The sequence below is a fragment of the Ruminiclostridium hungatei genome, from assembly GCF_002051585.1.
GTDB lineage: Bacteria > Bacillota > Clostridia > Acetivibrionales > DSM-1351 > Ruminiclostridium > Ruminiclostridium hungatei.
On the sequence record NZ_MZGX01000013.1, the window covers coordinates 1 to 57671 of the forward strand.

Annotated in this window: 58 protein-coding genes, 2 tRNA genes and 1 CRISPR repeat array (1 of these 61 running past the window's edge); of the genes, 2 read left to right on the top strand and 58 right to left on the bottom strand. The window is 42.0% G+C overall.

What is annotated here, in order from left to right:
- Positions 1–175: 175 nt before the first annotated feature.
- The 29 genes from fabV to CLHUN_RS10620 form a co-directional block, all read right to left on the bottom strand.
- Positions 176–1363 carry an enoyl-ACP reductase FabV gene (gene fabV, locus CLHUN_RS10480; protein ID WP_080064547.1) on the bottom strand — a complete coding sequence of 396 codons (1188 nt, stop codon included), beginning with the start codon at positions 1361–1363 and terminating at the stop codon, positions 176–178.
- Positions 1364–1600: 237 nt separating this feature from the next.
- Positions 1601–1964: a CRISPR direct-repeat array (repeat unit 32 nt; unit sequence CTCACATCTTGTACACATGCACCAGTTGCAAT).
- Positions 1965–2190: 226 nt separating this feature from the next.
- Positions 2191–3465 carry an RNA-guided endonuclease TnpB family protein gene (locus tag CLHUN_RS10485; RefSeq protein ID WP_080064548.1) on the bottom strand — a complete coding sequence of 425 codons (1275 nt, stop codon included), beginning with the start codon at positions 3463–3465 and terminating at the stop codon, positions 2191–2193.
- A gap of 445 nt (positions 3466–3910) precedes the next feature.
- Entirely contained in the window at positions 3911–4921 is a 1011-nt protein-coding gene (gap, locus tag CLHUN_RS10490; protein ID WP_080064549.1) for a type I glyceraldehyde-3-phosphate dehydrogenase, read from the bottom strand.
- 174 nt (positions 4922–5095) lie between these two features.
- Positions 5096–6010, bottom strand: a complete 915-nt coding sequence (locus CLHUN_RS10495) for a DUF2156 domain-containing protein (RefSeq protein ID WP_080064550.1) — start codon at positions 6008–6010, stop codon at positions 5096–5098.
- 41 nt (positions 6011–6051) lie between these two features.
- Positions 6052–7164: a M20/M25/M40 family metallo-hydrolase gene (locus tag CLHUN_RS10500; RefSeq protein WP_080064551.1), complete on the bottom strand. Its 1113-nt coding sequence runs from the start codon at positions 7162–7164 to the stop codon at positions 6052–6054.
- A gap of 157 nt (positions 7165–7321) precedes the next feature.
- A complete protein-coding gene (gene trmL / locus CLHUN_RS10505; RefSeq protein ID WP_080064552.1) occupies positions 7322–7819 on the bottom strand; it encodes a tRNA (uridine(34)/cytosine(34)/5-carboxymethylaminomethyluridine(34)-2'-O)-methyltransferase TrmL in 498 nt (165 codons plus the stop codon).
- A gap of 122 nt (positions 7820–7941) precedes the next feature.
- On the bottom strand, positions 7942–8406 hold the full coding sequence (locus CLHUN_RS10510) for a chemotaxis protein CheX (RefSeq protein ID WP_080064553.1): 465 nt from the start codon (positions 8404–8406) through the stop codon (positions 7942–7944).
- 267 nt (positions 8407–8673) lie between these two features.
- Entirely contained in the window at positions 8674–9030 is a 357-nt protein-coding gene (gene spoVAE / locus CLHUN_RS10515) for a stage V sporulation protein AE (RefSeq protein WP_080064554.1), read from the bottom strand.
- A gap of 88 nt (positions 9031–9118) precedes the next feature.
- Positions 9119–10138 carry a stage V sporulation protein AD gene (gene spoVAD / locus CLHUN_RS10520; protein ID WP_080064555.1) on the bottom strand — a complete coding sequence of 340 codons (1020 nt, stop codon included), beginning with the start codon at positions 10136–10138 and terminating at the stop codon, positions 9119–9121.
- Between the two features lie 52 nt (positions 10139–10190).
- A complete protein-coding gene (gene spoVAC / locus CLHUN_RS10525; RefSeq protein ID WP_080064556.1) occupies positions 10191–10634 on the bottom strand; it encodes a stage V sporulation protein AC in 444 nt (147 codons plus the stop codon).
- Between the two features lie 243 nt (positions 10635–10877).
- Positions 10878–11054, bottom strand: coding sequence for a hypothetical protein (locus CLHUN_RS22130; RefSeq protein WP_165755723.1), 177 nt, complete (start codon positions 11052–11054; stop codon positions 10878–10880).
- A 112-nt stretch (positions 11055–11166) separates the two neighbouring features.
- Positions 11167–11913 carry an RNA polymerase sporulation sigma factor SigF gene (gene sigF / locus CLHUN_RS10535; RefSeq protein ID WP_080064558.1) on the bottom strand — a complete coding sequence of 249 codons (747 nt, stop codon included), beginning with the start codon at positions 11911–11913 and terminating at the stop codon, positions 11167–11169.
- Between the two features lie 159 nt (positions 11914–12072).
- Positions 12073–12498, bottom strand: a complete 426-nt coding sequence (gene spoIIAB, locus CLHUN_RS10540) for an anti-sigma F factor (protein WP_080064559.1) — start codon at positions 12496–12498, stop codon at positions 12073–12075.
- Positions 12499–12569: 71 nt separating this feature from the next.
- Positions 12570–12911 carry an anti-sigma F factor antagonist gene (spoIIAA, locus tag CLHUN_RS10545; RefSeq protein WP_080064560.1) on the bottom strand — a complete coding sequence of 114 codons (342 nt, stop codon included), beginning with the start codon at positions 12909–12911 and terminating at the stop codon, positions 12570–12572.
- A gap of 64 nt (positions 12912–12975) precedes the next feature.
- A complete protein-coding gene (gene whiA, locus CLHUN_RS10550) occupies positions 12976–13932 on the bottom strand; it encodes a DNA-binding protein WhiA (RefSeq protein ID WP_080064655.1) in 957 nt (318 codons plus the stop codon).
- 42 nt (positions 13933–13974) lie between these two features.
- A complete protein-coding gene (locus CLHUN_RS10555; RefSeq protein ID WP_080064561.1) occupies positions 13975–16020 on the bottom strand; it encodes an amylo-alpha-1,6-glucosidase in 2046 nt (681 codons plus the stop codon).
- Positions 16021–16042: 22 nt separating this feature from the next.
- On the bottom strand, positions 16043–17368 hold the full coding sequence (locus CLHUN_RS10560; RefSeq protein ID WP_080064562.1) for a gluconeogenesis factor YvcK family protein: 1326 nt from the start codon (positions 17366–17368) through the stop codon (positions 16043–16045).
- Entirely contained in the window at positions 17365–18240 is an 876-nt protein-coding gene (gene rapZ, locus CLHUN_RS10565; RefSeq protein WP_080064563.1) for an RNase adapter RapZ, read from the bottom strand. Before rapZ ends, CLHUN_RS10560 begins: the two co-directional genes overlap by 4 nt.
- Before the next feature lie 32 nt (positions 18241–18272).
- Positions 18273–19187 carry a UDP-N-acetylmuramate dehydrogenase gene (gene murB / locus CLHUN_RS10570; RefSeq protein ID WP_080064564.1) on the bottom strand — a complete coding sequence of 305 codons (915 nt, stop codon included), beginning with the start codon at positions 19185–19187 and terminating at the stop codon, positions 18273–18275.
- Between the two features lie 45 nt (positions 19188–19232).
- Positions 19233–19964, bottom strand: a complete 732-nt coding sequence (locus tag CLHUN_RS10575; RefSeq protein WP_080064565.1) for a phosphatase — start codon at positions 19962–19964, stop codon at positions 19233–19235.
- Positions 19965–20097: 133 nt separating this feature from the next.
- The gene (hprK, locus tag CLHUN_RS10580; protein ID WP_080064566.1) at positions 20098–21051 is read right to left on the bottom strand and encodes an HPr(Ser) kinase/phosphatase; all 954 of its coding nucleotides are present in this window, start codon (positions 21049–21051) and stop codon (positions 20098–20100) included.
- Positions 21052–21127: 76 nt separating this feature from the next.
- Positions 21128–23575, bottom strand: a complete 2448-nt coding sequence (locus CLHUN_RS10585) for a sodium-translocating pyrophosphatase (RefSeq protein ID WP_080064567.1) — start codon at positions 23573–23575, stop codon at positions 21128–21130.
- A gap of 164 nt (positions 23576–23739) precedes the next feature.
- Positions 23740–24720: a CBASS cGAMP-activated phospholipase gene (locus CLHUN_RS10590; protein WP_080064568.1), complete on the bottom strand. Its 981-nt coding sequence runs from the start codon at positions 24718–24720 to the stop codon at positions 23740–23742.
- A 466-nt stretch (positions 24721–25186) separates the two neighbouring features.
- Positions 25187–26446, bottom strand: a complete 1260-nt coding sequence (locus CLHUN_RS10595) for a hypothetical protein (RefSeq protein ID WP_080064569.1) — start codon at positions 26444–26446, stop codon at positions 25187–25189.
- 126 nt (positions 26447–26572) lie between these two features.
- Positions 26573–26646: transfer RNA gene (locus tag CLHUN_RS10600), tRNA-Gly, on the bottom strand.
- Between the two features lie 7 nt (positions 26647–26653).
- Positions 26654–26728 (bottom strand) — tRNA-Gly (locus CLHUN_RS10605).
- Between the two features lie 167 nt (positions 26729–26895).
- Positions 26896–27627, bottom strand: a complete 732-nt coding sequence (locus tag CLHUN_RS10610; protein ID WP_080064570.1) for a DUF554 domain-containing protein — start codon at positions 27625–27627, stop codon at positions 26896–26898.
- An 84-nt stretch (positions 27628–27711) separates the two neighbouring features.
- Complete coding sequence (locus CLHUN_RS10615) at positions 27712–29064, bottom strand: CCA tRNA nucleotidyltransferase (RefSeq protein ID WP_080064571.1); 1353 nt, start codon at positions 29062–29064, stop codon at positions 27712–27714.
- 117 nt (positions 29065–29181) lie between these two features.
- On the bottom strand, positions 29182–29583 hold the full coding sequence (locus CLHUN_RS10620; RefSeq protein WP_080064572.1) for a hypothetical protein: 402 nt from the start codon (positions 29581–29583) through the stop codon (positions 29182–29184).
- 211 nt (positions 29584–29794) lie between these two features.
- Here CLHUN_RS10620 and CLHUN_RS22700 point away from each other — a divergent pair, with 211 nt between their 5' ends.
- The gene (locus CLHUN_RS22700) at positions 29795–29920 is read left to right on the top strand and encodes a hypothetical protein (protein ID WP_278247535.1); all 126 of its coding nucleotides are present in this window, start codon (positions 29795–29797) and stop codon (positions 29918–29920) included.
- A 60-nt stretch (positions 29921–29980) separates the two neighbouring features.
- Here the strand turns inward: CLHUN_RS22700 and CLHUN_RS10625 are convergent, their stop codons facing one another.
- The 15 genes from CLHUN_RS10625 to CLHUN_RS10695 all read right to left on the bottom strand — a co-directional run bounded on the left by CLHUN_RS10625 (position 29981) and on the right by CLHUN_RS10695 (position 44486).
- Positions 29981–30844, bottom strand: a complete 864-nt coding sequence (locus CLHUN_RS10625; protein ID WP_080064573.1) for a TerC/Alx family metal homeostasis membrane protein — start codon at positions 30842–30844, stop codon at positions 29981–29983.
- A gap of 523 nt (positions 30845–31367) precedes the next feature.
- Entirely contained in the window at positions 31368–32849 is a 1482-nt protein-coding gene (locus CLHUN_RS10630; protein ID WP_080064574.1) for a transposase, read from the bottom strand.
- 32 nt (positions 32850–32881) lie between these two features.
- Positions 32882–34054 (bottom strand): SpoIIE family protein phosphatase, encoded by a 1173-nt coding sequence (locus tag CLHUN_RS10635; protein WP_080064575.1) that lies wholly within the window; start codon positions 34052–34054, stop codon positions 32882–32884.
- Entirely contained in the window at positions 34051–35775 is a 1725-nt protein-coding gene (locus tag CLHUN_RS10640) for a [Fe-Fe] hydrogenase large subunit C-terminal domain-containing protein (RefSeq protein ID WP_080064576.1), read from the bottom strand. The genes CLHUN_RS10635 and CLHUN_RS10640 overlap by 4 nt, the downstream gene beginning before the upstream one ends.
- Before the next feature lie 89 nt (positions 35776–35864).
- On the bottom strand, positions 35865–36122 hold the full coding sequence (locus tag CLHUN_RS10645; protein ID WP_080064577.1) for a (2Fe-2S) ferredoxin domain-containing protein: 258 nt from the start codon (positions 36120–36122) through the stop codon (positions 35865–35867).
- A 257-nt stretch (positions 36123–36379) separates the two neighbouring features.
- Positions 36380–36514, bottom strand: a complete 135-nt coding sequence (locus tag CLHUN_RS22705; RefSeq protein ID WP_278247536.1) for a hypothetical protein — start codon at positions 36512–36514, stop codon at positions 36380–36382.
- A 145-nt stretch (positions 36515–36659) separates the two neighbouring features.
- A complete protein-coding gene (locus CLHUN_RS10655) occupies positions 36660–38381 on the bottom strand; it encodes a [FeFe] hydrogenase, group A (RefSeq protein WP_080064579.1) in 1722 nt (573 codons plus the stop codon).
- 73 nt (positions 38382–38454) lie between these two features.
- Positions 38455–40326 carry an NADH-quinone oxidoreductase subunit NuoF gene (locus tag CLHUN_RS10660; protein ID WP_080064580.1) on the bottom strand — a complete coding sequence of 624 codons (1872 nt, stop codon included), beginning with the start codon at positions 40324–40326 and terminating at the stop codon, positions 38455–38457.
- On the bottom strand, positions 40326–40799 hold the full coding sequence (locus CLHUN_RS10665; RefSeq protein WP_080064581.1) for an NADH-quinone oxidoreductase subunit NuoE family protein: 474 nt from the start codon (positions 40797–40799) through the stop codon (positions 40326–40328). Before CLHUN_RS10665 ends, CLHUN_RS10660 begins: the two co-directional genes overlap by 1 nt.
- A gap of 279 nt (positions 40800–41078) precedes the next feature.
- Positions 41079–41165 carry a DUF1232 domain-containing protein gene (locus tag CLHUN_RS22890; RefSeq protein ID WP_080064656.1) on the bottom strand — a complete coding sequence of 29 codons (87 nt, stop codon included), beginning with the start codon at positions 41163–41165 and terminating at the stop codon, positions 41079–41081.
- Between the two features lie 131 nt (positions 41166–41296).
- Complete coding sequence (locus tag CLHUN_RS10675; RefSeq protein WP_207559157.1) at positions 41297–41698, bottom strand: arsenate reductase ArsC; 402 nt, start codon at positions 41696–41698, stop codon at positions 41297–41299.
- On the bottom strand, positions 41695–42774 hold the full coding sequence (gene arsB, locus CLHUN_RS10680) for an ACR3 family arsenite efflux transporter (protein WP_080064657.1): 1080 nt from the start codon (positions 42772–42774) through the stop codon (positions 41695–41697). The genes CLHUN_RS10675 and arsB overlap by 4 nt, the downstream gene beginning before the upstream one ends.
- A gap of 21 nt (positions 42775–42795) precedes the next feature.
- Complete coding sequence (gene hgcB, locus CLHUN_RS10685; protein ID WP_080064583.1) at positions 42796–43095, bottom strand: mercury methylation ferredoxin HgcB; 300 nt, start codon at positions 43093–43095, stop codon at positions 42796–42798.
- A gap of 13 nt (positions 43096–43108) precedes the next feature.
- On the bottom strand, positions 43109–44188 hold the full coding sequence (hgcA, locus tag CLHUN_RS10690; RefSeq protein WP_422785053.1) for a mercury methylation corrinoid protein HgcA: 1080 nt from the start codon (positions 44186–44188) through the stop codon (positions 43109–43111).
- The gene (locus tag CLHUN_RS10695) at positions 44151–44486 is read right to left on the bottom strand and encodes an ArsR/SmtB family transcription factor (RefSeq protein WP_080064585.1); all 336 of its coding nucleotides are present in this window, start codon (positions 44484–44486) and stop codon (positions 44151–44153) included. Before CLHUN_RS10695 ends, hgcA begins: the two co-directional genes overlap by 38 nt.
- Positions 44487–44773: 287 nt before the next feature.
- On the opposite strand from CLHUN_RS10695, the gene CLHUN_RS10700 reads away from it, so the two are divergent.
- The gene (locus CLHUN_RS10700) at positions 44774–45352 is read left to right on the top strand and encodes a molybdenum cofactor guanylyltransferase (protein ID WP_165755724.1); all 579 of its coding nucleotides are present in this window, start codon (positions 44774–44776) and stop codon (positions 45350–45352) included.
- A gap of 87 nt (positions 45353–45439) precedes the next feature.
- Here CLHUN_RS10700 and CLHUN_RS10705 read toward each other — a convergent pair whose 3' ends face one another.
- The 14 genes from CLHUN_RS10705 to CLHUN_RS10770 form a co-directional block, all read right to left on the bottom strand.
- Positions 45440–45925, bottom strand: coding sequence for a MogA/MoaB family molybdenum cofactor biosynthesis protein (locus CLHUN_RS10705; protein ID WP_080064587.1), 486 nt, complete (start codon positions 45923–45925; stop codon positions 45440–45442).
- Positions 45922–46356, bottom strand: coding sequence for an MOSC domain-containing protein (locus CLHUN_RS10710; protein ID WP_242656494.1), 435 nt, complete (start codon positions 46354–46356; stop codon positions 45922–45924). The genes CLHUN_RS10705 and CLHUN_RS10710 overlap by 4 nt, the downstream gene beginning before the upstream one ends.
- A 99-nt stretch (positions 46357–46455) precedes the next feature.
- Complete coding sequence (gene moaC / locus CLHUN_RS10715) at positions 46456–46938, bottom strand: cyclic pyranopterin monophosphate synthase MoaC (RefSeq protein ID WP_080064589.1); 483 nt, start codon at positions 46936–46938, stop codon at positions 46456–46458.
- A 3-nt stretch (positions 46939–46941) separates the two neighbouring features.
- Positions 46942–47928: a GTP 3',8-cyclase MoaA gene (gene moaA, locus CLHUN_RS10720; protein ID WP_080064590.1), complete on the bottom strand. Its 987-nt coding sequence runs from the start codon at positions 47926–47928 to the stop codon at positions 46942–46944.
- Between the two features lie 160 nt (positions 47929–48088).
- Positions 48089–48607, bottom strand: a complete 519-nt coding sequence (mobB, locus tag CLHUN_RS10725) for a molybdopterin-guanine dinucleotide biosynthesis protein B (protein ID WP_080064591.1) — start codon at positions 48605–48607, stop codon at positions 48089–48091.
- A gap of 12 nt (positions 48608–48619) precedes the next feature.
- Positions 48620–49828 carry a molybdopterin molybdotransferase MoeA gene (locus CLHUN_RS10730; protein ID WP_080064592.1) on the bottom strand — a complete coding sequence of 403 codons (1209 nt, stop codon included), beginning with the start codon at positions 49826–49828 and terminating at the stop codon, positions 48620–48622.
- Between the two features lie 347 nt (positions 49829–50175).
- Positions 50176–50616 (bottom strand): MarR family winged helix-turn-helix transcriptional regulator, encoded by a 441-nt coding sequence (locus CLHUN_RS10735; RefSeq protein WP_242656495.1) that lies wholly within the window; start codon positions 50614–50616, stop codon positions 50176–50178.
- Between the two features lie 81 nt (positions 50617–50697).
- A complete protein-coding gene (locus tag CLHUN_RS10740; RefSeq protein ID WP_080064593.1) occupies positions 50698–51510 on the bottom strand; it encodes a radical SAM protein in 813 nt (270 codons plus the stop codon).
- Between the two features lie 161 nt (positions 51511–51671).
- Positions 51672–51851, bottom strand: a complete 180-nt coding sequence (locus CLHUN_RS10745; RefSeq protein ID WP_080064594.1) for a hypothetical protein — start codon at positions 51849–51851, stop codon at positions 51672–51674.
- Positions 51852–51876: 25 nt separating this feature from the next.
- Positions 51877–53154, bottom strand: coding sequence for a nitrogenase component 1 (locus CLHUN_RS10750; RefSeq protein WP_080064595.1), 1278 nt, complete (start codon positions 53152–53154; stop codon positions 51877–51879).
- Between the two features lie 4 nt (positions 53155–53158).
- Positions 53159–54508, bottom strand: coding sequence for a nitrogenase component 1 (locus tag CLHUN_RS10755; RefSeq protein ID WP_080064596.1), 1350 nt, complete (start codon positions 54506–54508; stop codon positions 53159–53161).
- A 7-nt stretch (positions 54509–54515) separates the two neighbouring features.
- Positions 54516–55346, bottom strand: coding sequence for a nucleotide-binding protein (locus CLHUN_RS10760; RefSeq protein WP_080064597.1), 831 nt, complete (start codon positions 55344–55346; stop codon positions 54516–54518).
- A gap of 41 nt (positions 55347–55387) precedes the next feature.
- Positions 55388–56101 (bottom strand): DUF5714 domain-containing protein, encoded by a 714-nt coding sequence (locus CLHUN_RS10765; RefSeq protein WP_080064598.1) that lies wholly within the window; start codon positions 56099–56101, stop codon positions 55388–55390.
- Between the two features lie 380 nt (positions 56102–56481).
- A protein-coding gene (locus CLHUN_RS10770) for an MFS transporter (RefSeq protein ID WP_080064599.1) crosses the window boundary here: on the bottom strand, positions 56482–57671 show its 3' portion. Its footprint extends 85 nt past the window's final position; 1190 of the gene's 1275 nt are visible here — the last part of the coding sequence; the start codon falls outside the window, past its right edge; the stop codon is at positions 56482–56484.

Here is a 57671-nt window from a genome sequence, read left to right on the forward strand (position 1 = left end):
AAATACTCTCGAGTGATTTTAATTTTTTCAGTAACCACTATTCTAAATTTTTGTGGCATAAAAATACTCCCTTCATGATAAACAGTGTTTGTTATTTCACTGTCTCTCATAAAGGGAGCATATCATTTACCAATCCGGTGCCTGTTTTTTACGTAAACCTTGTCTGGATTTTTGTTTACTCTATGCTTGCAATTTTAACATCAATATCCACATCTGCACTGTAGTCCACTTCGTCGAATTCAAAGCCGAAGAGCCTGAAGAATTCCTTTCTGTAGCCTTCAATATCGGATATCTCCCTTATATTTTCATTGTTTGCCTCAGCCCAAAGCCTTGCCACCTCAGCCTGCACCTCCGGACGCATTTCCCAGTCGTCCATGCATATACGGCCTTTTTCGTCAAGTTTCATGTCTCCTGAATAAACCCTGTCATTAAGCATTCTGTACATTTGCTCTATAGTACCTTCATGAATATTCATATCCTGCATCACCTTGAACAAAACACTTATATAGATTGAAATCACAGGAATCGCAGCACTGGCCTGGGTAACCACAGCCTTGTTTATGGATACATATGCCTTGAGGCCCATGTCCTTATTGTTCTCTGTAAGCTTTATGGCTGTGGCCTCAAGATCATCCTTGGCCCTGCCTATGGTGCCTTTTCTATAAATGGCATGGGTCATTTCAGGCCCTACATAGGAATATGCAATTGTAACAGCTCCCTGTTCCAGTACATCGGCCTCTTTCAGGGCCTTCATCCACATATCCCAGTCCTCACCGCCCATAACTGCCACGGTCTGTCTGATTTCCTCCTCATCAGCAGGCTCAATGGTGGACTCCGAAACCTGCTGGGTGTGAAAATCCACAGTTTTAACCGTGCTCGGACTGCCTATAGGTTTCAGCGCCGAATTGAACACCTCTCCCGTTACAGGATGTATCCTTCTCGGGGAAGCAATGCTGTATATGACCATATCCACCTTGCCAAGATCCTTTTTTATAAGTTCAATAGTCTGCTCCTTGATTTCGTTTGAAAATGCATCTCCATTTATACTTTTTGCATACAGGCCTTCCTCCCGGGCAAACTTCTCAAAGGCGGCGGAATTATACCAGCCTGCGGAAGCTGTTTTATTTCCCGAAGCCTGTCTTTCAAAAAACAGCCCTATTGTAGCTGCACCGCAGCCAAAAGCCGCTGCTATTCTGGAGGAAAGTCCATACCCTGTGGAAGCACCTATGACAAGCACCTTTTTGGCACCGGATATTCTCTTTTGCTTTTTAACGTATTCAACCTGCTGCCTTACGCTATATTCGCAGCCTGCAGGATGAGAGGTCGTACAAATAAAACCTCTGAATTTTGGAGTTACAATCATAATAAACCTCCTGGTAAGAAATTATTTATTATAGTTATTATTATTCACAAAACCAATTGCATATAAAACTTTTATGATTAGTATAACACATTTTGGAATAAATTAAAACTAGATATTATTACTTGGTTATAAATATGAATTGTAATAGAATTCAGCCTTTTAGCACGGAAACCATACCAGATAGATGCACAAGTGCTTCCAATTCACATATGTAAAAAAGGAGGTTTTAAAAAAATGCTCACATCTTGTACACATGCACCAGTTGCAATAGAATAGATTTTGTTTCATGGATTATGTTTATTGTCTCACATCTTGTACACATGCACCAGTTGCAATGGATGTTGACGCCGAAGGTGAAGCCCCTCCTTGCTCACATCTTGTACACATGCACCAGTTGCAATCCACGACCCTGGCCCGTATGCATTGTGTGGTCCACTCACATCTTGTACACATGCACCAGTTGCAATGGATATAACCTAAAACTAAAAAATAACCTTTTCACTCACATCTTGTACACATGCACCAGTTGCAATAATTTGTACTGTGTGAGGTTAAAAATGACAGAACTTCTCACATCTTGTACACATGCACCAGTTGCAATAGCACATATTTAAAACACTTCCGTTATGCTCACTTTAGCTACTTAATGTGCGAGTCTATACTTTATCGCAATTCTTGTATATGTATAAAACGTCCGAGCGGTCTTTTATACTCGGAATTTCAAACGGTGCTAACCGTTTTTACCTTATCGAGTGTTTTGCAACCACACAAGTATGGATTTATGCCACTTCTCGATTTAAGGGTGTTGAGCCACCCCAATTGTTTACTTATGTTTCGCACTTTAAAAATTCTAATATTATTTTATCAATGTCCGGTGTTGCTATATTTAATGATGCATTATAATCTGCATTCACCTCAAAGCCACAATCAATACATTTAAATTTTGCTTGTTCTGGTCTGTTATCTCGGTGTATATATCCACATTTACAACATCTTTGGCTTGTGTATTGCGGGTCAATCAGTTTTACTTCAATCCCTTCCAATTCGGCTTTATACTTGACTTTTTGTTGCAAATCATAATATGTCCAGTTCTTTAAAAACACATTATCTGTGTTAATACCTTTTAAATCTTCCATTTGTATAATTCCACAACCATTTTTTATTGCAAACTCTACTATAGCTTTTGAGTATTTATGATTAATAGTATTCCGAAAGTTTGCAACTTTATCTTTAGCAAATTCTATAGGTTTTACTCTTGTTTTAATCCCGTGACCTATCCTCCCCTCTCCGCATTGCTTTCCTTGTAGCTGTAGTTCCTTTATACGCTTTTGAACTTGCTTCCTAAAGTTATCGATTTCCCCACCGCTGATACTTCTACGAGCAGGGGAATTATAAACTGCCATATATACTGGGTGAACAATTCCAACGTCAATACCTAATATATTGTCACGGCTTTTATCTGGTTTACTTATCTCGAAAGAATATGATAAGTTTAAAAACCACTTGTTTTTTTCTCTTAGTATCTGTGATGCAGATATCTTATATTGTCCTGCAATACACCTATCTAAAACATCTCTATTACTTTTATTACCTTCATTTATTAACACTGAAAACTGACCAGAATTTCTATCCAACTCCTTTTTATATATGTTTGAGGCAAGTGAAAGAGCTACTATATAGCCATCATCACTTTTCTCAATATTCATGCTTTTGTTATGTAAATCAATTGGTACATCTGCTCTAAAACAAGCTATTGATTTGTCTCCTCGTATAACATCCTTTGTATCTGTTTTCCACCTTTGAACTGCTCTTGTTATGGATGTTGTTAAGTTTGCAGTATTCAGCCTTTGATAGATTGATTTTAGTTTATCATAAGCATAACCTCTCATATCCGAATATCCAAAAGTTTCTCTCGTTTTGGGATATTCTCCTTTAGCTATTTTGTAATCTGAAGAATACCCTTGCCATTCCCAACAATATTGAATTGTCCTATTCATTATTTGACGAGTATCATATTGAATATCCCTTAATACTTTACCAAACAAATCCCAATTACAATCTATTGGCTTAATTATTTGATATCTCATTACTTTTGTAGCCATTATGCACCTCAAAATGTATCATAAATGAATCCAGAGTTAATAAACTATTTACAAATTATATTACGATATACAAGTTTATTCAAATACCGGGAAATTTCGGTTAATACCCCTCACACGACTCGGAAGTAAGCCAAAAACATATATACAGGCTATTTTAAAAATACAACCTGTATAATACGTGTAAATATTCCACACTCCGATAATCATAACAGCAAAATATTTCTGCAACTGTTATTCTCTTGACAAAACAATCCTGCTTGGTATTAACTCTAAAAATTCAAGTCACCCAGTTTCCTAAAAAATAATAATATAGGGCTTTGGGATGACTTCATTTAAAGATAACCTCTTCGCATATTGTAGAAAGTGACATAATAAAACAGCACTTTTTTCAGATGGGCTTCATCTGAAAAAAGTGCTGTTAAAAACATTATTATGAAAGCTTTAATTACTGAGCGTCAACCTTAGCCATGTGCTCGATAAGGCTAACAACCTTGTTTGAATAACCCCATTCGTTGTCATACCATGATACCAGCTTAACGAAGTTTCCGTTTAATGCGATACCGGCTTCAGCATCGAATATTGAAGTACGTGCATCGTGGATGAAGTCAGTTGAAACAACCGCATCTTCAGTGTAACCGAGGATACCCTTGAGGCTGGTTTCTGAAGCAGTCTTTACAGCAGCTTTGATTTCTTCGTAAGAAGCTGCTTTTTCAAGTCTTACAGTCAGGTCAACAACTGAAACGTCAGCAGTAGGAACTCTGAATGCCATACCTGTCAATTTTCCGTTCAATTCTGGAATAACCTTTCCAACTGCCTTGGCAGCACCGGTGGATGAAGGAATGATGTTTCCGAGGATTGATCTTCCGCCTCTCCAGTCTTTGTTTGAAGGAGCATCAACAGTCTTCTGTGTGTTTGTAGCAGCGTGAACTGTAGTCATAAGACCTTCAACGATACCGAAGTTGTCGTTGATAACCTTAGCCAAAGGAGCCAAGCAGTTAGTAGTACAAGATGCGTTTGATACAACAACCATGTCCTTAGTATATTTGTCATTGTTAACGCCCATAACGAACATTGGAGCGTCATTTGAAGGAGCACTGATAACAACCTTCTTAGCTCCGCCCTTCAAGTGAGCTGAAGCCTTTTCAGTAGTAGTGAATACACCTGTTGATTCAACAACGTATTCTGCACCGCAAGCTCCCCAAGCAATAGCTGAAGGATCCTTTTCAGCAAAGAAAGCTATTTCTTTACCGTTAACAACTAATTTACCGTTAGCTGTGCTTACTTCGCCGTCAAATTTACCATGAACTGTGTCATAAGTTAACATATATTTGAGATACTCGAGATCGATGAAAGGATCATTGATTCCCTTTACTTCTACGTTAGGGTTGTTCACTGCAGCCCTGAAAACAAGACGTCCGATACGTCCAAAACCGTTAATACCAATTTTTACTGCCATTGTTGTTACCTCCTAAGTTTTTTTTATTAATTTGAAACGATGTTAATTCGTCTCTTAACCAAGCAAATTAATGCTTATCAACATAGTAATTGGTTTCAATTTCCTAAACCAAAACTAATTCTATAATATTTCAAAAACATTTTCAATAGTGTAAACAGCTAAATTAATAATTATTTAACAAAGTTCAACTGTATATTTTTCAACAAAACTCGCGGGATTATATGAAAGTTTGGCTTTCCTCAACCCTTCCAGCCCCAAATCCTGCTCCCGGTTCACATATTCCATGTGCGACCACTGGTTCGCCAGGAACTGCTGGTTTATCAAAGGATACAGCCCATGTATCTCCGCATTTGCCTTTTCTATATGAATAACCACCGTGTCACTGCTGAGCTGTTCACCTATGGTAAAAGCCTGGGGGACACCGTCAACCTTAATGATTGCGCCTTCCAGCTCCAGACTCTCGTAATTTTCAAGCAGGTCAAGATTCGCCTTTCTCTCGGCAATAAGGCTGTCACTCTCGGTATAGTTTCTTTGGATACACCACTTTTCCAGTATGTCCTTGCAGTCGGGAATATTTGAAGCTGTAATTTTTTCGTATTCAAAGGAATATAGCTTCTTAAACTTGTTTATATGATTTCTCTTTCCGTCCAGTTTCTTTCCGGCAAGTGTGGAAAGGCTGCCCACAGAGTACAAATAGTCAAAGTTGTCCCTGTCTTCGCCGGACTTAAAGCATAAGCCAAGGGTTTCCAGAATGGAAAGCTGCTGGGTCGAAACCCTTTTCATGACAAAATTCCAACCCATTTCGGCAAAATGCTCCCTCATAATATAAAGAGTACATTTCAATTCATCTATCCTTTTGTAATCGCCTATCGGAAAAAAGCAAAAGGGTACGCCCGATTCCATTACTGACATTATGCATAAAAAATCGTTTACTACGCTATAGCTTATTTTATAATAATCTCTCCACATAAAGAAATTTGTGAAGTTCAGTTCAGATACTCTTAAATCGGACAGTCTCAAATATCTGTCAAATATCTGCTTGTCGTCTATGGTTATTTCTGAGATTTTTAATGTGATTGTTTGCAACACAAGTCCCCCTAATTTTCCCAACGGATACGGTACGTCGTAAGTCAGTTGATATTCTTCAGAATTGAAATCAAAAACACTACGGCATTTTCCATATCGGTTATTGATATTTGTTCATTAACGCTGTGAACCTTGGTCATACCCACACTTAGGTCCACTGCCTGAATACCCTTGGAGTTTATAATATTGGTATCACTGCCTCCGCCGGTGGTCACCGCTTCAAAAGTAAAACCACTGTCGTCAGCGGCTTTTTGCATTATTTTAATAATCTGGGCATCAGCTTCTATATTGAAGGCCGGATATTCATTTTCCGATGTAAATTCTACCTGTCCTCCCCATTTTTCCGCCGCCTTTTGGAAGCATTCCCGCATATGCTCGGTCTGGGCCTGGAGCTTTTCAGCATTGCGGCTCCTTGCTTCCGCATTTATTATAACTCTGTCGCAGACTATATTTGTTGCAACACCGCCTTGAATTATTCCGATATTTGCAGTAGTTTCCTCATCTATCCTGCCCAGCTTCATTGAGGAAATGGCATCTGACATTATGGAAAAGGCACTTATGCCGTTTTCAGGCTCCATACCTGCATGTGCCGCCTTTCCCTTTACAACTGCATTTATCTTGTTTTGTGACGGAGCCTTTACAGCAGCACAGCCGATTTTGCCGTCACTGTCCAGTACAAAGCCGTATTTTGCATATATCTTGCTGAAATCCATATGCTTTGCACCCAGCAGGCCGATTTCCTCCGCTATGGTGAAAGCCACCTGGATATCTCCATGTTCAATATTCTGTTCTCTGATTAACTTCAAGGTCTCCAGTATTATGGCTATACCCGCCCCATCGTCGCCGCCCAGTATGGTTGTACCGTCGCTTTTTATTATATCCCCGTCAATCACCGGCTTTTTTCCCGTACCGGGAACCACCGTATCCATATGCGCCGTTATGAGGACAGCCGGGACAGCCTTATTTCCCTTTACGGTGCATATGACATTGCCGCACTGGCCTCCCAGCTTTTGTCCGGCATTATCCTCAACAGGTTCATAGCCCAGTGCCTTAAGCTTCTGCTTAAGCGTGTCACACATCTGTCTTTCTTTTAAGGACAAACTGTCTATTCTTACAAGTTCCAAAAACTCATTAACCATTCTGTCTCTGTTAACCAAATCCGACCCACTCCTTAAATTTTCTGGTCATCCCTGATATTTATCTAAATCCGGCCCCAGCTTTTATTTGCCGGCCGGCGTTTTTGCAGCACAATAAAATCGGGAGTCACTCCCATTATAATATACCCAATTTTTTATATTTATCACAGGTTTGTTTTTAAGTCCAATCATATTTAACCAGCTTCCCCTGGATTTTCATGTTTTCAAAGTTTTTTTGCCTCAGAGCCTCATACAGGACTATGGCCACCGAATTGGACAGGTTCAGTGACCTTATTCCCTCGTTCATGGGAATGCGTATGCAGGTTTCCCGGTTTTCCTTCAGCAATTCCTCCGGCAGGCCTGCGGTTTCCTTGCCGAAAAGAATGAAGCAATCCTCCCCATACTCTATGTCACAATAGTTATGGACAGCCTTGGTGGTGGAGAAATAGAGCTTACCGTCCCCATGCTGCTTAAAAAAAGCCTCTATGCTTTCATGATATTTAATGGTGGCTTCATCCCAATAATCCAGTCCGGCTCTCTTAAGATATCTGTCTTCTATGGAAAACCCCAGAGGTCCCACCAGATGCAGGACAGAACCCGTTGCGGCACAGGTTCTCACAATGTTGCCGGTATTCTGAGGTATCTCAGGTTCTACAAGTACAATATTAAGCGACATAAAGCAAGCTCCTTTCATACGCCGAATGCTCTTCTAAAATGCACTCAACAGAAAAAGATGGCATACACCATCTTTTCGCTTATGAATATATTTTATCATTTTTATAATTATATAATCAAATTCTAATCTTCAACAGATATATCTATTTCCAGAATTTCTGCATCATTCAGATAAAGCGGGATACAAATAGTTTTCATTTTTGAAGGTGTAATCTGAAGATTTTCACCCAGCAGTAAAGACGGAGGTGTAATCTCTATGCCTATTCCCTTGTTATACAATATGGTAGCAGTATTTCCTAAAATCATATTAGTCAGTTCGGATAATGCGCTCTTGGATATCTCATTCAATTCGTCCACCGGCATTCCGAACATCATAGCTGATGCAATCTTGAAGGCCACCGACTTGGTCATGGTAAAGATGGCCTGACCTCTTATCTTTCCAGTTATACCTACAATAATCAGAATCGACTCTCCCATGTAGGGAGAAGACTTCAAAAAAACCTTGCCCAGTCTTGCATCTACATTGGCAACTTGCTTTAAGACTGTCTGACTTGCTTCGATAAAAGGGTTTATGTATTCTATATTCATCTTTGTCCACCTTGTTTTCCATAGATTAAATTCATATTTAATTGTATGAACAAAAAACCATACTTAATTATATAAAATATTTATACAAAATTCTATATTTTTTTTAAAATTCCTCTTAATATCCATATTTTTGTTTAATTTGTCGCATTAGTCAATGTACCTTTCATAAATTATTTATAAAATATTTTTATACGGCTGGATAAATATATTTTATCCGCAAAAAAATGGAATAAAGCCAGGACAAAAATATTATTCCCGGCTTTGTACCTATCTTTTTGCCTTAGGCTTTGATACCACAGACATGATATAACCAAAAAATATCGCTGCTCCCAGGCCGGCTGCCGCTGCCTTGAAGCCACCTGTCAAGGCTCCCATCAGACCCGTTTGCTCAACCTCCCTGAAGGCGCCCTTTGCCAGGGTGTAGCCAAAGCCCGTAAGGGGTACGGTAGCCCCTGCACCGGCAAAATCCACAAGCTTCTGGTATACGCCAAACGCAGTCAGCAGCACTCCCGCCACTACAAACACAACCAGAATCCTGGCCGGTGTGAGTTTTGTCTTGTCTATAAGCACCTGACCTATGGCACAGATTATTCCTCCAACTAAAAAAGCGTTTATATAGCTCATATGCAAATCTCCAATCCACCTGTTACGGAATATTTTAAGAATAAATTATTACAGCCCCCGCGTGAAATGCGCACTTTAACCCGGCTTTTCAATCCAGACTCCTGTGAATGCTCACCGCATGTGCTATACCAGGAATACTCTCTTTCTGCTGAGTACTTATGGGGCTCATTAATGCTCCGGTGGCAACGAACAGCACCCTTTTGAGATTGCCCTTCATCATTTCCTTGTACAGGTGTCCTGCAAACACTGTGGCTGAGCAGCCGCAGCCGCTCCCCCCCGAATGTGTGTCCTGATCCTTTGTGTTGAAAATCATGACTCCGCAGTCATTAAATCTGTTTTCCAGGTCTATCCCGTTCATATTAAGCAGGTCAAGGCATATCTTTTTTCCCACCTTGCCCAAATCCCCCGTTACAATCAAATCGTAGTAATCAGGAGTAAGTCCGGTGTCGGCAAAATGGGTCAGTATGGTATCGGCTGCCGCCGGGGCCATGGCCGCTCCCATATTGTTCACGTCGCTGATACCCATATCGTTTATTTTTCCTGTAGTTACATATCTGATATATGGACCGGTCTGGTCCGAGGTCAGCAGAGCAGCGCCGGAGCCCGTCACTGTCCATTGAGAGGTAGGAGCCCGCTGGCTTCCCAATTCCAGAGGATATCTGAATTGCCTTTCTGCAGAGCAAAAATGGCTTGACGTCATGCATACCACATTGTCCGCATAACCTCCGTCTATGAGCATACTTCCAAGGCTCATGGATTCCGCCATTGTGGAGCAGGCCCCATACAATCCGAAAAAAGGGATATCGGTTTCCCTGAGGCCGTAATTTGCGGCGATACACTGGTTCAGCAAATCTCCTCCCAATACATATTCTATCTGGTCATTGCTAAGGCTCCCCTTCTGAAGCACCTTTGACAGGGTTTCTCTTACCAGCTTGCTCTCGGCCTTTTCCCAACTGTCCTCACCCCACAGTTCATCAGGGATGATATAGTCAAAGCTTTGTCTGAGAGCACCCTTTCCCTCCTTGGGGCCTACAATGCTTGCGGTAGCCTTGATGGACGGCGGATTTTTAAATATGACCGTCTGTTTGCCTATATGTCTTTCTGCCATTTAACTGTCTCCTTGAACATAAAAAAGTCGATTACTGCGGTCTGAAAACCGCTTAAATTATAAAGTAGTGAATTATACCGACCAGAATCGAGGCGCATATGCCGAAAACAATTACCGGGCCTGCTATCACAAACATTTTGGCTCCTGTTCCCATTATATAGCCCTCTGTCTTAAATTCCATGGCCGGAGACACAACAGAATTTGCAAAGCCGGTTATTGGCACTATTGAGCCTGCTCCGGCAAACCTGCCAAGTTCATCGTATACATTCAGAGCTGTAAAAAATGCTCCCAGAAAAATCATTATGGCACTGGTAAGACCTGATACCATGTCGGAATCCAGGCCTCTGCCTTTGAGCCAGTTGAAAATCACCTGCCCGATGACACAAATGATACCTCCCACAAGGAATGCCTTTATTATATTCAGAAATAATTTTGAATTGGGAGAAACACTTTTAACATATTGCGAGTATTCCTCCTTTGTAAAACTCTTGTTCATAATACCTCCATAAATCTTTGATAATCCAAACATTTAATATTCTTTGCAGATATTCAGAAATTATTATAAAAATTGAATTAACTTGTTGTGCTGGTTTAAAGCAGTCAGAAAGCTGCCTGGATGCAGCAACTTGACCATCCAGGGACTTCGTGGCAATCCATTTCCGTATGTGGGAGGAGCACCTTTTAGAAATAACACTTTAGGAGAATTCTTTTATTGAAAACATATGACACAGAATCAAGTTCAACAGATCAGTTCAATCCGGGAGGCTTCCGTGAAAAAAACAAAAACCGCCTTCTTTGGGACGTCCTCCCGGGAAGCGGTATAAATGGCTATTATGGCAATTATGATTGAAAGCAGGATTAAACCTATGATTATTAATGTAGTTCTCTTTTTGAAGCTGTGGATTATACGCTGCATATAAACATCTCCTGTCCTTTTAAAACCTGCTGAAAAAAGCCCGCCTGAACAGTACTTTATGACTTTGCTGTTCGTGCAAGCTCTTTTTGCTTCAACCGCCGAGCCAGTGGCATCAATTTCCGTTTGCAATCATTTTATGCTTTATATCCTTCAGAATTTTCTTTTCTATCCTGGACACCTGTACCTGTGAAATACCCAGCAGCCGTGCAATCTGCACCTGGGTTTTCTCCTTGAAATATCTCAGGATTATTATCTGCCTTTCTCTGGCGTCAAGGGAATCCAGAATCTGCCGGATGGCAATCTTGTCTATCAGGTCAACCTCACTGCTGTTATTGTCGGCATTTATCCGGTCAATCAATAAAATCGGCGTATTGTCGCCCTCTCCCACAGTGCTGTAGAGTGATTCCGGAGTACAGCCCGCTTCAATTGCCAGCACAAGTTCTTCCGGCGAAACATTCATTCTTTCGGCTATTTCATTGACACCCGGCTCCCGTCCCAGTTCCTTGCATAAAATTTCCTTGGTAATCCGGGCTTTTGATGCAATCTCCTTCAGCGACCTGCTCACCTTGATTATCCCGTCGTCTCTTATAAATCGCTTAATCTCTCCAATAATCATAGGTACCGCATATGTAGAGAATTTCACATCATAAGACGCATCAAACTTGTTGATGGCCTTAATAAGCCCGATACTCCCTATCTGATACAAATCATCAATCTCATAGCCTCTGTTCTGAAACCTTTTTACAATACTCCAGACCAGACCCACATTTTTTTCCACCAGGGTGGCCTGGGCCTGCCTGTCTCCGGCTTTAGCATTTATGATAAGTGTAAGAACCGCTTCATCAGTTATATCCTTCATAGCTTACCTAAACCTTTCTGTCACATATAGCACATATTGCCGATTTCAATCATCACTTATAATCATTATTGGCAATTATTAAATTTTTATACATAAATAGAATTTATTTACATATATATGCATAAAAATTTCCTGACCAGATTACGGCAGTAATGTGAATCAGGACTTTATATTCTTAAACATAGTAACAGTGGTTCCCTTATCAGGTTCAGATGCAATATCTACGCTGTCCATAAAGCTTTCCATAACCGTAAAGCCCATTCCGGATCTCTCCATATCGGGCTTGGAGGTATACAGGGGCTGGCGTGCCAGTTCTACATCCGCTATCCCTTTTCCCTCATCGGAGATAACAATTTCAATTCCGGTATCATACAGCCTGCAAACCATTTTTACAATACCGGGGTTGTTCTCATACCCGTGAATGATTGCATTTGTTACAGCTTCCGAAACAGCAGTCTTTATGTCTGCCAGCTCTTCAACCGTTGGATCGAGCTGTGATGCAAATGCGGCAGCCACCACTCTCCCAAAGGCTTCATTATTTGATTTACTCATAAATTCCAGTTTCATTTCATTTATAAGCTGCATAACAACTCCCATCTGCATGCGTGTCAAATTTATCGACATGCTTAAAAAATATTGATAAAAACCAAACCCGGCTAGCCGCACATGGACGACAAGGCATCCTCCACAGCGGCATATGCAGGTATGATTTTCAGTACTCCCGACATTTCAAATATCTGCATTATCTTTGGATTGGCATTTACTATTGCGGCCCTTCCGTTGAGTTTTTTGATATTGTTGTACCTGCCCACAACTACTCCTATTCCGGAGCTGTCCATAAAATTCACACCGGAAAAATCGAAAATAATGTTTTTGACCGTGGCCTTGATGATTTCATTGTCAAGCTTCTGCCTCAGATACTGGGCGGAATGGTGGTCCATATCCTCCAGGATTTTGATTACCAGCGTCGTACCCTTCTTTGATAGTTTAACATCCAAGTATATTGCCCCCTTTTATCATTAGAAACATGATATACTTTTCGATATTTCCCCGGATACACCTTCATTTTACAGATATTCTTTTCATATTGTCCCTCAATTGATCCGCAATTTCATCCAGCTTCCTCAATCTGTGATTCACTCCTGATTTTCCAAGCCTTGGGTGGAGCATGTCTCCCAGCTCCTTAAGGCTGGCTTCACCGTATTCCAATCTTAAGTTGGCTATTTCCACCAGGTTCTCCGGAAGCTTGTCTATACCCATGACAGACTGTATAAGCCGTATGTTGTCAACCTGTCTGACAGAGGCGTTGACCGTTTTCTCAAGGTTTGCCGTTTCACAGTTTACAATTCGGTTTACGCTGTTTCGCATATCCTTCAGAATCCTTACATTTTCCAGCTCCATCAAGGCACTGTGGGCACCGATAATATTGAGAAAATCAACAATATTCTCTCCTTCTTTTATGTATGCTACAAAAATTCCCTTCCGGGTAATTATTTTCACATTGATACCATAGTCCGCAAGCAGCTCCTTTATTACCTGGGCACAAACATTGTTCCGGGTGGAAATCTCAAGATGATAGGTTTTCTCCGGATCACTTATGGACCCTCCGGATAAAAATGCTGCACGGAGAAAGCTTTTTTTGCAGCAGACCCTTTTCAGGTGCTTTGTGAATCGATTGCTGCTCTCCTCCGAAAATGCACTGATTCCAAAATCATAGAGTATTTTGTTTATAAGCTGCATGGAGGCCAGAATAACAGAATAGGAAACATGCTTTTTCAGCTTGCTGCTCCTTCTTATGGCAACCTCCGGGCTTATGCCGTAAACCTTTCTGATTGTGGAATATATCCTTCTGGCGAAAGCGGCATTTTCAGTAACCATCCTTACATTCCTGCTGTTTTTATCGTTTGAAAAAAGGTTACCCGTCAAAATAACCCCCAGTACTTCAGCCTTCATGCAGCAGGCATCGTGCTGCAATTCTACTCTGCAAAGCTCGTCCTTAACAAGGGTTGAAAAAGACAAGTCATCAACTCCTTTCAATAAAAGACCGCCATTAAAAGACCGTCATTTAAGTCCTGCGTCCTCAACGGCAGCCCTCAGAATCTCCGCCACGCTCCAGGCCTGGGCAAAGCAGCCTCTGGGCTCATAGGGATTGTTCCCGTCAAATATCTCTGAGATACTGCCTATTCCTGCGTCCTTTATATGATCCGAAAAGGGCAGTATAAAGTCCAATGCTTTTTTTCTTGCTGCTTCAGTGTTTCCGTTGACTCTGACATAGGCCTTTATAAATCTTCCCAGCAGCCAGGTCCACACCGTCCCCTGGTGGTATGCCCCGTCCCTGCTCCAGATATCGCCGGAATAGGTGCCCCGGTATTGAGGGCTGTCCTGAGACAGGGTTCTCAAGCCATATGGGGTATACAATTCCCTCCACACCGTTTCCACAACGCTTCTGGCCTTGCTTCCCTCCAGTACCGGATAGGACAATCCCACCGCAAGTATCTGATTGGGCCTCAGACTGCCGTCGCTGCCTGCTTCATTTACCACATCATAGAGGCATTGGCGGCTCTCATTCCAGAAGACCTTCACAAAGGCTTCCTTCGCTTTTGAAGCACACTCATGGTAAATATCCGCATCTTTAAACTCCTGTGCCAGCCTTGACATTATCCTGAGACCGTTGTACCACAGTGCATTTATTTCAACAGCCATCCCATGCCTTGGAGTGACTACCCAGTCTCCCACCTTTGCATCCATCCAGGTCAGTTGGGTTTTCTCGCTGCCGGCAGTCACCAGCCCCTCCCGTGTCATTTTTATATCAAAAATGGTTCCATTTGTAAAGCCTGCGCATATATTCTTCAGACAGGGGTAAATTTCCTGCTTTATAAATTCATAGTCCCCCGTATATTCCAGATAGCTGTTTACAGCCTCAAAGTACCAAAGCGCGGCATCCACACTGTTATATGCCGGTTTTTCCCCGTCGTCGGGAAACATATTTGGAATGAGTCCGTAGTCCACGTATTTTGAAAAAGTATACAGGATTTCCCTGGCATCCTCAAATCTTCCGGTGGCGAGGGTCAGTCCGGCATATGCTATCATGGTATCCCTGCCCCAGTCTGTAAACCAGGGATACCCTGCAATGACGGTTTTTGCGTCTGTGGATTTCCTGTAAACTATAAAGTTGTCGGCAGCCAGTACCAGCCTTTTCAGCAGTTCATTGGAATAGCCCGGCTTTTTCAGCAGGAGTTCCAGCCTGGCGTTCTGCCGGTCTATTATATCCTCTGCTCCATTTCCGTCACCGGGGCAGGAGTTTACAGCGGCATCACCTGAAAAATCTTCCCTGACAGCTTCCGCAAAAGGCAAGCCGGTATTCCGGCAGGACGCCTCAAAAGAAACGGTTCTGCATTCCCAGGGTTTCAGGCGTATGCTGAAATAACCCGGAATGTAGTGATCCTCCATGCAGTCCAGCCCTCTTTCCTGCTCCTTGCCGTAAAACATGTTGTAAAAGCAGGTATTATCAAGCTCAACTGCTTTTCCGCAGCTTACCCCCATGTGAAGGGTAAGCTGTTCCCCTTCTGCAGAAACAGTCATCTCACTGTCGGAATATTTCGGTACAAAATTGAAACGGCTCCGGCGGCTGCTGTGATGATGGTCCCTGCAATTTACCAGAGGAGTGAGCCTGAACTCCGCCTCCCGGGAACCGTTTCTGATTTCGTAAAGAACTGCGGTGGTATTCTCCATATGTTTCATGGCTATCTTTTTCTTGACGATAATGTCCCTGCAGTTATAAGTAAACTCGGGCAGGTAGTCAAAGGTTACCCTTGTCAGATACCGGTATCCGTCATTGACATAATTTCCGGTTTCAGCTCCTCCTGTTTGAAAGGACGCCAGGGAAATATGGCTGCCGTCCTCCCACACTATGTCTTCAAGCAGATTGGACAGCAGCAGGAACCTGCTTGTGGGGGGCTTGAGGCAGCCGACCAGCAGGCCATGATATCTTCTGTTGTTGGAGCCTATCAAGGACAGCGATGCATAGCCCCCGATACCGTTTGTCAATATCCATTCCCTCTCGGAACCTTTATAGTAATCTTTCCAATAGCTTTTCCCAAACTCCATTAACATCACCAAAATCCTTTAATCAGCCCATTTTATTAATCCTGTCCCGTGAATAGTAATAGTCCAGAATCCTTTCCTTATCCTTTGAAAGCACCAGGTCCGAAACAAGCTCCATGATCTTTTTTGCCAGCTTGTTGGAATCATGCCTTACATAATTATTGTTTATGGCTTTAAAATCACCTGTAATTATCTCAATTCCAAGCTTTTCAACCTCAGGGGCGTCAACCCTCACCAGTTCCGCACCATCCAGCCTGTACCTTTCCTCCAATTCCCCGGGAATGGGAGCGGTATTGGCAATGCAAAAATCTATGATTCCCTTGCGGGAGTGTTTCTCTATGGCAGTAATATGATCTCCCAGGGTATATCCTTCCGTTTCACAGGGTTGGGTCATGACATTGCAGACATAGACGATAATCGCCTTTGTCCCCGCCAGAGCATCACAAACCCCCTCAACCAGCAAATTGGGCAATATGCTTGTATACAGGCTTCCCGGACCAAGCACCACGATATCCGCCTCCATAATGGCGGCAATTGCCTCCTCCAGTGGTTTGACCTTGGTCTGGTTAAGGAATACCCTGTTTATCCGGGTCTTGTTTTCCCTGTTTCTATGCCCTATATTGTGCTCCCCCAGTATTGTCTCTCCACCCTCCATCTCGGCACAGAGCCTGACGTCCTCAAGGGTTATGGGGAGAACTGTTCCTGTTACCGCAAGGACATCGCTCATCTTTTTCACCGCTTCCTCAAAGCTTTCGGAAATTCCGTCCATAGCGGCCAGAAAAAGATTGCCGAAGCTCTGTCCCTTCAGCATTCCATCCTGAAATCTGTATTGAAGCAGCTTCTGCATTATGGGTTCGGTATCTGCCAGAGCAAGTATGCAGTTCCGTATGTCTCCGGGAGGAAGCATTCCCAGGTCCTCTCTGAGCACTCCGGAACCGCCTCCGTCGTCAGCCACCGTTACAAGTGCGGTCAGGTTGGAGGTATACTGCTTTAAACCTCTCAGCATTGTTGAAAGGCCTGTTCCCCCGCCAATGGCAACAATTTTAGGTCCCTTTACCAGAATTCTTTTTTCATGGAGCAGATTGCTCAGCCCCTCCGAATTCAGAGCAGTGTTTATATTCCTGTAATTAAAATCCTTGAGTATCGCATTTATCAAAGCCCTTAAGGAGCCTATCACCGTTATGACACCCAGACAGGCAAGCAAAAGCATTGAAACAATGAATAAAATACCATTTCCGTAATACTTAAGTGTTAAAACAATGCCCGTGCAAATTAACGTAAGGCCCGCAACCAGCAGCAGGCTCCACCTTCTGATCCCCATACCGGGAATCCATAAATCCGAAGCCCTCATTTTACAACTCCTCTGCCATCTTTCTCTATATCCCTGTGTTCAATAATCACCCTGTGCAGCTTTTCTTCCAGCCTTCTGAAAAGTTCATCGGCTATGGCAACCGACCTGTGCCTGCCTCCGGTACAGCCTATGCCGATATCCAACTGGGATTTTCCCTCCTTGATATAATTGGGAATAAGAAAATCCAGCATATCATCCAACCTGGCAAGAAAAGTCCTGGTTTCCTGTGCATCCAGCACAAAAGCTCTGACCAGCTCATCCTTGCCGGTTTTATGCTTCATGGGTGCGATATAGTACGGATTTGGTATGAACCTGACGTCGAAGACCAGGTCGCAGTCGGTTGGGATACCATACTTGAAACCAAAGGAAACGATATTGATTATTATACCTTTAAAAGTTTTCCCCTCCAGGAATATACCGTTTATTTCCTGCTTAAGCTGCCTGGTTGCAAGGGTTGAAGTATCTATTATATAGTTGGCCTTGGACTTGATTGCCTCAAGTGCTTTTCTCTCCTCTTTTATCCCCTTTATCAAACGGCCCTCCAGGGACAGGGGATGCTGCCGCCTGCTTTCCTTATATCTTTTTATCAGAACGGCATCGTCGGCCTCCAGAAAAAGTATTTCGTAGGAAAAGCCCGACTGTTTTACCTCGTTCAAGGCCGGAAGCAGGTCATGGAGCAATTCTCCCCCTCTGATATCAATAACCAGAGCAATTTTCTCCATTTTCCCTTCACTCTGGGCACTGATTTCGGCAAATTTAGGAATCAGCGCCGGGGGCAGATTATCAACACAGAAAAATCCGATATCTTCCAGATATTTAGTTACAAGGCTTTTCCCGGCACCCGACATTCCCGTTACTATTACAAATCTCATGTGTATATGTCCCCCATATCTTCTGTGTAAACTCAAAGGTCTCCGATTATCCTTATCTCCGGTTCCAACTGTACGTTAAATTCGCGGCTCACTGTAGTTTGTATGTGCCTTATCAATGCAAGCACATCCTCACAGCTTGCGCCGCCTGTGTTTATTATAAAGCCGCTGTGCTTGCCGGAAATCTGCGCTCCACCTATGCCAAAGCCTCTCAGCCCGCAATCATCAATGAGCTTTCCTGTAAAATGACCCTTTGGCCTTTTAAATACGCTGCCTGCACTGGGCCACTCCAGCGGCTGCTTGTCGCGGCGCTTGAAATTGAAGTCCTCCATAAGTGCCTTTATGTTTGCAGGATCAGCCTTTCTCAGCTTTAGCCGGGTTTTAAGCACTATCCCTCCGGTTTTCTGTATTATGCTGGTTCTGTAGTCAAAGCCGTGCTGCTCTCCTCTGACGGTAATTATAGCTCCCTTTCGGTCCATATACTCCGTCTCGGCTGCAATCACAGACATTTCGCCCCCATAGGCTCCTGCGTTCATGGTAACCGCACCGCCTATTGTTCCCGGGATTCCTTCTGCAAATTCCATCCCCGAAAGAGAATGTGCCAGAGCCAGCTTTGCTGCTTTTGATATGAGCATTCCGGCCTCAAATTCCAGAGTATCCCCGTGTACGGCAAAGCCCTGCAGATTATCATATATTTTTACAACTACTCCCCTGATGCCCTTGTCTGAAACCAGCAGATTTGTGCCATTTCCCATAATCATATAGGGAATCCCTTCTGCGGCAAAACACCTTACCATTTCACCCAACTGTCCCATTTCCCCCGGAATCACAAGAACATCGGCCGGGCCGCCTATTTTGAAAGATGTGTGACGGCTCATAGGTTCATTAATTAAAACTCTTTCTTCTCCTGATATTGAAGCAAGCCTTTTAACCAATTCTATATTATCCAAATCGTAGCACTCAACCTTCCCATGAGATGATAAGCTTTGCTGTTATCATTTCATAATATCCTTTAATCTTTTTTTCTTTTCCAGCAGATAGCTTTCCATTTTTTCAGCAGAGGTTGTAATAACCAGCTCCTCCGGCAGGTCTGCCTCCTCCAGCACTCTTTTCACATTGTCGAAGCGTCCGATGCTGAAGCTGATATGGGCATCTGTTCCGGTAGTTACCCTGACACCGTGCTTTTTGCACATGCGGGCTATCTCCAGACAGTTTTTCTCACTCCCCTTCCTGACAGTAAAGGAGTGATTGTTTATCTCCAAAAGCTTGTTGTTTTCCTTTGCGGCTTTCACTACCCTTTCAATATCAATTTGAAACTGAGGATTTCCGGGATGAGCCAGTACATCAATATATGGGTTCTCAAGTATCCTGATTGCCGCTTTGGTGTGATTTTCCACCGTGGAAGGGGGTATGCATATCTCATGAAAGCTTGCCAGCACCAAATCCAGGTCTCTTAAATAATTGACGGGCAGGTCCACCTCGCCGTCATAACTTATTATATTGAGCTCAACCCCTTTTAAGATGCGTACCCCGTAGAGTTCCCGCGGTATGACGCCCAGGTTTCCGAAATGGTAACGGAAAGGGGCGCCGTTCATGGCCGGACCGTGATCCGACATATTTATCATGCTGATGCCGTTTTCAAAAGCCTCTCTGGCATTTTCCTGTATGGTACTGTAGGCATGACCGCTTGAAATAGTGTGTGTATGTGTATCTACCAGTAAATTCATTTTGCCTCCTTTTCAGACTTCCATACCGCTGCGGCAAACAGCAGCTATTATGAAAATAGCTTCCACCAAGTAATTATTGACATATTTGGCGTAAGCTATTTCACTTGATATTCTTTAGAAGCCTCTTGTATTTTTAATCCTTAAAGCCTGTATCCTTGTATTCGGTGGATTTGTTGATATTGCCCAAAACCCTTTCACTGAGCACCTTGGCAGCATTATACCCCATCTTCTTCTGCCGGTTGTTCATGGCAGCAACCTCAACTATGACCGCCAGGTTTCTTCCGGGGCTGACGGGTATGGTAAGGCAGGGCACGGTTATTCCCAGCACCTCTGTAAACTCTTCCTCCAGCCCCAGCCTGTCATAGACCTTCTTGTCATTCCAGTGCTCAAATTTTATAACCAGATTTATGTTTTCGGTCATTTTAACAGAACCTACACCATAGAGGTTCTTGACATCCAGAATACCTATGCCTCTTATTTCTATAAAGTGCCTTATAATATCGGGAGCGGTTCCCACAAGGGTCTTATCCGAAACCTTCCTGATTTCCACATTGTCATCTGCAACAAGCCTGTGTCCTCTTTTAACCAGCTCCAGGGCTATCTCGCTTTTACCCACTCCGCTTTCACCCAGAATGAGGATTCCCTCACCGTAAACCTCTACCAGAACACCGTGAGTGCTGGTTCTTGGCGCCAGTTGCAGGTTCAGATACCTGATAACTCCGCTCATAAATCTGGAGGTAACATCATCTGTTCTCAGAACAGGTATATTGTACTTTCTCCCCACATCTATCATCTCGGGAAAAACGCCAAGTCCCCTGGCCACTACCATACAGGGAAAGCCGCATTTAAAAAAGTTATCCAGCCTCCTGTACCTGTCTTCCTCCCTGAGCTGCATGAGATATGCCGTCTCTCCCTTACCGATAATCTGCATTCTGTCAGTTCCGAAATACTCCATATAGCCTGCCAGTTGTAAGCCGGGCCTGTTTACATCCGCTGATGAAATCTCTATATTTTCATAGTCCTTGCAGCCTGTAAGCTCCTCCAACTGAAACTCTTCCATTATCTCTTTTATCGTCACTGAAAACATATATTAGCCTCCCAAGCCATTTCGTCAGTACATTCAATCCCTAATATTATATAATATCGGCCGGAAAAAGAAAACACTATCTGCGTGTCTTATTGTTTATTCTCATCCTGTAGAAGGAACGCCAGACAAATACCAGTGCACAGCCCAGGAAAACAATGCCGGCAAAGGGAGCGGCATCCTTGAAGGAGTCTGATATGGCTATCTCCATGGCTAAAAGCCCGAAAAGCGTTGTAAACTTTATTATTGGGTTAAGCGCCACCGAAGAGGTATCCTTGAAGGGATCTCCCACAGTGTCTCCTACTACGGTTGCATCATGGAGCTCCGTACCTTTCTGCTTGAGCTCCACCTCCACCACCTTTTTCGCATTATCCCAGCAGCCCCCGGCATTTGCCATAAATATGGCCTGGTACAGCCCGAATACTGCAATTGATATGAGATAGGCTATAAATAATGCAACAGAATCCGTGCCATTTCTTGGAGCGGATAAAAATGCAAAGGCAAGTGCAAAGGAAAATACGGCTATGAATATATTCAGCATTCCCTTCTGGGCATATTGAGTGCATATCCTGACCACTTCCTTTGACTTGTCTATGGAGGCCCTCCGGTTTGAATCCTCCTCCAGCCGGATATTCCTTTTTATGTACTCCACAGCCCTGTACGCTCCTGTGGAAACCGCCTGGGTGGACGCCCCGGTAAACCAGTAAATGACTGCGCCTCCGCAAAGGAAGCCCAGAAGGGTATATGGATTCAATATATTCAGCACCGCCTCCGGCTGCACTCCCAGAACATTCTTGATTACCAGTATGAGGGAAAAAATCATCGTGGTAGCCCCCACTACAGCGGTTCCTATCAAAACCGGTTTGGCAGTTGCCTTAAAGGTGTTGCCTGCGCCGTCATTAGCCTCCAGGTAATATTTTGCACTTTCAAAATCCGGCTTGAAGCCGAAGCTGCTCTCTATTTCCTTTTCAATGCCGGGAATTTCCTCTATCAGAGATAGTTCGTATATGGACTGTGCGTTGTCGGTTACAGGCCCATAGCTGTCAACTGCAATAGTGACAGGCCCCATTCCAAGGAAGCCGAAGGCTACAAGCCCGAAGGCAAATATGGAGGGATAGTCCATAATGTCTCCCAGCCCCAACCTGCTGACGGAATACGCGGCAAACATAAGGACTATGAACACCATACCCTTCCAAAAGGCGCTGAAATTGCCGGCAACAAGACCGGAAAGGATGTTCAGCGAGGCTCCTCCCTCCTTTGAAGCCGCCACAGTCTCTTTTACATGTATTGATTTGGGACTTGTAAATATCTTGGTGAACTCAGGAATTAAAGCCGCCCCCAGTGTACCGCAGCTTATTATGGCTGCCAGCAGCACCCAAAGGTGGCCCGACCTGTCACCTATGGCCGTTTCAGGCCCTAGCATGAGAAAGCTTATGAGGAAGGTGACGGCTATGGACAGGGCCGAAGTAATCCATACCAGGCTGGTAAGGGGCTTTTCAAAGTCCATGTGTATTTTGCGTCCAAATCTGATTTTGCTCAGCAGCTTGTTAATATAGAAGGCTCCGATGGATGTAACTATCATCAGCACACGCATGGTGAAAATCCACACCAGCATATGGCTCTGAAGCCCACCTGCAACGGCCAGCACTATAAAGGTAATGAGGGCCACCCCCGTAACGCCGTATGTCTCAAAACCGTCGGCAGTGGGACCGACGCTGTCTCCCGCGTTGTCTCCTGTGCAATCTGCTATCACTCCCGGATTCCGGGGATCATCCTCTTTTATCTTGAAAACTATTTTCATCAAATCAGAACCAATGTCTGCAATTTTGGTAAAAATGCCCCCGGCAATGCGAAGTGCACTGGCCCCCAGCGATTCTCCAATGGCAAAGCCGATAAAGCTTGCTCCTGCCAGTTCCCGCGGAACAAACAGGAGAATGGCCAGCATCATGATAAGCTCAACGCATATGAGAATGACACCAATGCTCATACCCGAATCCAGCGGTATGCACAGGAGCTTCAAGGGCTTTTTCTCCAGTGCCGAAAAGGCCATCCTGCTGTTTGCCAGTGTATTCATCCGGATGCCATACCAGGCAACGCCGTACGACCCCAATATGCCCACTACCGTCCAGGCCAGGATAAGTATTACCCCTCCTGCCCCCTTATCCTGAAGGAAGCCGAAGTAGAAGGCAATACAAACGCCTATAAATACCAGTAAAAGGGCCAGAAACTTTCCCTGCTGCACCAGGTAGGTCTTGCAGGTTTCATATATGGTGTCCGCCACCTCAAGCATACTCTTATGTGCTCTAATTTTCCTGATCCTGATAAATTGAATCAGCCCGAACAGCATTCCCAGCAAACATACAAGCATACCCAGATACAACAAGTTGTTCTGTCCCCGGGTCAGTTCCGGGGTGCTGAGGTCTGCCTCTCCGGCAAAGGCTGAAAGGGGAGTAAAAGCAGTTATCAGAGTACTTGTCAATAGTACTTCGGTTGTTTTCTTCAGCAACCTTTTAAGTCGTGAATACATAAAACGGCCTCCTTTTACCATAATAAAGGGACAGCAAGACAAAAGGGGTGAAATTGCTGTCATTCTGCCATCCCTAAAAAGTCGTACAGTATATTTTATTAGCCAATGTATTCACAACATTCTGATTTATTAAAATAATTTGTAAAGCTGGCTGGCAGAAATAATTACACAAGCTGCCTGCATATCTTATCCAGTTTTCCGCTATTGTACCACTCTTCCACTGTTTTTTGCCCCAGCAGTCTGAGCTGGTGAATGTTTTCATCACTTGCATCATCCATGCCCTTGCCCAATTCAGCAAGACTTGACTGCACCCTGAAATACCTTCTTTCTGTGAGCAGTTGCCTCAACTGGTAATCCACAGTCCCGCTTACGCCGTCGAAAACAATCCCCAGCATTGGTTTTGCCCAGTTAACCAGCCCCCAGTCCTTTGCCTCATCATAGGGTATGGTTTTACTCAGCTCGCCTGTCCCCAGCGACAGGAGCAATATGTCGTCATCATTCCCGAACATTACCTTTGCCTCGGCAAAAGCGCACATTGCCGGATTATTGGCAAATACGCCCCCGTCAATGAAGGTATAGTAATCAGGCCCCTTGCCTGTATTCATTTCAAGCTTGTATGGCTGAAAATATGTAGGAGCGGCAGAGCTTGCCCTGGCCACCTGCCACATGGGGAAATCGTAGTTTTCCTTCTGAGGATTCCTGGCATGGCGGCTTTTAAAGAAAAAAGGCAGCCTGAGCCCTATCTCATAGGCAGGAATCAGAACAGGTGCCAGGGCTTCCGACAGCATGGCCTTTCCAAAATAGTCCTTCAGCACCGATTCAATGCCCGAGGATTTATACTTCTCATCACTTAGGCCGTCAAGGGATAAAATTTTATGAAAAATACTTGTGGAAAATATTTTCTGGCCCTTCTCGGCATACAGATTTATCAACTCCTCAGCGCTGTATGCCGGTCTGGTTTTGTCTTCCTTTGAAGGCATGGTGAGTCCCAGGGCTATAATTGCGCCGGTGGAGGTTCCGGATACCAGGTCAAACATCTGGCATACCGGCTTTGACGTCATCTCTTCTATTTTTGCCAGCACCATGGACGGAAGTATGCCCCTTATTCCTCCGCCGTCAATTGATAAAATTTTTATTTTTCCCATACTGTTCTCCGTTTCAGACGATATGCCTTTTAAGGCTGTTGTCTGCTCTTTATATTGTGATATTAAATTAACTCGTCGTGCTGGTTCAAAATGTGGTAAACAGGAATATAGCTGTTGGAGACTGTACACGCGAGGACGACTTTAGAGAAATGCGCGGTATGATTAAAAGCTTTTGCTGAAATTGTAGGCTTACAGCATGCTGCTTTTGCAGTTAAATTGACAGGATGTCAATTTAAGCAGCACTCGAGACCTGGATGGTCGAGTTGCTGCGACTGCTGAAAAAGCATGTTGCAAGTCGTACTATTTCAAGCAAAAGTGTTATATACAAGCATTTCTTTAAAGCTCGTCCGGGAGGGAACATTCTCCAAACTGCTCTGCAAGCATATATAGCCTTAACCGGCACAACAGGTTAATTTGATTTTACAATATTTTACTTATAAAGAACAGTGGCAAAATCAATGGAAGGTCAGTTCAAATCCAGCCTGCTGACTCCCAGGGCATGATGATTCCAGAGGGTATCCGCCACCATTTCGGCCTTGTCCTTCACGCAGTCTATAATCAATACCACTTCGGAAACTTTTTTGTTGTCTTGCCGGCGGCTGCTCTTCCTAAGAATCAAAAGCTTTATTGCGAGGCCCAGGGAGAATCCTGCAATCAGGCCTGCCATCCCCCAGAAAACCGGCCCGAATTTCAGTAGAAAACCATAGATGGTTCCCAGCAGCATAAAAATGGTTCCCAGAATGGAGGCAAGGTCCATAAGGCTTAGTCCGTCCGATTGATGTATGGAGTCAAAAAGCTTTCTTTGCTCAGCTCTTTTATCCAGGGGAACAGCAAGTATATCCTCTTTTGCAATCCCTCTCATTTGAATTGCGGTTACCGCCTTTTCCAGAAAGATTGAATGCTCGAAAGTCGAGATTATATACATCTGATCACCTCCAGCAGTAATATTTTTGCCTGGAACTGTAAAGTTACTGTTTTGATAATGCTTTTTAAGGAATTGGGACTGCTCCCACTCGAAAAGCTTGTTATTCTCCACCGTATTCATATACGCATCGTATACGGAGAACATATAGACGGAAGAAATATTCATGGCCCAGTGCTCGTCTACGACAGACCGCGCCATTTCGAACCCTCCGGTAAAAGTAAAGTGAATTGCCGGCAGGACCTTAGAATAGTATAGTATGACTATCCACCAGACAAACATGAATGTGGCGGCTACAATCCTATGGTTATACAACTGGCCTGTACCGGGCATTAAGAAGGACCACATGGCCGATACCCAGGGGATTTTCCTGTCAAGGTAATTCAATTCCAGGGAATTCATGATGAAGGGCTGAATCTCTGCATCTTCTCTTGCGGCAAGTTCATAACTGTTATTTACATCATTTGCAGCCCTGTAGCTGTCCCAAATGGAAAAAATATACACCGCATTATACAGCAGAAGCCACCGGATGTCCAACACCTCCTGTGCCGCCTTGAAATTGCCTGTGAAGGTATAAAAAATCCCCATGTTAAGATGTGCCTTCAGGTTGATTACAACTTCCCATATGAACAGCAGAAAGCCCCTGATATATTTTGAGAGCAGCATGTGACCAAGGCCGGGAAATGCCGCAGACCACCAGGCCACAACATAAGGATTTCTATAATGCAGTTGTGTAATGCCGAAAATGCTTAAAAATGCAATTTTCCGCCTTGACTCCGGACTATTTGATGAATTTCTTTCCACAGGATACTCCCCTATATAGTTTCATTCATCTCATAATTTGCCCCAGACTGATGATTTTATCCGGATTTAGCAAAAAAACCGTTTCTTTCATAATGTATCATACATTACAAAAGAAACGGCTTTTGTTGGAGCGGGTGATGGGAATCGGACCCACGCAATCAGCTTGGAAGGCTGATGTTCTACCATTGAACTACACCCGCGGGATTATGGAGCGGGTTAAGAGATTCGAACTCTCGACTTTCACCTTGGCAAGGTGACACTCTACCGCTGAGTTAAACCCGCATCACTATCATGCAAAAGTTATTATAAAGGGGTTCGCTGCTTTTGTCAATCGTTTTTTTAAAATATACATTAATAAATTAACTCGTTGTACCAGTTAAAAATGTGGTAAACAGCAAAAACTGCTTGGATGCTGCCTACTCCCGGCGAGCTTCAGATAATACGCTCTGCTACAGACCAAGCAGACCGCGCAGAATAAAGTACAGCACAGGAATAAATACGGCAGGAAGAAGGTTGCCCACATTGATTTTTTTCAATTCCAGCAGATTTATGCCTATGGCGAAAATAAGTATTCCTCCCACCAGGGACATCTGGCTTATGACCATGTCATTGAGCCAGGGCTTTATAACCCCCGCCAGCAGGGTTATGCCTCCCTGGTAGACAAGCACCGGTATGGCCGAAAAGGCTACGCCTATTCCCATTGTGGCCGCAAAGACAACCGCTGATACACCATCCAGAATGGATTTTGCATAAAGAGTTGAAGGATTCCCCGAGAGTCCATCCTCCAGCGAGCCCACAATAGCCATAGCCCCCACACAGTATACCAGGCTTGCGGTGACAAAGCCCTCCGCAAAGGCTCCTCCTCTGGCAGGGATTTTGGATTGAAACCAAACTCCTATGTTTTCAAGCCTTTTTTCTATCTTCAAAAACTCCCCGATCAAGCCTCCAAATACGAGACTGAATATCATAAGCATTATGAACTGCCTGTCCAGCTTGTTTCCGGCTACAATCGTGAGCATTTCCTTTATTGTTCCGGATATTCCTATGAACATGACAGAGAGGCCTATAGCCTGCATAACCGTTTTCTTGTATTTTTCAGGTATTCCGCTTCTCAGCAGAGTCCCGGCAATTCCTCCTGCAATAACTGCTCCGGTGTTTACCAGAGTTCCCATTCCCGTCAAAACCAACACTCCCCATAAAATCATTATATATAGCCTTAAAGCTTTTGTATAAAGCACACCGGCACAAAGAGCCGGCTTTAAGGGCTACTGATATTTTCCCATAAGCTGCCTGGCCAGTTCCGTCAGACTCTCCCTGCTGTTTATTTCGGGCTTCTCCAAAACCTGCTCGAACAACCCGCTCAGAACTTCCTTCAATTCCTTGCCCGGCTTCATGCCAAGTGCTATAAGATCATCCCCGTTTACAGCCATCTGGGACAGGCTGAGACAATGCTGCCCGTCCTTTATCCGAGCATAAATATGCTTAATATTATCCAACTTTATAAGCCGTTTGTCCAGATAAACAGGATTTTGTCCCAGGGCATCTGCCCGCTGGACCTCCAGGAGGCTTGGGAATAATTCCTCCCCCAATCTGCTTGTAACCCTTCTGACGGATTTTTCCGTATCAAAAATGTCAATGTCATGATATTTGACCAAAGTCAGTATCTTTTTTATGGAAAGCTTGTCAAAGCGCAGCCGGTTTAATATTTCACCGGCCAGCTCGGCACTTGCTTCCTGATGTCCGTAAAAGTGATCTATCCCTTTGTCATCCGTTGTCTTTTTTGAAGGCTTCCCAATATCGTGCAGGAGCATGGTCCATCTGAGGATCAGGCTGTCCGGAATGCTTTCCACAGTGCGTATAATGTGGTCTGCCACATTGTATATATGGTAGGGATTATTTTGCCCGGTATGGTAGCAGGGAATAAATTCAGGCATGATATGGGCCAGCAGCCCGGAATGGTATAGCTTGTTGAAGCTTGACGGCTCCTGGGAAGTCAGAATCTTGTTCAATTCCTCCCTGACTCTTTCCCTGCTGATATTTTTTATGGAGCCTGCATTCTCCGCTATTGCACCAAAGGTATTTTTTTCGATTGAAAAGCCCAGTTGAGCGCTGAATCTCACCGCCCGCAGCATTCTCAGCGCATCCTCCAGAAACCTTGTGCCTGCGTCTCCTACGGCTTTTATCTGCCTTTGTTCAATATCCTTTAAGCCGTCAAAATAGTCTATCAGCCCGGTATTGGGATTATAAGCCATGGCATTGACCGTAAAGTCCCGCCTGGCCAAATCCTGCTTCAGATCAGAGGTAAAGCTCACATTGTCCGGCCTCCGGGAATCTGTATAATGCCCGTCTATCCTGTAGGTGGTTACTTCATACAGGCTGTTGTCGACAGAAACACTTACCGTCCCATGCTTGATTCCTGTGTCATAGGTTTTTTTAAAAAGCCTTTTGACGTCCACAGGCAGGGCACTGGTTGCAATGTCCCAGTCGCAGGGGAGCTTTCCAAGTATGGAGTCCCTGACACATCCTCCCACAATAAAGGCCTCAAAGCCGTTTTCATTGAGTTTTTCAATTATATATCCCACAGCTTCGGGATAGCTGATCTTATCCATAAGTTTCATAGTTTCCTGCCTCTGCTTTACAGACTGTTTCTTTTGTCTACCATGTAATTTTATCACATTTGTCGGCAATTGATGCACCTATCTTTTTACAGGCTGTCATGGTCTGCCGAAGGCTGTTCATTTACTTCGGGTGCCGCCGCCAAGGGTATTGTGGACAAAAGCGGCTATGCTGCTCACAGGAATTACAGCCACAGCCCCCGGGCGTGCCTTTTTGTTGTAAGGGCAAAGGGCGCAGAACAGTATATTTCCTGAACGGCTGCTGCAGTTGTTTCCCAGGGAACAGTCAGGCGGAGTTGCGGGCAGCATTAATAGCTTTATGTATGCAGGACAGCTTTCCATTAATACTCCGGTAAAGCCCTTCCCGACTTCACCTCCCCCACTGACGAAAACCGTTACTGTCTGCCCCTGGAACTGCTCAAATCCCATTTCATGTATTTCTCCACCCGTTTCCTTTATTTCAGGGGCAGCTTTCTCAGCTTTATTTTTGTGATGTACCCGCTTTTTTATAAACAATCCCATCCGTGACACCCCAAAAAAAGAACTCTTAATTCATTATATTAATTTTATTTATTTATGCGATGATATATTTTTTTATTTGTAACAAAAAAAAGCCTTTTGAATAGTATGGTATTAGCCTGATAAAAATCCATGCTCCGATTGAAATAAGAGAGATGGATTTTATCGAAGACTACTTAAATAATAACGACTTATATTTGGAGGGAGTGTTTTTATGGGTAAGAAGGGTTTCTTTGGTGGTGGAGGCGGCTGCTGTGGTGATGATAATTTTATATGGATCATCATAATTCTCATTATAATATTCTTCTGCTTATGCGGAAATGATGGCCATGATTGCTAAATCAAAAAGATAAACCCGGGGGCTTTTAAGCCCCCGGGTTTATTTCCATCTTAAACAGGATTACAAATCAACCTTTTTCAGCTTTATTTCTTCCTTTTTCTTTTCCTGATGCTTGTTAACCAATACGGAGACTATTACACTTCCCAGCAAAATGGTAAATATGGTGACCAGTGAATAGATTATGGTTATTTCTATATGGAAAAAGAGTATTCCCAGTTTTACACCTGTAAACATCAATATCAGCGCAACACCATACTTGACATATTTAAATTTCTCCTGCATGGCGGCAAGCACGAAGTACAGGCTTCTGAGCCCCAATATGGCAAATATGTTCGAGGTATATACTATGAACGGGTCGGTTGATATGGAAAAAATAGCAGGTATTGAATCTATGGCAAAAAGGATATCCGAAAATTCAATCAGCACCAGTATGGCAAACAGCGGTGTTGCATGAAGAATATGGTTTTGCCTTACAAAAAACTTCTCCTCATGCAGGGTGTCGGTAACCGGAAGAATTTTGCCAAGGACTTTTAATACCTTGCTGTCCTTGTGGTCTCCTGCTTCTTCGCTGCTGAACATCATCTTTGCTCCGCTGATAATGAGAATTATACCGAATACATATAAAATCCAGTGAATCTTGTTTATAATGGTTATCCCCAGCAGTATGAAAACCAGCCTGAGCACAATGGCACCCATTATGCCGTAATTGAGGACCCTTCTTTGATATTGGGGTTTTATACCGAAACTTGTAAACAGTATAAGAAACAGAAACAGGTTGTCAACACTCAGACTGAGTTCAATCATGTATCCGCCCAAAAACTCCAGCGCCTTGTGCTGTCCTTCAAAAATATAAATCCCTGCATTAAACAGTACCGCAAGTCCAATCCATAATAGTACAAACCTAATTGCTCTTTTCGTTGACATTTTAGCCTCCCAGTATTTTCACAAAACATCCCCATACCAGAGGTAATGGGGTTTTGCCTTTATTTTCCCTGCGCTTGAACCTTAAAACCTGAAAAATTAAAACCTTTAAAAACATAAAACAATAAAAAAACCCTGAATGCATTATAACATTCAAGGTCTTGCTTTCCACTTACGGAGAATAAAGCCAGGCTGCTGTCCGCCGGTTGTTGACTTTATCGCTTTCAAGCTACTCCCCTTTACTTGTACATAGTTTAACAAAATTATTCAAATTAGTCAATGAAATACCTTTAAAATAAATATTCTCATAAAGCTCTTTTTTTATTCTCCTGATGAGAGGATTTAACCCTTTTACATTGAATGAAGCCGCATCAGACAGGCTGATGCGGCTTCAGGCTAGATAGCTGCACTTTTTCAGGCGAAAATTGCCTGAGCCTACTATGTAGGACCATGTGCGGCAGCAAAGGCACAATAAAATATCAAGCAGAATATTAAACAAATTTATAACTAAACCTGTAAAAGGCCTTTAAACTATTTCAATATTTGTGAAGTCATGGCTCTTAAGCTTTTCTATGATACTTCTCACATCCCTGGCATTGAGCCTGTGGCCTGCCTGGGAATCCTCCATGTTCTCGGAAATCTCATTGATTTTTTCCTTGAGCCTTTCAAAGGGATTTTCATTTCGCGGAACAAACAGCTCCAGCCCTATCAGATCATTCTGAAGATACATTCCCTCTATTGTCCTTCTGGCCTTGAGCTTGATGGAGGTATTCTGGTATTTGATCAGCTTCACCGCCAGGTTCAGGCTGCCCAGACTGTCAAGGCTGCTGCTCATGCCGCAGGTAGTGCAAATGAACATGCCTTTTGAAAACCTGTTTTTCTTTGTATTGCAGCCGCAGATGCTGCACCTGTGGAAAATGTCCACCGAACTCACCTTTGCAGGCGGCGGCAAGCCTTTTTGCGGCAATTTGTAGTCAAGTATCCTTGCAAAATCGTTATATTGCTTGCAGCCGAAAATAGGCTTAACGGTTGTGCCCGCGTCATTCCAGCTCAATTTGTCGCCCTTTCCGGTAAGGTTTTGAAGCACTACCATTGACTTGTCTTTTACGGCAATTTCAACGATGGTATTTGCAAGTTCAAACAGGTTCCTCCGCTGCTCGGAAGGATTGCCGGTGCGGCCGCAGTCAAGTGTCCCGTTCCGGAGGAGCTGACCCTTTTTGTTTACAACCGAATAGCTTACGGCATGCTCAATGCCCCTGCTCACTCCCAGATAAGTCCCGGCGGCGATTTTTTCATCCTCAGGCAAATCTATGCTGAGACTTAAATAATATTCGTTATTTTTGACCAGCAGTCTTGCCGCCCGCAGTATCTCAGGTTTTTCAACAGCCTGCATCAGCATGTTCAACTGCCATTTTCCAAAGGAAAGGGGCACAATTAAATAAGTTTCATTTTTCTGAGCCTTTACCTGCTCCGCTTTCCTGGAAATGTACTTGAAATCCCTTTCAAAATCAAAGCTCTGCCTTGCCTTTCCGTTTTTTACATTCATTAAAAAAAGCTTTGCAAAAAATTTTCCGTTGGCGGCATCATATATGAGGCAAAAGCTTCTTTTGGTATCATATCTGCAAAAGTATATGGGCCTCAGTCTGTCTTCACCGGTTACAGGCCCCTGCCTGAAGGCGGGAAAAGCTATATCCGGATTGTTTTTCTTCTGTACGAAATAGCTGGCAAGAGTCATTCCGAAATCAAGCTTCAGAGAATCCTTAAAGGGCTGTACTTCAAATCTGTTCAATTCCGCAGACATATCCCTGTCAATCCATTTGGAAAGCCCAAGAGAGCTATATGCACCCTTTGTGGATTTATAGTTGTTCTCTATATTCTCAATATCGGCAAACGCCCTGTCCAGCAGGTAGTTATACGCATTATTGTAATTGACGAACGCCGCCTTTATTATATTTTTCTTTGTGGAACCAGGCTTATGAAGTTTCAGGTGTATGGTCCGTAATCCCATAGCTTCCTCCGTCTATGCTGCCATTACAGCTACTAGCAGTATTCAATGGTAATATGCTTTCCTGCCTGACTCAGCAGACCTGCTATTTCTTCCACCAGCTTGAATTTAAGCCCCATATTAAGTGGGAATTCAGGGTTCTGGTGTGCAGGATTTATGGCCTGACCTATAAAAAAGTATATGCTGGTGCTCTCTTCAAGCAGCATTTTTGCCAGTTTTGACGCACCGTCCTTCTTATTGAGCATCAGAAAGTCACTCATGGTGCTGTCAGGAGACACACAGGTTTTCAAAAGCTCAAGGGTTCTCCTTAAGGTCAGTACTCCCTCGGTGGTAAGGTTTATGCCGTCAATTTCCGCAGTGGGCGGAACAGAAGGATTGAAATATTCAATGGAGGTCTTTATTTCCTTCCCGGTTAAACGGGCAACTATCTGGGAAGTGGTTCCTCCGCATACAACCTTTTTGCCTTCCCTGTTCATAAATTTTGCTACTATATCGCCGTCATTTCCCATATCCACCGGAGGACCTATCATAAGGTTCAGCTTTATGGGCTTTTTGGCTTTGAGTGCCACAACCGTGGTATCATCACCGGGCTCGTTTGCATACAGGCTGTCGCAGGCAGACAGCAGCAGCTTTGCTACCGCCTTTGAGGACATATCCTTTTTATAGGTTTTCTGAACATAATCGCTCACATTTTCCCATTGCCAGCCCAGGTTCAAGGTTTGGCCTATTCCCGCATGAATAACTCCGTCACTTATCATAATGAACAAATCATCGGGGCTCACTGTAAACCTTGCCTCATTTATGAGCTTCCCGCTGATTTCACGGCTCTCGGTTTTAAATTCCTGCAATTTTCCCTTCCTAAGCCGGATTATTGCAGGATTATCAAATTCAACCAGATAGCCTTCTCCGTTGTTGAAAATCTGAATGATTGAAAAGGTTGAATAGGCAACCTCCCGTTCCTTACATACCGGCAGGGTACTGGCTATGGTGTTGACAGCCTCCTCTATATCCAGTCCGTTTGACATTATGGTTCCTATGATTTTGGAGGTGAGTGTTGCAAGAATGTTGGCCTTCACTCCGCTGCCCAGCCCGTCTGCAAGCACAACCACCACAGAATCCGAGCTTCTGATGATTTCAACCTTATCCCCGCACAGTTCTTCCCTGTATTTATTTAAACTTTCATAATTTACATCTATGTAGAGGCTCACGTACCTTCACCCATCTCCGACATAATTGATTTTTTGAGTTTGGTCAGGGCTACCTTTGTCTCTGCTGTAGTTTCCCCAAGCAGGCTGGCAATCTCCTGAGCAACTCTCATTTGCTTTTCCATGACCTTCTGAGCAATCTCTATGTTTTGTGAGCGGCTTTCAAATACTTTCTGCCGCTGATTTTCCTCATCAGTAATGTCATTAATTATTACAATCAGTGTATTATGTTTGCTTACATTAATAATTGATTGTTTGACTACCATGTCAAATTCTTCATATAAATATTTTTCGTCGTAAAGATTTTCTCCGCTTTCCAGAACCTTTTCAAACAGGTCACACTTCAGGAACTCACAGATATTCATGCCCTCCACGTCTGTAGAATTCAACTTGAACATGGTTTTTGCAGATTTGTTTGCTTCCTGTATGTTCAGGTTTTCATCCAGTGCAAAAATCCCATAAGGAGTGTAATTGATTATTATGTTTGATATGGATTCCGCTCTTTCCCTCATATATGGAAGGCACATATGCACCTGGGCCTTGCCCAGATAAACCGCAATTGCCTTTTCCTTGCAGGTAGGGTATCCGCAGGCTCCGCAGTTGAGCTCCTTATCCTCGCTGAATTTGCCGATGCTGTTGAGTATTCCTTGGATCACAGCCTTAGATGGCATTTCCGGCCTTCTTGACCTGTCTATAAAGGTTTTGGACAAATTACTCTTGGTGGCTGCCATTAATGAGCTTTTATTTTCATTCTGACAAAGAGCGGCTTTCTTTGCATAGTTCAAAAGTCTTTCCCTTGAAGTTAAAAACCCTCCGGGTACATGTTTCATGCAGGGTCCGGCTATACAGCCGCCCGTGCAACTGCTCATTTCTATAAAATAGTTTTCAATATTGCCTTCCGCTATGGAATCCAGAATGTCAATGCATCTTTCCACTCCATCCACGCTTATTGACCTGTAGCTTTTTTTAATGCTTCTGTCAATGGTTTTAAGTATTCCTCCCGGCACAGGGTAGATTCTTGCAATGTTGTCAAAATTTTTCATCTCGTCAGCCAGGTTCTTTTCCTCATAAAGGCCTTCTTCTTCAAACCATTTTTCCAGTTCATCAAAGGTTATTACCGCATCCACCTGGTTTTCGTTCTGCAGGTCGTTGCACTCCTCTTTTTTGGATATGCAGGGGCCTATGAATACCACCCTTATCCTCTGTCCGTAGGTTTCTCTGAGCATTTTTGCATGGGCAATCATGGGAGACACCACGGGAGCAAGCTGGCCTATAAGCTGGGGATAGTATTTTTCCACCAGCAGGATTACCGAAGAACAGCAGCTTGTTATAATATTTTTCATTTCTTTTTTGTTTATGAGCTTTTCATATTGCCGGGACACCTGATATGCGCCGTTGGCCGTTCCTTCAACATGGGTGAATCCCAGTCTTTTCAGCGCCGCATAAAGCCACCTTTCATCCTGGTCGAAGGCCGAAACAAAAGATGGGGCCAGACTTACATAGACCTTTTCCTTCTTTGCGATGAATTTCCTGACCCTGTCTATTTCACTGTTGACACTTTTGGCATTCTGGGGACATACTTTCAGGCAGTTGCCGCAAAGGGTGCATTCATCATGTATAATCTCAGCCTGTTCGTTCCTGAAAGCTATGGCATTGACAGGACAGCTCCTTATGCATTTGTAGCAGTTTTTGCAGTTTGCTTCCTTAAATTGAATTATACTCATAATATTTCCATGCCCCCCACCTCGCACAAAACTCCATGAAAGTTACGGCATAGAATCGGTGCTACATTTTTATTTGCTTCAAAATTTGTTCAACCTTCCGCCTCAATTTGTTTAATAACCTGCTCATTAAAGAAACTTTCAGCATTCACGATGGCTACGTCACCATAGAAAACATCGCCTACTCTCACACATACACCATTGGTGCACTTGCCCATGCAAAAGGACGCCTTCAGAATTGCCTTGTCTTCCAAACGGTTTTCTTTTATAAGTCTCTGGAAGCAGCTTATTATTTGATAAGAACCCTTAAGATGACATGAGCTTCCTACGCATACATAAATATCAAGCATTACACTTAACCCCTCCATACACCTTTGTGAAACAAATAACAATATAATTGTAAACCGTTGTTAAATTTGTGTCAATCCATATATATACCTTTATTCCTTGTTATATTTCCCTATTCCGGTCTTATAACCCCTCATTTCGGTATTAATACCGCTTTTCTCCCGATTGCGTCAATCTGCTTGAATTCCTTTATTATTTTCCCTTATTTTCCATAATAAGGTTAATTGCTATCTACTGAAAGCCGATAGTCTGGGTAATATTATTTATCCCGGCAGCAAGGGCAGTTGTATTCCATGTCTGTCTTTGCATCCTCCACCACCTGGAGCTTCATACAGACCTGGTCCTCTGAAGCCGGCTGGCTGCTCCTCAATGCGCAGTTTTCTCTTGAAATCATTATTATCACCTCACTTCCTTATTCTTTTTTTCTTTATGAAATGAAGACAAATTTTATACCGGACAGGAAGTTAATCAGGCCGTACCGGCTTCCCGGCACTTTTGGGAAACCGGTATGCCGGTATGTATCCTTTTGAAAAGGCATTTTATTTTTTGTGCTTATGCCTGTGAAGTATCTCTCTGTTGCTTATGAGAATTCCGCTGTACAAGGCTTCGATTGCAGGATTGTCCTCAGATCTCTTTATTGGGGAGGCCTTATCCACCTTGTAAATTCCTTTTGCCCTCTTTTTCCTTACATCGCTGTTCTGGGGGATGGGCTGTCCCGCTCCGCCGATACAGCCGCCGGGGCAGGCCATTACCTCCACGAAATCAAACCGTTCCTCACCTTTTTCTATTTTCTTTATAAGGCTTTCAGCATTTTTCAGGCCGTGTACCACACCTATTCTTACATTCCTGCCGTCTATCTCGACGCTTGCTTCCTTTACGCCTTCCATTCCCCTTACTCCCGAATATGAAATGTTCTGAAGAGTAGCGGCATTCTTTTCCTTGAAATAGTACCTCAGTACAGCCTCCGAAACGCCTCCGCTTACTCCGAAGATAACCCCGGCGCCGCTGGTGAAGCCGAATGGCATATCCAGGGCCTCATCCTCAAGCTCGCCGAACACTATACCGCTCTGCTGTATCATTATGGCAAGCTCCTGTGTGGTTATGACCATATCCACGTCCCTTATGCCATTATTACTGTTCTCAGGTCTTGCAGCCTCAAACTTCTTTGCTGTACAAGGCATTATTGCTATTACGACATTTTCCTTGTCATCGTTTTTATAGAGCTTCTTAAACTCTTCCTTAATCACCACTCCGAACATCTGCTGTGGCGAGCGGCAGGAGGACACATGCCCCATCAGATCGGGATGCTTCTGCTCGGCATATTTGAACCAGGCAGGGCAGCAGGAGCTGAAAAGAGGGAATTGGGCCTGCGGCTTGCCTTTCTTTGCCTGCTGCTCCCTGTTCTGTATCCTTTCCATGAGCTCTTCCGCCTCTTCTATAACTGTAAGGTCGGCGCCCACGGCTGTGTCGAATATCTGATCAAAGCCAAGCTTCCTCAGTGCTGCTACAATCTTTCCGGTAGTTATGGCGCCGGGCTCCATTCCGAACTCTTCACCGATTGCAACCCTCACCGCCGGCGCTATCTGGGCTATGACCCTTTTGTTCCGGTCCTGCAAAGCTTCGTATGCCCTGTCTATGTCCTTCTTTATCATTAATGCGCCGGTTGGGCAGACCACACGGCACTGTCCGCAGTTAACGCAGTCAACCTGGTGGAGTGCCTTGTTAAAGGCTGTGGTGACCTGAAGGTTTGAGCCTCTGTATGCGAAATCCAGCACTCCCACGCCCTGTATTTCCTGACAGGCTCTTACGCAGTCCCCGCACAGGATGCACTTGTTGGGATTTCTCACAATAGAGGGGCCCAGGTCATCCACAGGAATTTCCTTCTTTTCCTGCCCGAACCTTATCTGCTTTACTCCAACCTTCAGAGCTATTTCCTGCAGCCTGCACCTCCCGCTTTTCTCACAGGTGGTGCAATCCCTGTCGTGGTTTGCCAGAAGCAGCTCAAGAATCATTTTTCTGTGCTTCTTCAGCTTTTCGGTATTTGTCCGCACTTCCATTCCATCCTTGGGAGGAGTGGAGCAGGAGGTCAGAGTGCCTCCCCACTTGTCCTCAACCATACACATTCTGCATGCGCCGTAAACACTCAGTTCAGAATGATAGCAGAAGGTTGGAAGCTCTATGCCCGCCTTACGGATAACGGCAAGTATGTTTTTTTCTTCACCAAATTCAACTATCTGTCCATCTATTATCATGTTTCCCATATTAATTTCTCCTATCTGCGTAGACACGCTATACTGCAATAAAAAACAAGGTCGGTACCGGGCCACCGCACAATTATGCCTCCATTATGGCTTTGAAGGAGCAGGCTTCAATACACGCGCCGCACTTTATACATTTGCTTTGGTTTATTGTGTAAGGCTCTTTGATTTTCCCGTCAATTGCCTGAACAGGGCATATTCTGGCGCACTTGCTGCAGCCTCTGCACTTTTCCCTGTCAATCACTATGGAACCCAGGGCCTTACAGGTATGTGTAGCACATTTTTTATCAACTACATGTTCAACATACTCAGCTCTGAAGTATTTCAAGGTGCTGACCACAGGACTTGCGGCTGATTTCCCCAGACCGCACAGGGCTGTGCTGCTTATGGTGTCCGCCAGTTCTTCCAGCAGCTCCAGATCCTCCAGGCTGCCCTTTCCGGCAACTATCCTTTCCAGTATCTCCAGCATCCGCTTTGTTCCTTCCCTGCAGGGAACGCATTTTCCGCAGGACTCGTTCTGGGTAAAGTTCATGAAGAATCGCGCAACCTCAACCATACAGGTGTCTTCATCCATTACAACAAGACCTCCTGAGCCTATCATTGCCCCCACCTTTTTAAGTGAATCAAAGTCCAGGGGAAGCTCCAGATGTTCCTCGGTAAGGCAGCCTCCGGAAGGCCCCCCTATCTGGACGGCCTTGAATTTCTTGCCGTCCTTTATTCCGCCGCCTATATCGAAGATTACTTCCCGCAGGGTGGTTCCCATGGGAACCTCTATAAGTCCTGTGTTATTTACATTTCCAGTGATGGCAAAGGCCTTGGTTCCGGGGCTGTTTTCCGGACCGATACCCCTGAACCATGCACTTCCGTTCCTGATTATCAACGGCACGTTTGCAAAGGTTTCCACATTGTTCAGTACGGTAGGCTTCTGCCACAGCCCCTTTTCAACAGTTCTGGGCGGCTTCACCCTGGGCATTCCCCTTTCGCCCTCGATTGAGGCGGTCAATGCACTGCCCTCTCCGCAGACGAAAGCTCCTGCTCCCTTGTTTATGTTAATATCAAAGGAAAAGCCTGAAGCAAGTATGTTTTCTCCCAGTAAGCCGTGTTTTCTGGCATCTTCTATTGCAATCCTGAGCCTGTCCACCGCAAGAGGATATTCGGCCCTCACATATATGTAGCCTGCGGTGCTTTTTGTGGCATACCCTGCTATGAGCATGCCTTCTATTACTCCATGAGGGTCTCCTTCCATGATGCTTCTGTCCATAAAGGCCCCCGGATCACCTTCGTCACCGTTACAGACAATGTATTTTACTTTGCTGTCCTGCTTCAGCACCTGCGACCACTTTCTTCCTGCAGGATAGCCTCCGCCGCCTCTTCCTCTGAGATTGGAATCAATTATGGATTGACAAACCTCCTGGGGCTCCATTTCAAACAGCACCTTGCTCAGAGCCTGGTAACCGCCTTTCGCAACATATTCCGTAAAGGATTCGGCATTGATGCTTCCGCAATTCTTCAGAACCTGCCTTGTCTGCTTGTGATAGAAGGGAATATCCTCCTGTGCTTCATATATGCGGTTTTCGGAGCTGTACATCAAACGCTTCACAGGTCTGTTATTTATAAGTGTATCTTCAACAATTTCCACACAATCTTCCAGTTGAACCTTTAAGTACAAATAATTTTCCGGCTCGATTCTCACCAGAGGACCCATTTCACAGAAGCCGTGACAGCCGCTTTTCTTGACTCCGATGCCTTCCTTTTCATATTCCAGCTCCAGGTCCACCAGAAGCTCATGCTGTTCAATAAGCTCCCTGATCCTGTTGTAGATTTCTATTGAACCTCCGGCAACGCACCCTGTTCCTGCACATACCAGAACCTTTTTTTTCTGATTTTCCAACGCCTTTGTCGACTTGGCGGAAAAGGTTTTTAATTCTTCCAGATTATTTATTTTCATTATCCTTCACTCCTTAAAGTCTTTAAGATTTCTACAGTCATATCCGGCGTCATTTTTGCGTACACCTTGTCGTTTATGGTAATTACAGGAGCCAGACCGCAGGCCCCCAGGCAGGATACCGTCTCTACGGTAAACAGCATGTCGTCTGTGGTATGCTTTTTTTCATCCAGTCCCAGCTCTTTTCTCATGGCATTCAGGATAGGAATTGATTTTCTTACGTGACAGGCTGTTCCGTCACAGACCTTTATTATGTACTTGCCTTTTGGAACCAGTGAAAAATTTTCATAAAAGGTTGCCACACTGAATATTTTGGAAAGATTTATATCCAATTTCCGTGCCACCTGTTCCAGCAAATCCTCCGGCAAATACTTGTATTCATTTTGGATTTCCTGCAAGACTGCAATCAGATATGATTTGTTATGATCATATTTATTTAATACGGCATCAACAACTTCAATTCTTGAATCCTTCATTTATTTCGCCTCCTGATACGTGAAAAATAACCATATTTATTTTGTTTTTACATTGTTATTTTTTTATCAAAATCATTTTAAGCCCTGTTGTTATGTATCATCAATGTTTATATAGGAGTACAATCGCAAAAAAATATTGTAGATACGGCATTCTCCATATTTGGCCTTTTGCAACCGTCAGACACGTGGTAAGCAGGATGGAACGGGCAGAAAAAAACCGCATTTCAGGCAAACTGAACATGCGGTAATAGAATAAATCTTTATGATTTATGTAAAGTATCAAATTATAAAAATGCGTTGAGGAATGAAATCCGGAATCAAATCAATTGGAGACAAGGCGTATCCTATTGCTATGATTCCTAAAATCCCAGCCCGTCAAGGGGGAAATAATGGGTAATCAGAATAAATCCATTACCCGTCACTTTTCTTTACTCATGGAACGCTCTGCCACAATAGGCAACCACATTTCCTTAATATATTTTTATACACCTAATTCTCTATAAAAAATTGGTTTTAATCCTGTCAGCAAGTTGCTTTATCTTACTTTCTATCTCACGTATAACAGCGATAAATTCCTCATCACTTTTTTCAGTTGGATCATCTAATCCCCAATCCTCCCTGTGTTTGCAAGGGAGATATGGGCAAGTGACATTGCATCCCATCGTGACAATAACATCACTCTGTGGAATGTCTGAAAGGAGTTTTGGATGCTGTGTTTGCTCCATATCTATCCCGTATAGCTGTTTCATCAGCCGTACCGCCTCCTGATTGATTTGCGGTTTGATTTCCGTTCCCGCCGAATAGCTTTCAAAAACATCCCCGGCAAGGTGTTTGCCCAATGCCTCCGCAATCTGCGAGCGGCAGGAGTTATGCACACAAATAAACGCAACCTTTGTCAAATTGATTCACCTCTTAAATTTTGTTCGGATACTGGCTTTGAAAACCAGTGGTGGGTCTTATTCACAAACCGCACCAGCAGAAGCATTACGGGAACCTCGGTGAGTACCCCAACCGTCGTGACCAGCACCACAGGGGACGTTGCCCCGAAAAGCGTAATGGCGACGGCTACCGACAGCTCAAAGAAGTCCGATGCACCAATGAGCGCGGCGGGAGCTGCGATGTTATGCGGCTGTTTCAGCTTTTTACATAACAGGTATGCCAAGAGCGCTGTAATGATATTCTGGAGCACCAGTGGCACGGCGATCATCAGCACATGAAGAGGGTGGTTCAGTATGGCGTCCCCTTGAAATGAGAATATAATGACGAGTGTCATTAACAGACCTGTGGTCGTAACGCCGTTAAACCTGGGGATGAAACGATGCTTGAAATAATCCTCGCCTTTGTGCCGGATCATCCAAACACGGGTAAACGCACCACCCGCCAGAGGGACTGCCACAAACACTACCACTGAGAAAAGCAGTACATCCCACGGCACCTGAATATTCGATACACCCAGCAGAAAAGATACAATTGGCGCAAACAGGAAAATAATCAGCAGGTCGTTAATGGACACCTGCACAAGCGTGTGGGCCGGATCACCCTTTGTCAGATGGCTCCACACAAACACCATTGCGGTGCAGGGAGCCGCGCCCAGCAGTACCGCGCCAGCCACATAATCCCTTGCCAATTCTGTGGGGATAAAGGCTGTAAATATTATATAGAAGAAAAAAGACGCAAGCCCGAACATCAGGAAAGGTTTAATCAGCCAGCTTATTCCGCTGGATATGAGCAATCCCTGCGGATGCCTGCGCACATTTCGGATGGACTTAAAATCCACTTTAAGCATCATGGGATAGATCATAATCCAAATTAGTACCGCAATAGGAATGGAGGTATACGCGTACTCAAATCGTCCCAAAAATGCGGGAACGCCCGGCAGAAATTTCCCAATCAGGATACCCGCCGCCATACACAGCAAAACCCAAAGTGTCAGATATTTTTCGAAGAAGCCTATACCCGTATTCTCTTTACCCATAAAAACACCTTCCATATCTTTTTATTTTTTAGCAGCATTCTCCGACGCTTGAAAATCACAACTCGGTTCGCTTCGGGTCAGCCAGCCTATTATCACGGCGGCGGCGCATCCAACTCCGACATCAACGTCAATGGCTTTCACGGGGCAATTTATCGCGCAAGCACCACACCCCATACACCAATCTTTGTCTTTTATCCGGGCCTTTTTATCATGTATGCCGAACACTCCATGAGGGCAAACCTCTGTGCATCTTCCACAACAGATACATTTTTCAGCCGATAGACAAAGCGTTGTGACATTTTTCAAATACTTATATCTCATAACGCCCTCCTTATCAAGTCCATAGGCTCTTTATCAGCACCAGCACAATCCCTGCGGCAGATGAAAGAACCATGAGCGGTACCGCTATTTTCATTTCCTTAATAACGCCGGAAAAAGAGGTGTATGTTGATGAGCCTGTGAAATTCATCGCCAGAAACCCCGACAATGAAGGCAGTATCAGCAGATAACCTATGGCAAGAAGTAAAAATTCCGGGACAAACCAGCCGTTAAACCCGATAAACCCTGCTGTCCAGCACAGCCCCAGCAGCCAACCCTTCCAGGAAAACGCCCTGCCGGGTATAAAGCAAAGGAGCATAGGCGTTAAAACGGTTCCGGTTACCACTGCTCCCACATAAATGATAAAATCCGCAAGCCCGAAAGTTCTTGCTGCGAAAAGATTTATGAGGAACAATACTCCGAAGACCATCAATGATATCTTTACGGCTGCAACCAGCTCCACAGGTGTGAGAACCAGACGATCCCACATCGTAAATTTCACAGTACGCATTTCCTCTGTAGCCTTAAAGCCAGAAACAAGGAAATCCTTTATATCACATGCTCTTACAGGGCCGTAAACCACTGAAAATCCGGTTCGCCTGGTCACTTCATGGGCGCTCACACCCGGGGCACCCAATTGCGGTAAAATTAATGTCCTGTGCGATACAATATCGGCCAGCCCCGTCTTTGATATGCGGTTTACCAGCTCATCGGTTCCAAAGGTGCCTTTACCGGCAGCGCACCAAACATTGATGCCCTTTGTATCGAGTATCAGAACCCAGCAATTCAATTCCGAAAGCTCTTTCCGCAAAGTATCAAATGTCAGTTTGTAGTTTGCGCTGACAAGTACGGGGGAAGTGTGGTCTGGCTTGCCTATGGCATAAATCTCCGGATTGATTTTGTAATTCATCCTGCCTATACCCCAGCGCACTTTCCACGCTCCAAGCATGTCTTTGAAATGAAGGTCCGTTGAAACTACAGGCACGCTGCCTTGCGGGGTATAGATTTCACCAGTTACCCATTTATCCTTTTTGTTACACGGCGTTATGGATTTCTCCTCACTCATTTTCATCACATCCTTTGCAACAATTCGCATCTTCCTTGCAGATGCAGTTATCCTTATAGGATGTGATGCTGCAGAAAAACTTCTTCGTTTTGCGGATTGTTTCCGTGTCTAACGAATAGTACGTCCATTTGCCTTCGTTCCTTCCTTTTACAAGTCCACATTCGCACAGGAGTTTCATGTGGTGAGACAGGGTGGATTGGGATATCTCAAGCTTCTCCAAAATCATACAGGCGCAAAGTTCCCCGCAGGATAACATATCCACAATCATGACTCTTTTAGCGTCTCCCAATGCCTTGAACACTTTTAAATGTTCTAAGTGGTTTTCCATATCGGCACCTCAAATCTAATATCTTCGATATGATTATTATATGCATCAAATCGAAAAATATCAATATGATAATCAGGGAATACAAAAAATTAAGATCAGGGCTAAAAATTTTATGGATAAGCAATACCCATCTTCCCCAAATCTTTAATTTTTTACCGGACTATATAAAATATATCGCTATCCATTATATTATACTATCTGATAAAATGGATTTGGTAACTTGAAAATTGATGGATAATTGGGCAAATATCAAAAACTTAATATATATTGAGATAGGAGCTAGACAGATGACAGGGATAATATTAGCTGGAGGAAAGAATAGTAGGATGGGTAGGAAAAAAGCCTTTATAAATGTTGAAGGAAACACAATTATTAATAGAATATTAGCTATTTTTAAAGAAGTTTTTTCAGAAGTCATAATTGTTTCGAATACACCTGAAGATTTTTCTTATACCGGTGTAAAAGTTGTTACGGATATAATTCCTGATAAGGGTTCGCTTGGAGGCTTGTATACAGGTCTTGTTAATATGAAGTATGAACGCTGCTTTGTTGTGGCCTGTGATATGCCTTATATAAGCAAATCACTTGTGAAATATATTATTGATATTCCAAGATATGATATTGTTGTTCCTAAAATTGAAGGCCTTTACGAACCCCTATTTGCCTGCTATTCAAGAAAGTGTGCAAACCTGGCAAAAAGACAGGTGGAGGAAGGTAATTTAAGGATAACTGACATTTATTCATATTTTACTGTAAAAGAAATCCATGAGGATGAAATAAGAAAATTTGATAGTAATATGAGATCACTTGTAAATATTAATACTCCCGAGGATTTAACTTCCTCTCTGTTTGGGTCGGGAGTGTAAATAATTTCTCCTGCTCGGTATAGCCGGGTATTCTATAACCGCTACTGCACTGCAACCTTCAAAGTTCCTGACTCCATTAGTTAATAGCTACCCTCCGCATCTTACGACCCTCCCCTTGATAACATCAACCGTATGTACTAAAACCGGCAAGATTGTTCCCAGGCATTCCTTTACTGCTTTCGGACTTCCTGGAAGATTTATGATGAGCGTATCTTTCCTGGTTCCGGCAACTGCCCGTGATAATATGGCATTTGGTGAATACTTTGAAGTTTCTATTCTCATTTTTTCGGGAATACCAATAATTTCTCTGTCAATCACCTTATATGTAGCCTCGGGAGTAACATCTCTGGGGCTTAAGCCAGTCCCGCCTGTTGTCAGTATAATATCCATAAAATTCTCATCTGCCAGCTTTTGTAAACATTCCACTATTGTATCTAATTCATCTGGAATTATAATCTGACTTTCGACTGAGCCAATATTCTTTACCATTTCAGCAATTACTTTGTCACTGGTACTTTCTCTTTGGCCTCTCGAGGCACTATCGGATATTGTTACTACTGCTATTTTAATCATTTTTTCACCCTTATTTCATCACCAATTTTTATACTGCCGGATTTTTCTACGATAGCAAATAAACCTTGCTTTGGCATTATGCAACTATTGACTTTCTTAAATATCTCACACTTATAATGGCATTCCTTGCCTATCTTTGACACTTTCAGTTCTACATCTTTACCAATCAATAAGCCATCCCCTATTTTGAGTTTTCCTAAATCAATACCCTGGGTGGTAATATTTTCTGCATAATCACCTGGTTTTAGAACTAAATCAGTTTTATTGCCTTGGTTGTTACTGTTCTGTTTCATAATATTTTCAATAGAAAGAAGACTAATCTGTCTTATATGATCTCCAGAATGGGCATCACCTTCAAACCCATAATTCTCAATTGCTTCTATCTCTGTAACAGGATACTTTGAAGTCCCTTTCTCTTTACTTATGTTCAATGAATAAACCCTCCCAATCAATTTAAATTGCCTCTCTTTCTTATTAAAATTTATATATTTCTTAAAATTGAAGTTTAACAGTCCGGCTAAATAAATAATTCAAACTCGATTCTCTCTGCAAAAATTACCGCTTTTACCGCCAACCTTTTTAAGCAGCTTAATTTCTGAAATAATTATGCCTTTATCTACTGCTTTACACATATCATAAATTGTCAATGCAGCAACAGATGCCGCGGTTAATGCTTCCATTTCAACTCCGGTTTTAGAATATGCCCTGGTAAAAGTTTTAATAACAATCCGATCCTTTTCAATATAGAAATCCAATTCTACTTCATCCAAAGGTATCTGATGGCACAGAGGAATTAACATGCTTGTCTGTTTTGCAGCCATAATACCCGCACATTTTGACACACTAAAAATATCTCCTTTTGCAACTTTATTTGATTTAACCAGCTCAAGAAGTTCTTCTGACATTTCTATGGAAGCCTGTGCAGAAGCTTCTCTGCAGGTAGGCTCTTTAATTGAAACATCTACCATTTTTGCTCTTCCTTCCGTATCCAGATGACTCAACTCTTCTATCAAATCTCATCCTCCTATCCTCATCATTGAACAAAAATCCATTTGTCTATCCTCAACAATCAAACTATGGCTTGCTGGTTTGCTTGCAATTGCACTAAATAAAAGTTCAGTAACCTCATCAATATCAGGCCCTTTTCTAAGACTATTTTTAATATCAACCCATTCCTGCGTATATAGGCACGAAACCAGTCTCCCGTCTGACGTCAGCCTTATTCGGTTACAGTCGGAGCAGAACTTACAGCTCAAAGGGCTAATAAACCCGATAGTTCCATTTGTACCGGGTATTACATAGTATTTTGCCGGTCCATTTCCATCCACTGCTGCCGGTAAAAGACTGTAAGCCTCATTACATAGAAATCTCATTTCATCAGCAGATACAAACTTTTTTGCATATCCATCAAGACTGTTTTTTGTTGGCATATATTCTATAAATCTAACAGCAATTCCGGTCTCTGTAGAGAAGTGAACAAAGTCCAATATCTCATCAAGGTTAATATCCCTTATAATGACAGTGTTTACCTTAATCTGAGAAAATCCTAGTTCCATGGCTCTTTCAATCCCCGTCAGAACATCTTTGAGCTCTCCGTATTTTGTAATTTCCTTATACTTATCTGAGCATAATGAGTCTAAACTTATATTTAATCTTTTAAGTCCTGCTCTCTTTAATTCGGATGCGAATTTTTTTATTAAAACCCCATTGGTGGTCATTGATATGTCCATGATTGAATCAATTTCTGTAATGCAAGAAACTAAGGCTGCTATATCTTTTCTTAGTAATGGCTCCCCACCGGTTATTTTTATTTTCCTTATACCATGTGAAGCTGCTACCTTAACAAAACTTACAATTTCCTTTATACTCAGCATCTCTTCTTCAATAGCTTGAAGTACACCACATTTGGGAATACAGTATATACAACTTAAATTGCATCTATCCGTTACTGAAATTCTTAGATAATCAATTTTGCGGCCATATTTATCAATTAGAATTTTCATCACCCCTTATACCTCAAGCTAACCTGTCAGCCTGATATTACTTTATAGCAAGGTTTCTCCCAGCCATTTCAATTCTCTATTGTGGAGTAGTAGCATGTAAAATAAAGATTTTATTGTGCTATATCAAAACAAAATTATATATCTCTTAACTTCAACGCTTTTACGAATCTTTGCATAAAAATCTTTGAACAATAAAATCAGCAATTTTCTCTACATCTTTAAAACGGAACAATTTAATATTATCAAAACCTTCGGGTGACTGGAAAGAGTTTTCATCAACAAAATTATTAACCAATGCAATAAGGTTATTATCAGTAGTGGTTATAGGATTATCAAATCGTATAACCTCTATTTTAGGCTTATCCATACTTTTATAGCCTTCAGTTATAATGATATCAACGTCAGTAAACAACCATTCTGCTATTTCATCCAAGTTTTTTTCACAGTCAATATTTTTAATCATGGCCATCTTTTCCATAGAAGCTATAACAACTGTATTTGCCCCAGATTTAGTCATTCTCCAAGTATCTTTTCCTTCATGGTCTATATCAAATTTATGAGCATCATGCTTTATGGTACCCACTTTATAACCCATTTCCTTTAAATTAGGAATTAAATTCTCTATTAAGGTAGTCTTTCCGCTATTGCTCTTTCCAACTATTGAAACTATCGGTATCATTCTTATTATTCCTTATTCATCTAATAATTGTACTAAAACCTGTTCACCGCTTTTAATTTGAGGAGTATCTTCAGGTACAACTATCAAGCAATTGGATTGCAACATCGAATTAAGTGCACCTGAACTCTGAATGCCAACAGGTTTTGCAAAATATGATCCTCCCCTGTAACAGATGCGCCCCATGATATAATGTCTGCGCCCCGGGGCTATAGATATGTCTCTTTCTAAAACTGCATATTGTTCTCTAACCGGGTTGCCCACTCGTCCCTGCATTTTACACATAGCAGGTAAAACAAACTCCCTAAAGGTCACTAATGTAGAAATTGGATTTCCAGGCAGTCCAAATACCAATGTATTTCCCTTCACCCCAAAAAGTACCGGCTTTCCAGGTTTAATGGCAACCTTCCAAAATTTTATACTTACACCCTTTTCTATTAGTACTTCTTTCACAAAATCATAATCTCCGACAGATACTCCTCCAGAAATTAAAAGTATGTCTGAATTTAAGCCGTTTTCAATACTTCTAAATATTGCAGCTTTATTGTCCTTGGCAATGCCCAGGCTTATAGGTATACCCCCATACTTAATGACATTTGCATATAAACTATAACTATTAATATCTCTTATTTTACCGGGTGATAATTCCTCTCCTATATCAACAACCTCGTCTCCAGTGGCCAGTATACTCACACTAGGTAGCTTGGCAACACTAATAGTACGAAGATTCTGTGCAGCAAGCATTCCTATATCAACTGGAGATATTTTTTTACCTTCTGGAATTACCAGCTTTCCGCGTGCTACATCTTCACCTTTGTACCTGATATTTTCTTTCTCTTTTACACCGCGAAACACTTTTACCAGTGCACCTTCTGCCTCTGTATACTCAATCGGAACAACTGTGTCGGCTCCTTCAGGAATCGGAGCACCAGTCATTATCTTTAAAGCCTTTCCATTCATTAATTTGCCGCTATAGGTATATCCTGCAGGGATTTCCCCGATTACCTCAAGCCATATGGGCTGATCAAAGGATGCTCCTTTAAGTCCGGATGAAATAACTGCATATCCATCCATAGCTGAATTATTAAAGGTAGGCAGGTCAATATCTGAATATATATCACATGCCAGAATTCTATTTAACGAAGATGTTATATCTACTACTTCTGAATCTATTTTTACCACACTATCCAACACAACTTCTCTTGCCTGTTCAATTCCTAACATACAAACCTCCGGATCATTCCTGATATAGTATCAATATCTCATGATTGGCTCCTTTGCTAATTTGGAGCTTGTATCCTCCAAGACACAAACCTGATTTCAGCCAAATAAGTTTAATTTTTCCACCGTAAATATTTTTCTATAATTAATGCAACGTTACTGAGCATAAATATTTTGTTAGAATAAATTTTGGAAACTTAAAACAGAAAGATATTCTTATGTATAATAAAAGAGACGGCGGGAAATTACAAGCAAAAATGTATTCCCACAGTCTTCTGTCATACTACTTTATATAAACTTTATTACTATTTAAATCAATAATCCTAATTTATTAAACAATTTAATTGCAATTAACAATTACTTTTATTGATGGCATCTATTAATAATCTAAGACACTCTAACACCTGACTACTTTTATCCTGTGGAATGTTATCATATATTTTTTTAAAGTAATTACCCATTGAGTCCTCTATTTTCTCAAACATTTCCATACCACTATCGGTCAGTGATATTGTAATATACCGTCTATCGTTTGAATCAATCTCCCGGTTAACAAGATTCGCATTGACAAGATTATTTACAGTCCTGCTCATTGTACTGTTATCAAGATTTAGTTTTTCAGCTAATTCATTTAAAGATATATTGGGTACGCGCCCAATCTCCGTTACTGCATGACATTGAGTAAAAGATATCCCGCAACATGCCGCCTCAATCTCGCCTATTATTCCCAATTTTGCTTCCATTACCCTGATTAGTTCTCTTAATTCTCTTTCATTACCTGACTTATTCACTGAAGTACCACCTCCAATTTTCAATTATATCATTAATTTTTCTTTATGCAATTAAAAGTAATATGCATGAAAATAAATTAATCAGCATGAACGAACGTTCCCTCTGGCATCAGAACGGCATCTTTGACAACTTCCTTTAAACTTAATGTTGGGAAACTTATTATGCAATTTCTCTTTTATTTCACAGAACTCTCCATGCGTAAAAGCTTCTATGTTTTTAAATTTTGTATCATTTACAGGCAATAAAGGGATTACATTTATTATATCAATCCGATAATTATTAAGAAATAACATCAGGTTGTCAAGCTCTTTATCGTTTACTCCTGGTATTAATACAACATTTATTTTTATTTTCAGGTTTTCAATACTACTTAGCAATTCCAATGCAGTCTTTTGTAAATCCAAAATCAGTTTGCCTGCTTCTATTCCTTCATAGTACTTATCACGATAATATATAAATTTATATATGTTATTGATACTATCGGTACAAACAGAATTAATTGTTAATGTGATATAATCTATGCCTGCTTCTTCAATTTTTTTAATATGCTCCTTTACTCCAAACCCGTTTGTACACATACATTTCTTAAAGTCGGGGAAATTTTTATTTATTCTCTTAAAGGCTTCAAAAGTTTCATCTGGATTAGCCAAAGGGTCACCAGGGCCCGCTATCCCAATAATCTTACAATCGTCGTAAATTTCCAAGCTTTTGTTTACATATGTAACTACATCATTAACATCGAGAATACTTTCCGTCACGCCAGGTCTTTGAGCATCAGATGATATTCCTATTCTACAATAATTACATTTGGTATTGCATCGTTTGGCAATTGGTAAATGGATTCTACAGCCGGATAGAGTCTCATCGAAACAAGGGTGTAAAGTATTTATCATATTATTTTCCTACTCTCAACATAAATATTAATGCAATAAAAGAATTATATAGTTAATAGCCTTCCGCTAAGTAGAAATACATGGTTCTATTTCTTTAAACAGAAGGCTACTTCCTTAGATAAAGCTTATTATCCAGGTAACCGAGAATACTCGAAATTTCTTTAGCAGCAAGTTTTTCTTTTAGATTTTTTTGCATCTTCAGCCGTTGGCCTTTTATAGTCAAAAAGGCTGCAATTGCATTCTTCTGTGCAGCACTCGCTTTCTTTATCAGTAAGCTCGTCTGTATTCTTCAGGCTATCCTCTTTATCATCTGATATACCTTTTAAGTCATCACCGGTCATTTTGGCACCTCCTTTTCTTAATTAATCAATAATATCTATTAATTATTTTATTGTACCATACCTCAAAAAAATTGAGTGTTCCGTCATATCCTAAAAATGGACGTTTATGAAAATTCAACTCACGAGCTCCAGGATAAGTAATGTTAATATACGCAGGCTCATATAGCTCTTTTGCAAAATAATACTCAAGATCACTGCCTAATAGGACCTGCGGTTTATTGTTCTGTATTTCTTCCTTAATTATCTGATTATCATTTGTAACTAGCACATCCGTGCCAGGTGATATTTTAGCAAATTTAGCCTTGATTTCTTCTTCCTGCTCGTTGGATACATCCTTGACGATGACCCTTCCGATACTATCTTCATACTCCTTAGTAATTATATTAGTAAATGCCAGCGCAATTTCAGGTGGTCCTACAATCATTTTGTTCAACTGTTTTATATATTCGAAAAGCCTAACTGAATTTACTCTTCCCATTCCATTATGAAATTTACTTTTGACCATAGCTCTCTTTTCATCAAGAAGATGCGTAATATCTTTATTAAGCTGAACAGTCTCTGCTATACCTTTAATAAAGGCTTCTGTTTTCTCCATTCCCAGTGGATACGATAAAGTTATATATGGAATTTTAAATGCTTTCTTCATATATTCAGCAGTCTCAAACCCTATAGGTGGGCAAATCACTACATTCAGACATGTATGTGCATACTTTCCAATTTGTTCTACCGATGCATTGCAGAATAAAGGTCTTGCCATAATTCCAAACTCCGCAAGTAAGCTTACTAAGTATGTCATATCCTCTTGCCAGCAGCTATTCATACTAACAGGACTTAGTATATTAACTGTAGGATTTGACAAATCTGCTTCTTTACATAGTTTTTCAACCAGTGTTCTCATAGCCATATTCATCCCAGACGTCTGATTATTCAGAAAGCCTCCTCCATCAATACGAAGCACGGGTATTGGCAAATCTGCACGCTTTATCAATCCATCAATATCATCACCGATTATTTCAGATGCACAAGTAGTAACAACCGCCATTAAATCCGGTTGGTTCTCATAAAACTCATCAATAATTTTCTCGCTAACTTCAACTTCTCCACCGAATACGATTGTTTTCTCACACATTTCGGTATAGTTTATGTTCAAAGGATATAATATGGAAGCTTCATATGCCGGATAAACGCACCCCTTGGGTCCATGAACGACTATCGATGAATTTTCTATTTGGGCAATTACTTGACTGACACCAAGAATGCCGCACTTTTCAATTGAATCAATACATAGTGTTGTATTTCGCATACTCTCAACCTTCTACAAATAAAGAATATTTACTACTTTTATTATTTATGGAATCGTGCATTGCTTGATACAATTTTCTCGTACCATTAAATCCATAAATAGGATTTTGTGCAAGCTTATATTTAAATACAGTGCGTCCAGGATAATAATTGTTATTGCAGAAAATTATCGGATCACCTAGATACTCAATTAAGTCCTGGACATCTTCTATATATTTTGTAACAAAAACCTTTACATCAAAACCATCTTCTAGTACTTCTTTTTCAAATATGGGGAATTTATCCTTAACGATAGCAGGCTCAACTCCCACAACAATTGGATCCATTTCCAGCTCATACGCAAGCTTAGTTAACGCGATCATGCGTTCCCCTGTCTGGGTCCAAATAATACAATGCCTCCCTTTTCCAATTTGTGATATCAACTCTTTGCGTTTTCTCTCCAATTCCTTAACTTCCTGCAATTCATCAATATTTACATTTAAATTTAATGAAGTAATTATTTCATTAAGCCATTTTTTTGTAGCAAACAAGCCAAGTGGGTAGGTGGATTCAGAATATGCCACATTAAACTTGTTTTTTAATTCATCAAATAATCCCATGCCAAAAAACAGACATGCCGCTACATTCAGTTGCGCTTTTTGCATTTTATAAAAATCTTCGATTGACATGCCTTGATCAAATAATTGGTTTACCTCTACACCAATTATTTGGAGCATTCGCTTTATCTCTGTGATTTCTTCTTGTTTTGTCTGTCCTCCAATCCAGCGCCTAAGGAAAACATTCACCATTTTACTTTCAGAGTTCGCGCTTTCCTCATACTTTTTCGAAGGCAAAGATTTAGTAAGAAGCTTAAATGCCATCTCGGTTCCGCGTCTATAAGACTTCCCGGAATATCCTCCTGTATTTAAATAAATAACTTTTTTCCTTAAGTCTTCAGGCAACCCTTCTATACAGCCCTCAACGTCGTCTCCGATAATATCTGCACAGCAATTTGTTATGACTGCTATAATTTTGGATTTGTATTGCTTATCCACTTCCATCAAGCTATCAATCAACTTCTTCTCACCGCCAAACACTACCTCTTTATTAGTAAAAGAAGTAGAAAGATGAGGTTTATTATCACACTCATTATGATAGCCCATTGCCGGCAGGTATCTTCTGTTACCCAAACACCCGGATGGCCCATGAACAAGAATAACAACATCATTAAAATAATTAAGAATATCAAAAGCGCCCCAAAAAGCACAAAATTGGTGCATATCTACACAATCACGTATATTTAAGCTGTCACTTTTTATCCCCTTTACCAATGCAGACAATTTTGTGGTCTTACCTTTAATCTCCGTATCTATCATCTAGTACTTATCTCCTTATCAGCGGTTCTTTCACCATTCTATCGAAGTCCTCATCCGATAATGGCGTAGGAATAACATAATTACTATTTCCAAGCAGATTTTTAGCTAATTCCGTGTATACTTGTGCTTGATCTGATTCAGGACTACCTTCCATTACAGTTTTTTCCTCAAGTTCACATTCCTGAACAATATTATCTCTAGGAATCCATCCTATAATCTGTGTACCTAATTTAGAAGAAAGCACATTGACAATTTCCTTTTCCAAATGTGCGTTTCGCTGGTTACAAATGATTCCGCCCAATCTCACATCACTTCTTTGTCCGAAACGGTTAATAGCCTTTGCAATATTATTAGCTGCATATAATGCCATAACTTCTCCTGAAGTAATTAAATAGACCTCTTTAGCAAAACCCATTCTTAGGGGTACAGCAAATCCTCCACATACAACATCGCCTAGAACATCATATACCACAACTTCAATATCAAGTTCATTATACAAATCAAGTTGATCAATAATTTCTATCGCTGATATGATTCCTCTACCAGCACAACCTATGCCTGGTTCTGGTCCGCCGGCCTCTATGCAATATGTATTTGCAAATCCCTTTCTGACAATGTTATCAATAGTAATGTTTTTGGCATTATCCTTTACGTAGTCCAAAATGTTTTGTGATTTTTGACCCCCAACCAAATTCTTTGTAGAATCAGCTTTCGGATCACAACCGATCTGCAAAACTCTATATCCCATTAAGCCAAGGGCTGCAGATATATTGGAGCATGTAGTTGACTTACCGATTCCACCTTTACCATAAATCGCAATTTGTTTAATGCTTTTCATATTCACATCACCTTTTCTACTTTAAGTTATCCAAATCAGGATTATGCCTCTTTCTGTAATGCCTCTAAATCATAGAACCTACATCGTTCCTTTTTGCAGTTTGGCTGGAACGAGGCCGCCCAACATTTTTTATGATTAATCTGTTTTTCCGGAAAAACCACACCTAAGTTACTTTTTGCTAATTCAATCCCTTTTTCCAATACTGCTCTTATTGATCCAACACAGCAGTAAGGCCCACCCATATCAGCAACTTCCAACAAACCTCTTGCTGTAACAATGTTTGCTATACTACGCTCCTTGTCGGCAGTTGGTGTAGCATTTAGCAAAACACTAAAACATACACCTAACGCAATAGCTGATCCACACGCACCATAGTACCCGCACCATCCACCTGGTATTTCGTAGCTTCTTGATACACCTTCCAAGACATCATCCATTGTAATATGATTTGTAGTATTCTTAATAGCCAACAAAAATGCTGCTGCTGTTATTGGATGAGGTGTATGTCCAGAAATACCACATTTGCCAATAATCTTTTCTGCAACATCCAGTGGGTTTTTCAAATCTATCAGAGGAAGTATCTCATAAAGCTTATCCATAACTTCCTTAGCAGCACATTCCTTACATAGATAATGACCATTTGAGCATATTATGTAAGACTCTTCTTTCTTTCCACAATTCACACATTTTGCACTAAAATAATCTTCCTTATATATAATTTCATCGTTGCAAATCGAACACAACCCAAAACTCATAAAAGTTACCTCGCATATGTATGTATTGACTTTAATCATTCAAAAACTTGTATAAATAATTAATTCGGACCTTGAACATAATCTTGATTCATATAAGAATCCATAATCATTTAACATGCAATTAATATGTTTATATTTTAATTACAATAATTGCATTTGTCAACAATTTCATATGAAATATAATTTACAAAAGAGTATGAAACCACAGTACAAGATTGTAAGTGAGCTTAAAACAATTATTCTTCAGAGAGTTTACTTTAAATCAATTTGATTAAAAAAGAAACCTGCTGTGTTAAAGCAGGTTTTATCTTCACCAACTAAAGTATCCATCTATTTTCTATGTAAATCTAATGTTTATGCAAATTATCATATGAAAAAAGCTAGGATGTTATATTGTTATTGGAAAAAATCGGCTTTGATAAATAGTTTTCTCCGAACATATATGATCTTCCTAATAAAAATGAAGCTACTCCAAAAACTATAACTATAACACCTGAGATTGTCATACCAAGTGCAAGTGATATGTCATGGAAATAAGATATGATAGGGATCAGTACTACCGAAAAACATGAAACTATAAATTGTCTAAGTGCTGACACTCTGCCTTTTATCGGCCCATTACAGCGTTCTTGCAGTGACGTTTGAAATATAGATATAGAAAAAGCATTAAAAGCACCTATACCTACCATAAGTATAAAAGTAATCAGTGGGAATCTATTTACCATAATCAAAATAAATAAAATACCCTGACAAATCAGCCCTACCCAGCTACAGTTAAGAGAGCCAATTCTTTTAGATAGTGCGACTGTAAACAAGACTGAAAGCATGGCACCTATAGCAAAGCCACCATCAAATACTGAAATCAGATAGCTGTTATTACTATACCAAATGGTTACCATAGGGACAAGCATGAGATTTACCAGGCTAACACAAACATAGTCTGCTGAACTCACCAATACGTGCCCCGTAAAGCTCTTTTCCGTTTTCATCACGTTAAGAACTTCCTTCCAGTCACTTATCAAACTTTTTATGTTTTTAGTATTATCTGTTTTAATTTCCAGTTTAGTTATTTTTATAAAAGCAACTAAGGCAGCAGATAACAAGAAAGTTGTTCCATCTATTATTAAAGCGATAGATGGATTCAATAGGAAGACAATAGGAGCGACCAAAGCCACACCAAGCAATTGACCCGCTTGAAACAGTGTATAAATCATGCTGTTTACGCTTAGCAGAGAAGATGATTCTTTACTCAAAGCAGGTATTAATGAAAAGATAGCCGAGCGGTAAAAGGGTGTAACCATATTAACAATAAGAAGTGTAATAAAGAGGTAGTATACACTGGTTCCTGTAAATCCCAGCAATATACCTATGCTTAAAACTTGTATTCCTCTCACAACATCGCATATTATTGATATGCGTTTTGGATTATTACGATCTACAAGAGACCCTGATACAAATTGAATAAAAAATGAAACAACATATTCAATTAATATTACTCCGCCAAAAGACATTGCACTATGTGTTTTATCATAAAGAAGCTTGCTGACAGCGATTGTGTGCATTCCATTAC

Coding starts and splice junctions, on each gene's coding strand:
- fabV (WP_080064547.1), bottom strand. CDS start 1,363: ATGATTGTAACTCCAAAATTCAGAGGTTTTATTTGTACGACCTCTCAT.
- CLHUN_RS10485 (WP_080064548.1), bottom strand. CDS start 3,465: ATGGCTACAAAAGTAATGAGATATCAAATAATTAAGCCAATAGATTGT.
- gap (WP_080064549.1), bottom strand. CDS start 4,921: ATGGCAGTAAAAATTGGTATTAACGGTTTTGGACGTATCGGACGTCTT.
- trmL (WP_080064552.1), bottom strand. CDS start 7,819: ATGTCGCTTAATATTGTACTTGTAGAACCTGAGATACCTCAGAATACC.
- CLHUN_RS10510 (WP_080064553.1), bottom strand. CDS start 8,406: ATGAATATAGAATACATAAACCCTTTTATCGAAGCAAGTCAGACAGTC.
- spoVAE (WP_080064554.1), bottom strand. CDS start 9,030: ATGAGCTATATAAACGCTTTTTTAGTTGGAGGAATAATCTGTGCCATA.
- spoVAD (WP_080064555.1), bottom strand. CDS start 10,138: ATGGCAGAAAGACATATAGGCAAACAGACGGTCATATTTAAAAATCCG.
- spoVAC (WP_080064556.1), bottom strand. CDS start 10,634: ATGAACAAGAGTTTTACAAAGGAGGAATACTCGCAATATGTTAAAAGT.
- CLHUN_RS22130 (WP_165755723.1), bottom strand. CDS start 11,054: ATGCAGCGTATAATCCACAGCTTCAAAAAGAGAACTACATTAATAATC.
- sigF (WP_080064558.1), bottom strand. CDS start 11,913: ATGAAGGATATAACTGATGAAGCGGTTCTTACACTTATCATAAATGCT.
- spoIIAB (WP_080064559.1), bottom strand. CDS start 12,498: ATGCAGCTTATAAATGAAATGAAACTGGAATTTATGAGTAAATCAAAT.
- CLHUN_RS10555 (WP_080064561.1), bottom strand. CDS start 16,020: ATGGAGTTTGGGAAAAGCTATTGGAAAGATTACTATAAAGGTTCCGAG.
- CLHUN_RS10560 (WP_080064562.1), bottom strand. CDS start 17,368: ATGAGGGCTTCGGATTTATGGATTCCCGGTATGGGGATCAGAAGGTGG.
- rapZ (WP_080064563.1), bottom strand. CDS start 18,240: ATGAGATTTGTAATAGTAACGGGAATGTCGGGTGCCGGGAAAAGCCTT.
- CLHUN_RS10575 (WP_080064565.1), bottom strand. CDS start 19,964: ATGAATTTACTGGTAGATACACATACACACACTATTTCAAGCGGTCAT.
- hprK (WP_080064566.1), bottom strand. CDS start 21,051: ATGTTTTCAGTGACGATAAAAGAGATAATGGAAGAGTTTCAGTTGGAG.
- CLHUN_RS10585 (WP_080064567.1), bottom strand. CDS start 23,575: ATGTATTCACGACTTAAAAGGTTGCTGAAGAAAACAACCGAAGTACTA.
- CLHUN_RS10590 (WP_080064568.1), bottom strand. CDS start 24,720: ATGGGAAAAATAAAAATTTTATCAATTGACGGCGGAGGAATAAGGGGC.
- CLHUN_RS10615 (WP_080064571.1), bottom strand. CDS start 29,064: ATGAAACTTATGGATAAGATCAGCTATCCCGAAGCTGTGGGATATATA.
- CLHUN_RS10620 (WP_080064572.1), bottom strand. CDS start 29,583: ATGGGATTGTTTATAAAAAAGCGGGTACATCACAAAAATAAAGCTGAG.
- CLHUN_RS22700 (WP_278247535.1), top strand. CDS start 29,795: ATGGGTAAGAAGGGTTTCTTTGGTGGTGGAGGCGGCTGCTGTGGTGAT.
- CLHUN_RS10625 (WP_080064573.1), bottom strand. CDS start 30,844: ATGTCAACGAAAAGAGCAATTAGGTTTGTACTATTATGGATTGGACTT.
- CLHUN_RS10630 (WP_080064574.1), bottom strand. CDS start 32,849: ATGGGATTACGGACCATACACCTGAAACTTCATAAGCCTGGTTCCACA.
- CLHUN_RS10640 (WP_080064576.1), bottom strand. CDS start 35,775: ATGAGTATAATTCAATTTAAGGAAGCAAACTGCAAAAACTGCTACAAA.
- CLHUN_RS10645 (WP_080064577.1), bottom strand. CDS start 36,122: ATGCTTGATATTTATGTATGCGTAGGAAGCTCATGTCATCTTAAGGGT.
- CLHUN_RS22705 (WP_278247536.1), bottom strand. CDS start 36,514: ATGATTTCAAGAGAAAACTGCGCATTGAGGAGCAGCCAGCCGGCTTCA.
- CLHUN_RS10655 (WP_080064579.1), bottom strand. CDS start 38,381: ATGGGAAACATGATAATAGATGGACAGATAGTTGAATTTGGTGAAGAA.
- CLHUN_RS10660 (WP_080064580.1), bottom strand. CDS start 40,326: ATGAAAATAAATAATCTGGAAGAATTAAAAACCTTTTCCGCCAAGTCG.
- CLHUN_RS10665 (WP_080064581.1), bottom strand. CDS start 40,799: ATGAAGGATTCAAGAATTGAAGTTGTTGATGCCGTATTAAATAAATAT.
- arsB (WP_080064657.1), bottom strand. CDS start 42,774: ATGGGTAAAGAGAATACGGGTATAGGCTTCTTCGAAAAATATCTGACA.
- hgcB (WP_080064583.1), bottom strand. CDS start 43,095: ATGAGATATAAGTATTTGAAAAATGTCACAACGCTTTGTCTATCGGCT.
- hgcA (WP_422785053.1), bottom strand. CDS start 44,188: ATGCGAATTGTTGCAAAGGATGTGATGAAAATGAGTGAGGAGAAATCC.
- CLHUN_RS10695 (WP_080064585.1), bottom strand. CDS start 44,486: ATGGAAAACCACTTAGAACATTTAAAAGTGTTCAAGGCATTGGGAGAC.
- CLHUN_RS10700 (WP_165755724.1), top strand. CDS start 44,774: ATGACAGGGATAATATTAGCTGGAGGAAAGAATAGTAGGATGGGTAGG.
- CLHUN_RS10705 (WP_080064587.1), bottom strand. CDS start 45,925: ATGATTAAAATAGCAGTAGTAACAATATCCGATAGTGCCTCGAGAGGC.
- moaA (WP_080064590.1), bottom strand. CDS start 47,928: ATGAAAATTCTAATTGATAAATATGGCCGCAAAATTGATTATCTAAGA.
- mobB (WP_080064591.1), bottom strand. CDS start 48,607: ATGATACCGATAGTTTCAATAGTTGGAAAGAGCAATAGCGGAAAGACT.
- CLHUN_RS10730 (WP_080064592.1), bottom strand. CDS start 49,828: ATGTTAGGAATTGAACAGGCAAGAGAAGTTGTGTTGGATAGTGTGGTA.
- CLHUN_RS10740 (WP_080064593.1), bottom strand. CDS start 51,510: ATGATAAATACTTTACACCCTTGTTTCGATGAGACTCTATCCGGCTGT.
- CLHUN_RS10745 (WP_080064594.1), bottom strand. CDS start 51,851: ATGACCGGTGATGACTTAAAAGGTATATCAGATGATAAAGAGGATAGC.
- CLHUN_RS10750 (WP_080064595.1), bottom strand. CDS start 53,154: ATGCGAAATACAACACTATGTATTGATTCAATTGAAAAGTGCGGCATT.
- CLHUN_RS10755 (WP_080064596.1), bottom strand. CDS start 54,508: ATGATAGATACGGAGATTAAAGGTAAGACCACAAAATTGTCTGCATTG.
- CLHUN_RS10760 (WP_080064597.1), bottom strand. CDS start 55,346: ATGAAAAGCATTAAACAAATTGCGATTTATGGTAAAGGTGGAATCGGT.
- CLHUN_RS10765 (WP_080064598.1), bottom strand. CDS start 56,101: ATGAGTTTTGGGTTGTGTTCGATTTGCAACGATGAAATTATATATAAG.